60 protein-coding genes, 10 tRNA genes, 1 rRNA gene and 1 pseudogene (1 of these 72 running past the window's edge) are annotated in these 57,671 nt (G+C 37.3%); 9 read left to right on the top strand and 63 right to left on the bottom strand.

The genetic code is table 11. The features are described from left to right. The 14 genes from DS031_RS20100 to acpS form a co-directional block, all read right to left on the bottom strand. Positions 1-1,295, bottom strand: partial view of a Tex family protein gene (locus DS031_RS20100; RefSeq protein ID WP_113807996.1) — the 5' portion only. It extends 883 nt beyond the left edge of the window; 1,295 of the gene's 2,178 nt are visible here — the first part of the coding sequence; it begins with the start codon at positions 1,293-1,295; its stop codon lies off the left edge, out of view. Positions 1,296-1,474: 179 nt separating this feature from the next. Then, positions 1,475-2,077: a SpoIIE family protein phosphatase gene (locus DS031_RS20095; RefSeq protein WP_113807995.1), complete on the bottom strand. Its 603-nt coding sequence runs from the start codon at positions 2,075-2,077 to the stop codon at positions 1,475-1,477. Further along, positions 2,077-2,859 (bottom strand): RNA polymerase sigma factor SigB, encoded by a 783-nt coding sequence (sigB, locus tag DS031_RS20090; protein ID WP_113807994.1) that lies wholly within the window; start codon positions 2,857-2,859, stop codon positions 2,077-2,079. The genes DS031_RS20095 and sigB overlap by 1 nt, the downstream gene beginning before the upstream one ends. Next, positions 2,831-3,310, bottom strand: coding sequence for an anti-sigma B factor RsbW (gene rsbW, locus DS031_RS20085; RefSeq protein WP_113807993.1), 480 nt, complete (start codon positions 3,308-3,310; stop codon positions 2,831-2,833). Before rsbW ends, sigB begins: the two co-directional genes overlap by 29 nt. Beyond that, the gene (locus DS031_RS20080) at positions 3,307-3,633 is read right to left on the bottom strand and encodes an STAS domain-containing protein (RefSeq protein WP_113808003.1); all 327 of its coding nucleotides are present in this window, start codon (positions 3,631-3,633) and stop codon (positions 3,307-3,309) included. The genes rsbW and DS031_RS20080 overlap by 4 nt, the downstream gene beginning before the upstream one ends. Before the next feature lie 67 nt (positions 3,634-3,700). Further along, on the bottom strand, positions 3,701-4,711 hold the full coding sequence (locus tag DS031_RS20075) for a PP2C family protein-serine/threonine phosphatase (protein ID WP_113807992.1): 1,011 nt from the start codon (positions 4,709-4,711) through the stop codon (positions 3,701-3,703). 15 nt (positions 4,712-4,726) lie between these two features. After that, positions 4,727-5,128, bottom strand: a complete 402-nt coding sequence (locus DS031_RS20070; RefSeq protein WP_113807991.1) for an anti-sigma regulatory factor — start codon at positions 5,126-5,128, stop codon at positions 4,727-4,729. Between the two features lie 2 nt (positions 5,129-5,130). Continuing rightward, positions 5,131-5,487: an STAS domain-containing protein gene (locus DS031_RS20065; RefSeq protein WP_113807990.1), complete on the bottom strand. Its 357-nt coding sequence runs from the start codon at positions 5,485-5,487 to the stop codon at positions 5,131-5,133. A 14-nt stretch (positions 5,488-5,501) separates the two neighbouring features. Then, positions 5,502-6,323 (bottom strand): STAS domain-containing protein, encoded by an 822-nt coding sequence (locus tag DS031_RS20060; protein WP_113808002.1) that lies wholly within the window; start codon positions 6,321-6,323, stop codon positions 5,502-5,504. Positions 6,324-6,544: 221 nt separating this feature from the next. Next, entirely contained in the window at positions 6,545-6,895 is a 351-nt protein-coding gene (locus DS031_RS20055) for a type II toxin-antitoxin system PemK/MazF family toxin (RefSeq protein ID WP_113807989.1), read from the bottom strand. Positions 6,896-6,899: 4 nt separating this feature from the next. Next, entirely contained in the window at positions 6,900-7,184 is a 285-nt protein-coding gene (locus DS031_RS20050) for a CopG family ribbon-helix-helix protein (protein ID WP_113807988.1), read from the bottom strand. A 535-nt stretch (positions 7,185-7,719) separates the two neighbouring features. Then, on the bottom strand, positions 7,720-8,736 hold the full coding sequence (locus DS031_RS20045) for a LolA family protein (protein ID WP_113807987.1): 1,017 nt from the start codon (positions 8,734-8,736) through the stop codon (positions 7,720-7,722). Between the two features lie 62 nt (positions 8,737-8,798). Further along, complete coding sequence (locus tag DS031_RS20040) at positions 8,799-10,313, bottom strand: NAD(P)H-hydrate dehydratase (RefSeq protein WP_113807986.1); 1,515 nt, start codon at positions 10,311-10,313, stop codon at positions 8,799-8,801. A gap of 58 nt (positions 10,314-10,371) precedes the next feature. Beyond that, positions 10,372-10,725, bottom strand: coding sequence for a holo-ACP synthase (gene acpS, locus DS031_RS20035; protein ID WP_113807985.1), 354 nt, complete (start codon positions 10,723-10,725; stop codon positions 10,372-10,374). Positions 10,726-10,885: 160 nt separating this feature from the next. Between acpS and DS031_RS20030 the strand changes: the two genes are divergently transcribed. Then, positions 10,886-11,641: a rhomboid family intramembrane serine protease gene (locus tag DS031_RS20030; RefSeq protein WP_113807984.1), complete on the top strand. Its 756-nt coding sequence runs from the start codon at positions 10,886-10,888 to the stop codon at positions 11,639-11,641. A 124-nt stretch (positions 11,642-11,765) separates the two neighbouring features. Here the strand turns inward: DS031_RS20030 and DS031_RS20025 are convergent, their stop codons facing one another. The 7 genes from DS031_RS20025 to DS031_RS19995 all read right to left on the bottom strand — a co-directional run bounded on the left by DS031_RS20025 (position 11,766) and on the right by DS031_RS19995 (position 17,339). Further along, positions 11,766-12,305 (bottom strand): NADPH-dependent FMN reductase, encoded by a 540-nt coding sequence (locus DS031_RS20025; RefSeq protein ID WP_113807983.1) that lies wholly within the window; start codon positions 12,303-12,305, stop codon positions 11,766-11,768. 81 nt (positions 12,306-12,386) lie between these two features. Next, a complete protein-coding gene (locus tag DS031_RS20020) occupies positions 12,387-13,820 on the bottom strand; it encodes a PH domain-containing protein (RefSeq protein WP_181833268.1) in 1,434 nt (477 codons plus the stop codon). Then, the gene (locus DS031_RS20015; RefSeq protein WP_113807981.1) at positions 13,810-14,301 is read right to left on the bottom strand and encodes a PH domain-containing protein; all 492 of its coding nucleotides are present in this window, start codon (positions 14,299-14,301) and stop codon (positions 13,810-13,812) included. Before DS031_RS20015 ends, DS031_RS20020 begins: the two co-directional genes overlap by 11 nt. 168 nt (positions 14,302-14,469) lie before the next feature. Next, positions 14,470-15,726 (bottom strand): D-alanyl-D-alanine carboxypeptidase family protein, encoded by a 1,257-nt coding sequence (locus tag DS031_RS20010; protein ID WP_113807980.1) that lies wholly within the window; start codon positions 15,724-15,726, stop codon positions 14,470-14,472. A 286-nt stretch (positions 15,727-16,012) separates the two neighbouring features. Then, complete coding sequence (locus DS031_RS20005) at positions 16,013-16,366, bottom strand: PilZ domain-containing protein (protein WP_113807979.1); 354 nt, start codon at positions 16,364-16,366, stop codon at positions 16,013-16,015. 63 nt (positions 16,367-16,429) lie between these two features. Then, positions 16,430-16,864, bottom strand: a complete 435-nt coding sequence (locus tag DS031_RS20000) for a YaaR family protein (protein ID WP_245947577.1) — start codon at positions 16,862-16,864, stop codon at positions 16,430-16,432. Between the two features lie 10 nt (positions 16,865-16,874). Further along, the gene (locus tag DS031_RS19995; RefSeq protein ID WP_113807978.1) at positions 16,875-17,339 is read right to left on the bottom strand and encodes a DUF6115 domain-containing protein; all 465 of its coding nucleotides are present in this window, start codon (positions 17,337-17,339) and stop codon (positions 16,875-16,877) included. On the opposite strand from DS031_RS19995, the gene DS031_RS19990 reads away from it, so the two are divergent. Continuing rightward, complete coding sequence (locus DS031_RS19990; RefSeq protein ID WP_113807977.1) at positions 17,329-17,595, top strand: L,D-transpeptidase; 267 nt, start codon at positions 17,329-17,331, stop codon at positions 17,593-17,595. The two genes, DS031_RS19995 and DS031_RS19990, sit on opposite strands and share 11 nt — an antisense overlap. A gap of 102 nt (positions 17,596-17,697) precedes the next feature. Here the strand turns inward: DS031_RS19990 and DS031_RS19985 are convergent, their stop codons facing one another. From DS031_RS19985 to DS031_RS19935, 11 genes are all read right to left on the bottom strand, one after another. After that, the gene (locus tag DS031_RS19985; RefSeq protein WP_113807976.1) at positions 17,698-18,600 is read right to left on the bottom strand and encodes a DUF6612 family protein; all 903 of its coding nucleotides are present in this window, start codon (positions 18,598-18,600) and stop codon (positions 17,698-17,700) included. Positions 18,601-18,784: 184 nt separating this feature from the next. Next, the gene (locus tag DS031_RS19980) at positions 18,785-19,348 is read right to left on the bottom strand and encodes a CBO0543 family protein (RefSeq protein ID WP_113807975.1); all 564 of its coding nucleotides are present in this window, start codon (positions 19,346-19,348) and stop codon (positions 18,785-18,787) included. A 156-nt stretch (positions 19,349-19,504) separates the two neighbouring features. After that, positions 19,505-20,047: a GNAT family N-acetyltransferase gene (locus DS031_RS19975; RefSeq protein WP_113807974.1), complete on the bottom strand. Its 543-nt coding sequence runs from the start codon at positions 20,045-20,047 to the stop codon at positions 19,505-19,507. 62 nt (positions 20,048-20,109) lie between these two features. Further along, positions 20,110-21,075: a UV DNA damage repair endonuclease UvsE gene (gene uvsE / locus DS031_RS19970; RefSeq protein ID WP_113807972.1), complete on the bottom strand. Its 966-nt coding sequence runs from the start codon at positions 21,073-21,075 to the stop codon at positions 20,110-20,112. Positions 21,076-21,236: 161 nt separating this feature from the next. Continuing rightward, positions 21,237-22,526, bottom strand: a complete 1,290-nt coding sequence (aceA, locus tag DS031_RS19965) for an isocitrate lyase (RefSeq protein WP_113807970.1) — start codon at positions 22,524-22,526, stop codon at positions 21,237-21,239. 396 nt (positions 22,527-22,922) lie between these two features. Next, positions 22,923-23,177 (bottom strand): hypothetical protein, encoded by a 255-nt coding sequence (locus tag DS031_RS19960; protein WP_113807968.1) that lies wholly within the window; start codon positions 23,175-23,177, stop codon positions 22,923-22,925. 60 nt (positions 23,178-23,237) lie between these two features. Next, a complete protein-coding gene (locus DS031_RS19955) occupies positions 23,238-23,648 on the bottom strand; it encodes a hypothetical protein (RefSeq protein ID WP_113807966.1) in 411 nt (136 codons plus the stop codon). A gap of 394 nt (positions 23,649-24,042) precedes the next feature. After that, on the bottom strand, positions 24,043-25,236 hold the full coding sequence (tnpB, locus tag DS031_RS19950; RefSeq protein ID WP_181833267.1) for an IS200/IS605 family element RNA-guided endonuclease TnpB: 1,194 nt from the start codon (positions 25,234-25,236) through the stop codon (positions 24,043-24,045). Between the two features lie 216 nt (positions 25,237-25,452). Next, entirely contained in the window at positions 25,453-25,887 is a 435-nt protein-coding gene (locus DS031_RS19945) for a DUF350 domain-containing protein (RefSeq protein WP_113807964.1), read from the bottom strand. Between the two features lie 2 nt (positions 25,888-25,889). Further along, positions 25,890-27,161 (bottom strand): glutathionylspermidine synthase family protein, encoded by a 1,272-nt coding sequence (locus DS031_RS19940; RefSeq protein ID WP_113807962.1) that lies wholly within the window; start codon positions 27,159-27,161, stop codon positions 25,890-25,892. Continuing rightward, positions 27,161-27,478, bottom strand: coding sequence for a hypothetical protein (locus DS031_RS19935; protein ID WP_181833266.1), 318 nt, complete (start codon positions 27,476-27,478; stop codon positions 27,161-27,163). Before DS031_RS19935 ends, DS031_RS19940 begins: the two co-directional genes overlap by 1 nt. Before the next feature lie 106 nt (positions 27,479-27,584). Between DS031_RS19935 and DS031_RS19930 the strand changes: the two genes are divergently transcribed. After that, on the top strand, positions 27,585-28,046 hold the full coding sequence (locus DS031_RS19930) for a hypothetical protein (protein WP_113807958.1): 462 nt from the start codon (positions 27,585-27,587) through the stop codon (positions 28,044-28,046). Between the two features lie 334 nt (positions 28,047-28,380). Here the strand turns inward: DS031_RS19930 and DS031_RS19925 are convergent, their stop codons facing one another. From DS031_RS19925 to DS031_RS19885, 9 genes are all read right to left on the bottom strand, one after another. Continuing rightward, positions 28,381-28,890 (bottom strand): DMT family transporter, encoded by a 510-nt coding sequence (locus tag DS031_RS19925; protein WP_113807956.1) that lies wholly within the window; start codon positions 28,888-28,890, stop codon positions 28,381-28,383. Positions 28,891-28,979: 89 nt separating this feature from the next. Beyond that, positions 28,980-29,246 (bottom strand): phosphocarrier protein HPr, encoded by a 267-nt coding sequence (locus DS031_RS19920; RefSeq protein WP_113807954.1) that lies wholly within the window; start codon positions 29,244-29,246, stop codon positions 28,980-28,982. A 198-nt stretch (positions 29,247-29,444) separates the two neighbouring features. Then, positions 29,445-30,773, bottom strand: a complete 1,329-nt coding sequence (locus tag DS031_RS19915) for a 6-phospho-beta-glucosidase (protein WP_113807952.1) — start codon at positions 30,771-30,773, stop codon at positions 29,445-29,447. Then, positions 30,770-31,099, bottom strand: a complete 330-nt coding sequence (locus DS031_RS19910) for a PTS sugar transporter subunit IIA (protein ID WP_113807950.1) — start codon at positions 31,097-31,099, stop codon at positions 30,770-30,772. Before DS031_RS19910 ends, DS031_RS19915 begins: the two co-directional genes overlap by 4 nt. A 45-nt stretch (positions 31,100-31,144) precedes the next feature. Beyond that, positions 31,145-32,491, bottom strand: coding sequence for a PTS cellobiose transporter subunit IIC (celB, locus tag DS031_RS19905; protein WP_113807948.1), 1,347 nt, complete (start codon positions 32,489-32,491; stop codon positions 31,145-31,147). Positions 32,492-32,503: 12 nt separating this feature from the next. Beyond that, on the bottom strand, positions 32,504-32,815 hold the full coding sequence (locus tag DS031_RS19900; protein WP_113807946.1) for a PTS sugar transporter subunit IIB: 312 nt from the start codon (positions 32,813-32,815) through the stop codon (positions 32,504-32,506). A 158-nt stretch (positions 32,816-32,973) separates the two neighbouring features. Beyond that, the gene (locus DS031_RS19895) at positions 32,974-33,288 is read right to left on the bottom strand and encodes a PTS sugar transporter subunit IIB (RefSeq protein WP_113807945.1); all 315 of its coding nucleotides are present in this window, start codon (positions 33,286-33,288) and stop codon (positions 32,974-32,976) included. A gap of 218 nt (positions 33,289-33,506) precedes the next feature. Continuing rightward, the gene (locus tag DS031_RS19890) at positions 33,507-35,438 is read right to left on the bottom strand and encodes a BglG family transcription antiterminator (RefSeq protein WP_113807944.1); all 1,932 of its coding nucleotides are present in this window, start codon (positions 35,436-35,438) and stop codon (positions 33,507-33,509) included. A 68-nt stretch (positions 35,439-35,506) separates the two neighbouring features. Further along, entirely contained in the window at positions 35,507-36,148 is a 642-nt protein-coding gene (locus DS031_RS19885; protein ID WP_181833265.1) for a TetR/AcrR family transcriptional regulator, read from the bottom strand. Positions 36,149-36,453: 305 nt separating this feature from the next. Between DS031_RS19885 and DS031_RS19880 the strand changes: the two genes are divergently transcribed. Further along, complete coding sequence (locus DS031_RS19880; protein WP_113807940.1) at positions 36,454-37,515, top strand: lactonase family protein; 1,062 nt, start codon at positions 36,454-36,456, stop codon at positions 37,513-37,515. A 537-nt stretch (positions 37,516-38,052) separates the two neighbouring features. Next, entirely contained in the window at positions 38,053-39,525 is a 1,473-nt protein-coding gene (locus DS031_RS19875) for an alanine/glycine:cation symporter family protein (protein WP_113807938.1), read from the top strand. Positions 39,526-39,697: 172 nt separating this feature from the next. Here the strand turns inward: DS031_RS19875 and DS031_RS19870 are convergent, their stop codons facing one another. Continuing rightward, a complete protein-coding gene (locus DS031_RS19870; protein WP_245947575.1) occupies positions 39,698-40,249 on the bottom strand; it encodes a DNA-3-methyladenine glycosylase I in 552 nt (183 codons plus the stop codon). A 246-nt stretch (positions 40,250-40,495) separates the two neighbouring features. Here DS031_RS19870 and DS031_RS19865 point away from each other — a divergent pair, with 246 nt between their 5' ends. From DS031_RS19865 to DS031_RS19855, 3 genes are all read left to right on the top strand, one after another. Continuing rightward, positions 40,496-41,800 (top strand): esterase/lipase family protein, encoded by a 1,305-nt coding sequence (locus DS031_RS19865; RefSeq protein WP_113807934.1) that lies wholly within the window; start codon positions 40,496-40,498, stop codon positions 41,798-41,800. Between the two features lie 165 nt (positions 41,801-41,965). Then, positions 41,966-42,484, top strand: a complete 519-nt coding sequence (locus DS031_RS19860; RefSeq protein ID WP_113807932.1) for a DUF421 domain-containing protein — start codon at positions 41,966-41,968, stop codon at positions 42,482-42,484. 132 nt (positions 42,485-42,616) lie between these two features. Continuing rightward, entirely contained in the window at positions 42,617-43,297 is a 681-nt protein-coding gene (locus tag DS031_RS19855; protein ID WP_113807931.1) for a hypothetical protein, read from the top strand. A gap of 39 nt (positions 43,298-43,336) precedes the next feature. Here DS031_RS19855 and DS031_RS24315 read toward each other — a convergent pair whose 3' ends face one another. The 9 genes and pseudogenes from DS031_RS24315 to sigW form a co-directional block, all read right to left on the bottom strand. Continuing rightward, positions 43,337-43,669, bottom strand: a complete 333-nt coding sequence (locus DS031_RS24315; protein ID WP_425452000.1) for a copper amine oxidase N-terminal domain-containing protein — start codon at positions 43,667-43,669, stop codon at positions 43,337-43,339. A gap of 54 nt (positions 43,670-43,723) precedes the next feature. Continuing rightward, positions 43,724-45,100 (bottom strand): annotated as a pseudogene (locus DS031_RS19850) (alkaline phosphatase); the annotation flags it as partial. Between the two features lie 329 nt (positions 45,101-45,429). Continuing rightward, positions 45,430-47,205, bottom strand: a complete 1,776-nt coding sequence (locus DS031_RS19845) for an SLC13 family permease (RefSeq protein WP_113807927.1) — start codon at positions 47,203-47,205, stop codon at positions 45,430-45,432. Between the two features lie 302 nt (positions 47,206-47,507). Continuing rightward, positions 47,508-49,310, bottom strand: coding sequence for a glutamine--fructose-6-phosphate transaminase (isomerizing) (glmS, locus tag DS031_RS19840; protein ID WP_113807926.1), 1,803 nt, complete (start codon positions 49,308-49,310; stop codon positions 47,508-47,510). Positions 49,311-49,740: 430 nt separating this feature from the next. After that, a complete protein-coding gene (glmM, locus tag DS031_RS19835; RefSeq protein WP_113807924.1) occupies positions 49,741-51,093 on the bottom strand; it encodes a phosphoglucosamine mutase in 1,353 nt (450 codons plus the stop codon). A gap of 51 nt (positions 51,094-51,144) precedes the next feature. Next, positions 51,145-52,398 carry a CdaR family protein gene (locus DS031_RS19830; protein WP_113807923.1) on the bottom strand — a complete coding sequence of 418 codons (1,254 nt, stop codon included), beginning with the start codon at positions 52,396-52,398 and terminating at the stop codon, positions 51,145-51,147. Then, positions 52,391-53,209 carry a diadenylate cyclase CdaA gene (gene cdaA, locus DS031_RS19825; RefSeq protein ID WP_425451999.1) on the bottom strand — a complete coding sequence of 273 codons (819 nt, stop codon included), beginning with the start codon at positions 53,207-53,209 and terminating at the stop codon, positions 52,391-52,393. Before cdaA ends, DS031_RS19830 begins: the two co-directional genes overlap by 8 nt. Positions 53,210-53,371: 162 nt before the next feature. Further along, positions 53,372-54,007 (bottom strand): anti-sigma factor family protein, encoded by a 636-nt coding sequence (locus DS031_RS19820; RefSeq protein WP_113807921.1) that lies wholly within the window; start codon positions 54,005-54,007, stop codon positions 53,372-53,374. A gap of 16 nt (positions 54,008-54,023) precedes the next feature. Next, positions 54,024-54,587, bottom strand: a complete 564-nt coding sequence (gene sigW / locus DS031_RS19815; RefSeq protein ID WP_113807919.1) for an RNA polymerase sigma factor SigW — start codon at positions 54,585-54,587, stop codon at positions 54,024-54,026. A 244-nt stretch (positions 54,588-54,831) separates the two neighbouring features. Here sigW and DS031_RS19810 point away from each other — a divergent pair, with 244 nt between their 5' ends. After that, positions 54,832-55,008, top strand: a complete 177-nt coding sequence (locus DS031_RS19810; RefSeq protein WP_181833264.1) for an aspartyl-phosphate phosphatase Spo0E family protein — start codon at positions 54,832-54,834, stop codon at positions 55,006-55,008. 46 nt (positions 55,009-55,054) lie between these two features. On the opposite strand, the gene rocF is transcribed toward DS031_RS19810, so the two are convergent. The 12 genes from rocF to rrf all read right to left on the bottom strand — a co-directional run bounded on the left by rocF (position 55,055) and on the right by rrf (position 57,475). After that, on the bottom strand, positions 55,055-55,963 hold the full coding sequence (gene rocF, locus DS031_RS19805; RefSeq protein WP_113807914.1) for an arginase: 909 nt from the start codon (positions 55,961-55,963) through the stop codon (positions 55,055-55,057). 247 nt (positions 55,964-56,210) lie between these two features. Beyond that, positions 56,211-56,286 (bottom strand) — tRNA-Ala (locus DS031_RS19800). 130 nt (positions 56,287-56,416) lie between these two features. Further along, a tRNA-Gly gene (locus tag DS031_RS19795) sits at positions 56,417-56,490 on the bottom strand. A 9-nt stretch (positions 56,491-56,499) separates the two neighbouring features. Continuing rightward, positions 56,500-56,574 (bottom strand) — tRNA-Gly (locus DS031_RS19790). Between the two features lie 17 nt (positions 56,575-56,591). Next, positions 56,592-56,667 (bottom strand) — tRNA-Lys (locus DS031_RS19785). 14 nt (positions 56,668-56,681) lie between these two features. Continuing rightward, positions 56,682-56,766, bottom strand: a tRNA-Tyr gene (locus tag DS031_RS19780). A gap of 143 nt (positions 56,767-56,909) precedes the next feature. Further along, a tRNA-Thr gene (locus tag DS031_RS19775) sits at positions 56,910-56,985 on the bottom strand. Between the two features lie 36 nt (positions 56,986-57,021). Then, positions 57,022-57,097: transfer RNA gene (locus DS031_RS19770), tRNA-Val, on the bottom strand. Between the two features lie 4 nt (positions 57,098-57,101). Continuing rightward, positions 57,102-57,176 (bottom strand) — tRNA-Glu (locus DS031_RS19765). 15 nt (positions 57,177-57,191) lie between these two features. Then, positions 57,192-57,264, bottom strand: a tRNA-Thr gene (locus tag DS031_RS19760). A gap of 1 nt (position 57,265) precedes the next feature. Then, positions 57,266-57,340 (bottom strand) — tRNA-Asn (locus DS031_RS19755). An 18-nt stretch (positions 57,341-57,358) separates the two neighbouring features. Then, a 5S ribosomal RNA gene (gene rrf / locus DS031_RS19750) occupies positions 57,359-57,475 on the bottom strand. Positions 57,476-57,671 lie beyond the last annotated feature (196 nt).

Genomic DNA, 57,671 nt, shown 5'->3' with positions numbered 1-57,671 from the left:
AAGTCTGGAAATTCTTCACGCGCCAAGTCTGATGCTGAATAAACACTAGCTCCAGCTTCATTTACAATTAAATAGAAAACATCTTCGTTTACTTCTTTAATAGTATCTACAATAAACTGCTCTGTTTCCCTTGAAGCGGTTCCGTTTCCAATCGCAATCATTTCAATGCTGTATTCTTTTATAAGAGAAACAACCGTATCTTTCGCTTTTGCTACTTCAGATTTTGGCGGTGTTGGATAAATCACTGCAATATGAAGGACTTTTCCCGTTTGGTCGACAACCGCAAGCTTACACCCTGTACGATAAGCTGGATCTACACCAAGCACTACTTTCCCTTTTAACGGCGGCTGTAGAAGGAGATGCTTTAAGTTCTCAGAAAAAATATGAATGGCTTGATCTTCCGCTTTTTCTGTCAGCTCTTTTCGAATTTCACGTTCAATCGATGGCTCAATTAACCGTTTATACGCATCTTCTACAGCTGATTCAATATAAGAAGCTGTAGAGACATGCGGTTTTAAAATAAAGGTCTTTTTTAGTAATTGATCAAGCTTTTCAAGCGGTGCTTCTACCTTAACTTTTAAGATATCTTCTTTTTCGCCTCGATTCATTGCTAAAATACGATGGGGTACAACAGTTCGAAGCGGTTCTTCATACTCATAATACATTTGATAAATTTTCTTTTCATCTTCTGCTTTATCTTTTAATGAAGAAACTAATTTTCCATCTCGGAACGTGACATCTCGTACTTTTTTTCGCATATCCGCATTATCGGAAATCCATTCAGCAATAATATCTTGGGCACCTTCAATAGCAGCTTCTATTGTTTTTACTTCTTTTTCTGCAGACACAAATTCAGCTGCCTTCTGTTCTACATTTTCATTCGGAAGTTGAAACAGCCATTCCGCAAATGGTTCAAGCCCTTTTTCCTTTGCGACAGTCGCTTTTGTACGGCGTTTTTGTTTATAAGGACGATATAAGTCTTCCACTTCTTGAAGTTTTTTCGCCTGTTCAATTTTCTTTTGAAGGGGTTCTGTTAATTTATTCTGTTCTTGAATTAACCGAATAACCTCCTGCTTACGCGCTTCAAGGTTTTGCGCATATGTCCACCCTTCAGAAATATTCCGGATTGTTACTTCATCAAGTTCACCTGTCATCTCTTTTCGATAACGAGCAATAAAAGGAACAGTATTGCCTTCTTGAAGCAATGTAACAACATTATTAATTTGGGCAGGCTTTAATTGTAATTGTTGTGCAAGGTTTGATAGAATGATGCGTTTTTGTTCTTCAGTAAGCACTAATGCTTCCTCCTTCTTATAAAACCAAAGTTCTTATGTACCATTATGTATTCGAAAGCGAACATAACGTTTCCTTCAATGTGTATTTAGTTTACCAAATGCTGTCCGATAAAGAAAATGAAAAAAGAAGCTATTCTTCGGTGGAAAGAACGGCTTCCTTTTTCATCAATTGTTCCTATTTAATTGATTTTCCCAATTAAAAATGTCACATCATCGGTTGGTTTTTCAATAAGCCTTTGAATATGATAAGAAGCATCACGAGGGGAATGCATCATTTGCACAATTTCTTTACTTTTCGAACTCACTTTTAATCCATCAGAATAAATAATAAATGAACATGGTACAGGAAGCTCAAGGTGCTGCACATGATAATGCTGTCGCTGACCTGATAAGTATCCTGAATAGGAAAGCGGTCGAATGATTTTGCCCTCATGTGTATAAATAATTAGATGAACATTGCCTACACCGCAAAATGACAGTTCATTTGTTTGAAAGTTTATTTTAAAAACTGTTAGTACTGCCCCGCGCATGCCTTTTAAAGATTGATTGGCTTTTTCCATAATCGTTTCAATTGGTTCGTTATAGTTATCTTCTACGGCAGAAACAGCTGCCTCTGATGATTGTTTAGCTATATATCCACTGCCAAGTCCATCTGCAATCGCACATATAAACTCATCAGTTGTTTTTTTTACAAAGTAACTATCTCCGCACTGCGCATTCCCATTTTTAGCCTGTTGGTAAGACGATACTTGAACGGTTTGAAAATCATAATAATCAATCATTAAAAAGCCTCCGATGGTTCTACCTTAATTGCTTTACGGAGTTTCTCTAAGGCCCGTCTCTGCAAACGAGAAACATGCATTTGGGAAATGCCGAGTTTTTCGCCGGTTTCTTTTTGACTGCGGTTTTCATAATAGGTGTACTGAATAATAAGCTTCTCACGCTCGGTTAAAACGGCTAATGCTTTCTTTAAAAGCAGCTGCTGATCAATTTGCTCATAGCCATCTTCTTGATTACCAACTAAATCGAGCAGCGTTACTGTACTTCCTTCTTGATCGGCTTCAATGGAGCTGTCAACGGATAACGCTTGATAGCTTTTTCCCATCTCCATTGTTTCTAACACTTCTTCTTCTGTTACATCAAGAAAGGCTGCGATCTCTTCCACTTGAGGGGATCGCTGCAAATCATTTGTGAGCTGTTCAACAGCTTTTTTAATTTTTGGTCCAAGTTCCTTAATCCTTCTTGGCACATGCACACTCCATGTTTTATCACGGATAAATCGTTTAATTTCGCCAATAATGGTTGGGACAGCAAACGATTCAAACGTTCGTCCTACTTCTGGATCAAATCTTCTTAAGGCAGCTAAAAGACCAATCATTCCAACCTGTACAAGGTCATCATGCATGCTCTTTCCTTTTGAAAATTTTCTTGCTAAGGAATGGACAAGATCTTTGTACTCTTCTACAAGCTTTGTTTGTACTTCTTCGCTAGGGTTTTCTTGAAATTCTTTAATCCAATCATATACATATTCATTCTTACGTGGATGGCGAGACTCTGTCGACATTTTGTTCCACCTCATCTTTGTGAAGCAGCTTCGTCATGACTACTACAACACCGGCATCACTGCTTATTTTAACTTCATCCATTAACGATTCAATTAAGAATAACCCTAAGCCTCCTTCACTTAACTGTTCCACGGAAGTACTTTTATCTACAGGGCCCACCTGCTCACTTACCTGCTCTAAATTAAAGCTTTTCCCGTTATCAAGCACCATCACTTCTAAGCGATCTTCATATGCGCGGCAGCCGATCGTTATTTGTCCATTTTCTTTCCCTTTATAGGCATGTGTAACCGCATTTGTACATGCTTCTGATACCGCAATTTTAATATCTTCAATTTCATCATATGAATAGCCCATTCGGTTCGCAATCCCTGACACTGTTAAGCGAACAACGCCTACATATTCTGGTTGTGCAGGAATTTTCATTTCAATGTAGTCGCAGGCGTTATTCATTGTGTTTCCTCCTTCACATTGCTCTCGATGTCCAATACTTCAAGTAAACCTGTTATTTCAAATAAGCGTTCCACACGCTTTGTCATATTTCTTAGTTTTAATCCACTGTTATGTGTGCGAGCTGATTTTAAAGCTCCCACAAAGATCCCTAAGCCTGTACTGTCCATATAGTCCACATTCGCTAAATCAATAATAACCGTTTCTCCCTCTTTTTCAGTAAGTGGAATTAACTGTTTACGAAGCTGCGGCGCTGTATATGCATCAATCTCACCATTAAGAATAACATAGTGAGTATTTCCTTCTACTTGATGATCAATTTTCATATTCACCAACAATACCCCCTTTAAATCAACACGTTGTCTTTATGTGGTATTCCCGATCTTATAAAAGTTAAACTTCTCTTCGTAAAATGATTAAGGTAACATCATCTCGAAGTTCAAATTCTTGAAGTTTTTCCAGTTCAAGATAAACTTCATTCACTATTTGTTGTGCCGGTAAATGCTGATACTTTCGAATTAAATTAATAATTTCTTCGCGTTCAATAAAGCCATTTTCTGACCGGCATTCCGTTACACCATCTGAAAGTAAGATCATCATATCACCAGGAGCTACTTCTTGTTCGTATTCTTGATACTTCGTGTCAGGCGCAAGACCTAACACAAGTCCTTTCGTAAATAACTCTTCAAATTCGTCTGTTTCGGCGCGGTAAAAAAAGCCGGGCTCATGTCCAGCGCCAGCATAATAGAAACGATGAACACGCGGATCGTATAATCCATAGAACATCGTAACAAACATGCTGGGATCCACGTTTTGTTCCACAACGCGATTAATGCTTTCTAAAATCATACTCGGCTGCATGCGCTGTTCTGGCACACTGTCCATTGCATACTTAATCATAGACATACAAAGGGCCGCAGGAACTCCTTTACCAATAACATCTGCTACAGCAATACTAATGCATTGATTTGTATCTTGTACAAAGTGATAGTAGTCGCCGTTCATTTTTTTTGCAGGTTTACTAATTACGCCAATATCAATCGAATCAACAGAAGGAACATCACTTAAAAGCAATGTTTGCTGCATGCTGGCAGCAACTTCAATTTCTGATTCGAGCTGCTGCTGACGGCTTCTTAAGCTTTGATGTTCACGATACGCAAATCCATAGCCAATCATCACTTCCAGTAAAAAATCAAATGATGCTTTCATTTCATCATTTAATTCAGGATAAACTTTTAACAAGCTATTTACATGCATATTAACGACTTCTTCTGGAGATACGAGCTGCTCCAACATTTTTCGGCTAAATTGCTGCCCGCGATATAATGATTGTTCATTTTTTGTTTCTATATAATTTCTAAGCATTTCCTCATATCTGTTTTGCTGCATATCCCGATCTTCCACAGCAACCACCCTCCTTTAGCGGAGCCATTTTATTGCTGTAATTTCTGTCCCTTCTCCTACTTTTGTATCGATAGAAAAATCATCCATTAATCTCTTCACTCCGGGAAGTCCGGCCCCTAACCCTCCTGAAGTTGTATAACCATCCTGCATCGCTTTTCGAAGGTCTTTAATACCTGGTCCTGTATCTGACGCAATGATTTTTAGTCCTTGTTTGCCATAGTCTTCGTACGTTTCAATACATATTGTTCCGTAGTCTGCATATAAATAGATATTCCTTGCAAGTTCCGAAATTGCCGTTGTAATTCGAGCTTGATCAACACTGCCAAATCCTAAATCTTTTGCCATTTTTCTTCCTAGCTGTCTAGCGTTGACAATATCCCATTCATTCTTTACTGGTACACAGGATTGGGTTCCCATCTCTATTCCTCCAATTCCTGCTTCAGTTTCTCTAGCCCCTGTTCAAGATCTAATGCGGTTGGAACATTGTTCAAGTAGATACCAAGGTCAATTAACGTAACAGCTACCGCAGGCTGAATGCCGGTTAAAACAACTCTTGCGCCCATTAGGTTTGACATTTTCACAACTTCACCTAAAACTTTTGCAATAAAGGAATCAATAATATCAACTGATGTTAAATCAATCACAACGCCCTTTGCACCTGTTTCATGAATTTTTTCCAATAAATCTTCTTGAAACTGGAGCGCTGTTTGGTCATCTAAATCAATTTGAATGGTTATCAGCAAATAATCATAAAGTTTTAAAATTGGTATTCGCATACTGCCTTCCCCCCTTACGTTATATCAACAATATTGCGTTTTGTTAGTTCTAACGCCGTTTTCATCCCTTTAAATAATGTACTCTTTGTCGGGAATTGTCCTAAATCAATGCCTAAATTCACAATTGTTTGAGCGATTTCAGGACGAATTCCAACAAGGATACACTGTGCCCCTATTAGCCGCACCGCTTCTGCCGCCTGAATGATATGATGAGCAACCATTGTATCCACGACAGGAACACCCGTAATATCAATTAATACAACTTGTGAACGATGCTTGATTACTCCATTTAATAGATTCTCCATAATAAGTTTTGCTCGTTCTGTATCAATTGTGCCGACAAGGGGCATTACACTAATTTGTTCGAGTACTGGAATTAATGGTGCTGACAGCTCTTGTAAGGCTACTTTTTGAAGAGATACTGTATTCTCCCAATTCTTTGAACTGTGATCAATTAACTCATTTAAAATTGGATCAAACCAGCGATCAATTTCTTGGTAGATTTCAATCACTCTTCTATTTTCAATATCATTCTCAAACAATACATCCAATAGAATACGGCGAAATGTTTGCATACCTTGTGTTAAATAGCTTAAATTCCAGCCAATTTTCATTAAGTGTTCTGCAAAGGAAAGCAGCTGTTCTGCAGAGGGATTATTGTGGGTTTCGATATGTTGAAACATCATTTCCACAAATTCATCATTTGTATTTTCGTACATTACGCTTGAAATGTTTTGCAGACGGTGCTGCTCTTTGGCAAGATTTGTTTCCGATCGCCAACGCTCACAGATCTCTTGTTTATAGCTTTGTATCATTTCAACAATTAATCGATCCATCTCTGTTCCTCCCATAAATGCTTTTTTCTAACCCCTATTATTTCACCGTTCAAGCTTTCATGCAAAGGTTTTGATGCTCTGTATCCAGTTTCCAATTATAGTTAGGGCTATACATTCGACAAAAATCGTTTATTCCCTCTCTTTTTTGTCCGATTATGCACAAAAAGCACAAATAAAAAAAGCTGCTTTTAAAGCAGCTTTTTTTATTTGTACCATTTCAATTAAAAGTCAATTAAACCTAAACTTATTTGTAAAGCTTCATCTACACGACCCATCATATCATCATCCAAATGCGTAATCTTATCTGTTAATCGCTGTTTATCAATGGTACGCACCTGCTCTAATAAAATGACAGAGTCACGTTCAAACCCATATTTTTTCGCATTAATCTCAACATGAGTAGGCAGCTTCGCCTTTTGGATTTGAGCTGTAATAGCTGCGACGATTACAGTAGGACTAAATCGATTCCCGATATCATTTTGAATAATGAGAACAGGCCGAATGCCTCCTTGCTCTGATCCAACAACAGGCGAAAGGTCAGCAAAGTAAACGTCGCCACGTTTCACAATCAAATCATTACACCCCGCTTACTAAGCGGTCTAAAGTATGGTCTGCTTCCTCCTCAGCAAGAAATGCTTCTGAAGCAATGTTTAGATTGATTTTCGCCATTTCCATATAGCCTTGGCGCATCGTCTCACGGATATGACGCTTATTCCGTTCCCGCAGATACATTCGGGTCGCTTGAGAAATAAATTCATTTCGATCAAGATTTTCTTGTTGGATGGCCCCATCGACCTCTTTTAAAAGTTGTTCTGACAGTGTAATCTCAATTCTTTTTTCGTTTGTGCCGCTCACAAACATACACCTCCAGCACACAGCTACGATTCATATTTTATTTCTTCACAAAAAGATCATTCAAAAAGCTATTCATCAATTCTCACTCTTTGAATACGTACTTTCTATCCCAAATTTAATATTACCACTTGCCAATACGGTTTGCAAAGACCTTAACAGCATACAGTTTCGCCAAAAACCTACATTTTCCTTCCTAGATTTAATAAAAAGTTACGATAATGCTCTTTTTTCAAGGTAAAGGTGGCTCATTCGATTAAATCTTAAACAGGATTTGTCGAAATAATTTTAGGAAAAGCATAGATTTTCTAAAACTCTCCATCACAATCATCTACAAAAAATAAAAAATGCATAAAACCAGTTAACAAAGGGTGATAAACCATTCTAGAGGCCCCTCTCTAATCAATTCAACGATAGGTTTGGCTTATTGTTTTCTTTTTATTCCAATCTCTTGTATTTCTTTTTTTACTCTCAAAAACATTGTTTCTTTTATAAGAAAAAGACTCAGCATAAAATGGGTTACACTGAGTCTGTTAAATGAAGTCTATTTAACTGTCATGCCTTGGACAGATCTTGCCACTGCCGCTAGTTCGTCCTCATCCATATTATTAGATGTTAAATAAAACTCCATTCCTTTATGCATCCAAGAAATGGATTGATTATTCATTACTCCGATCGTAAATCCTAAATCAACAGGTTCGCCATACATCATTGAAACAGGAGTGCTTGTTTCAACTGCAGCACGGGCCTGCTGTTGAATTAACGTAAATGACTTGTCGCCTGTGTAAGATAAAATCACTTTTTCTTCTCCATCTACCGATAATTCTTTTTCTTCACTTAATACTAAACCATCTGGAACATACATTGGATACATGACTTCCATCTGTTGATCTGTTTCAGCCATTGTTGGAATTTCAAGTTTAGCACCCGTCATATTGCGCTGCATATCAAAATCTTCTTCTTTAAAAGGATGGTCAAATGTTACATTTTTAAATTCTACGGTTACAAGAACATTTAGATCCTTATCTTTAATGGCAACCTTTTCTGGTGCTAATGTTTTCCCTGACAATGTAATTTCTTGTTCATGAAGGTTTTTATTTTGATAATTTGTTTTTGTTGTAAAGGTATAATCTTTTTCTTTCTCTTTCACCTTAAATGTACGTTCTTTATCGTTTAAAATATCATTAATAAGCGATTCGTATAAATAAACTTGGCTTTGGTTATCAGGCCACTCACTTTGAAAACGGAAGCTTTTGTTAAGAGCAGGTGTTAATACAAACACCCCTTCATCATTGCGTAAAATAATTTGACTTTGCTCTTGATCAGCATTTTGCAATTTTACACGATAATAGCTTGGCTTTTTATGCCATACTTCTACTTGGTAAATACGAGGTTCATCACCAGTCTCAAGTGTCATTGTTGCTTCAGCTTTATAACTATCAAGCTTCTCCCACTTCTCTTCTAAACTTCCTAAAATGTCTTCTTGGCTTTTTTGACCGCACCCTGCTAGTGCAAGCAAAAAGACAACGAGTATTAAAATTACTGAGCGCATCTTTCTCATCAGGTTCACTCCTTTGTCTAAATTCCACGACAAAGAAGGGAGTTATTCACAAGTTTAACGAGCTAACGAGTATATTTTTTTAGTAAAATCGGCAGCACTTCAATAAGATCTGATGCCAGCACATCCAATTTAGAATGTGACGTTTTCACTAAATAATCCGCTGCTGCTCCGTGCAGATAGACAGCATTACTGAGGGCCTCTTGAATGACTTTATGCTGCATTAAAAAAGCTAAAATCATTCCAGTTAATACATCACCAGAGCCGCCTTTTGCTAGTGCGGCATTTCCAGTTGTATTAATAAATTGACTGCCTGTTGGTGTGGTTACAATGGTATATGGTCCTTTTAAGACAAGATAAAGACCGTATTCCTTTGCAAACTGTTTAGAAAGTTGAATGCGGTTATGTTCAACTTCTTCCACACTCCATTCTAAAAGCCGTGCCATTTCTCCTGAATGAGGTGTTAAAATCGTTGGAGCTTGACGCTTTTTTAAGAGAGGCAGCATCGTTTTTAAATGAAATAACCCATCAGCATCAATCACAAGTGGAACAGAAAGCGTAAGGGCTTCCCGTACCCTACCTTCAGCATAGCTGTCTCTTCCAAGACCTGGGCCGATTGCAATTGTATCATATGGAATTTGTTCATCAGGCTTTTGAAATAAAGACGTTTGATTAGAAAACGGTGTAAACATTGCTTCACTAATATGACTTGCTGCAATAGAGTGAATCTCTTCTGGTACAGCGACAGTTAACAAACCAGAGCCGGATCGAAGCGCAGCTTTTGCTGTCATAATCGGAGCGCCCGGCATTGACAGTGATCCGCCAACAACTAATCCTTTTCCATAGGTGCCTTTATGTGATGAAGGCTTTCGCACTGGGAGAGCGGTTTTCACATCCATTACCTGCCACACTTTTCTTACTGGCAGCTGTTGAAATGCTTTTGGCGGAATTCCAATATCTACTACTGTAAGTTTTCCATAGTAATCAGCACTTGGAAACGTATAGGCGCCGACTTTGGGACACTGCAAGGTTATCGTTTCATCAGCTTGGATGGCAAGTGAGACAGGACCTCCATCTGCAGGCACTCCACTCGGAAGATCAATGGAAAGAATGAATGCACTTTGGCTGTTTACAGCATCAATAATGTTAGCATAAGGAGAGCGTACAGATTCTTTCAACCCAATCCCTAAAAGCGCATCAACGATCACTTCCGTGTTTGCAAGCGAGGACAAGAAACATTCATGTCCTTCTTGGTGATACGAACGGTATGAAAACCCAGACCGCTCGTAAATAATCATTGCTTTTTTGGCGTCTTCTTTTATTTTATTTTTCTCTGGTATTAACCAAACATCAACACCATACCCCATACTTTTTAATACCCTTGCAAGGACAAAACCGTCTCCTCCGTTATTTCCGGTGCCAATTAATACAGCAAGTTGTTCACTGCCTGTCAGCCTTTCCATTATTTTTTTTGCAGCAGCCTGCCCTGCATTTTCCATTAACAATAAACCTGTCAGCCCAATTTCTTCTCCTGCATAGCGGTCAACAGCATACATCTCGTCTCTCGTTACAACCTGCACAATAGTTCCCTCCTAACCGCACTAAAAATATATGAACGAGCACCGCGCAATATGCAGACTAGCATGACAAGCTTTCAATAATAACTTGTGCAACAGCGTAATCTTTACTGTGGGAGATGGATACAAAAATTTTTTCCGGTGCTTCTGAACGAATCACAGGCTTTCCATTTTCAGAAGAAATTTCAATATCTTGAAAACTTAATTTTCCAATACCAGTCCCTCGTGCTTTTGCATATGCTTCCTTTACAGCAAATCTTCCTGCCAAAAATTCAATTTGACGGTTTGGCGGTAAGCTGTAGTAGCGATCCTGTTCCCTTGGCGTTAATATACGCGGTACAAATTTTTCATTTCGTTCGATTGTCCTTTTGATTCGATAAAGCTCTATAATATCAATGCCAATGCCAATAATCATCAACTAAATCCTTTCTTTTCCATAATACTTGATGATTTATTTTCTCATATCTTTATAATGAATTCATCTTTGCCACCGAATAAAAACTTTGCATTTTTAGCTTGTACACCGACTATGCTAAAATAAAGGCATCTCGCTTTTTATAAAGGTGGTTATGCTGATGTTTGTCAGACAAGAATCATTTCGGGCATTTATTCGACTATACCCGGTTGTTTCTGTATTAATTGCTCTTCACTTTTTACTTTTTGTCATTATAAATTACATTCCGACCGGCCAAACCGTCCTCTACTATGGGATTGGACAAAACGGTTTGATTGCCCAAGGGGAATATTGGCGCATCCTTACACCAATCTTTTTGCATCAAACGTTTCCTCATTTCTTATTTAACTCGTTTTCTCTTTATTTATTCGGACCTGCTTTAGAGCGCATGATTGGAAAACCATTGTTTTTATTTTCCTATGTAGGAGCAGGGGCAATCGCTAATATCGTTACTTATTTTTTAGAAAACTCTTATTACACCCACCTCGGTGCCTCTGGTGCTATTTATGGCTTGTTTGGGATTTACTTGTATATGTCGTTTTATCGAAAAGATTTAATTGACCGTGGAAACGCGCAGCTTGTGCTTACTATTTTAGCAATCGGCCTTGTGATGAGCTTTTTTACTTCAAACATTAATGTATTAGGTCATCTATTCGGCTTTTTAGGCGGTGCTGCCCTTGCACCACTTGTCTTAAGAAAAGCGCGACCTTTTTCAATTTATCGTGTGAATGTTGTGAAGGCTTCAGACGATGAAATTTCATTTAATCCAAACCGTTGGAAGAGAAGACGCCGTTTTAATAGTAATCTTACGTCAAAAATTATTTGGGGATTTTTTATTTTGCTTGTTGCCATCGGAGTGCTTGTTCGGATGATTTAATAGTGGAATTAAAAACAGAAACCGAATGATTAATCATTTAACCCCCTCTTATAGTAGATAAAAGCAAGTTTCCACCTATAATTTATTTACTGCCGGAGGGGGTCTATACCCTGGTGTTACAATGTTACGACACCTTTTGTTTTTCTAAAAGCTTTGCAAAACGCACGACTTCATCACTAAGCTGAAAAGCACGCTCACAAAGATCTTTATTTGTACAAATTGGTACGTCATTAAATTCTCCTGCATCAATGGCAACTTGCTGTGGAAGCACTAATGCGCCAATACCTCGTAAAAACGTACGCATGCCGTTTAAACAGTTTATTCCGCCTTTTCCTCCGCCTGCTGTTGCGATCATTCCTGTTGGTTTATCATGTGTTTGATCAAATGAAATAAAATCAAACGCATTTTTTAACACACCGCTAAATGAATTGTGATATTCAGGTGAAGCAACAATTAAACCATCCGCTTCATCAACTGCTTTAATCCACCAAGCTGCTTTTTCCTTCGTTTCTTTTGTTCCATCAAACATCGGAAGCGGACGGTTTTGAAAATCAATGAAATTCACTTCAATGTTCTGATTTTCTAAATAATCGTTCACTTGCGATAAAATTGCTTTTGTTGTTGATTTTTCTCTAATACTACCGCACACTAATGTAATTTTCATATTGAGCACCTCTTTTGCTTTTACTATTTATACTTATTATACATTTTTATTTAAAAAGTATCAAAGAAAAAGCTCTCTTTTTTATAGAGAGAGTTTTTTTGTTTGATAAGAAAACCAGTTTGCGAGATCATCTGCATTCTCTTCCCCTAAGTCAACAATATGAAAGGCACGTCCTGAAAAACTCGACATAATAAAAACAGAAACTGTAAGCAGCTTTTTTCGTTTTTGAAAATACGATTGCTTACTTTCCAACGCCTGAACCCGCTGTTTTTTAACAATAGCTGTCGTTTTGGCAAGTTTACGCGCTGAGACATAAAGATGAGAAGATACAAGTTGCCAGCCGGCGCTCTTATACTGAACATAGCCAAGCAGTGCTCCTCCTATAACAGGAAGCAGCGCTAACCATCGATAAGGGTGAGACACAAAAATAATAACCGGAACAGCAATAATGAACAGCGGCAAACTGAATCGAAGCATATAGCGAATCATAGCCCGCCTTGGAAGATTGTATAGGTTAGCCTCATGCGCATATTCGGGTAATACTTCCTGCAAAAAGGAATAAACATCTTTTTTACGAATAAGCGGATACAGCACGGTCGAATAATTTTCTTCTTTTCCTCCGCCCCCGGCACTTTCAACATAAAGGGCCGCAAATCCAAAAGGCTGCCGCAAAATCCCTTCAACAATTCGAACAGCTTGAATGCGGTGAAGTGGAATTGTAAGCTGTTTTTGCTCTAAAATACCGCTTTTTATTTGGAGTTCCTTTTCGTTTTTTGAAAGCGTAAAGCCACCAAATTTAAGAATTGTACCAGCAATCGAAAACAGCCATGTTAAAAGGGCAGCAATAAAAATGAAAAATGCAATAAAAGCAATGCTTGATGCAAGGGCCCTTTCAATAAAAAGCGAGACATATTTTGCCGGAATAAACTGATCAAATTGACTTAAAAAAGCGGCAATGAAAGAAAAAATCACACCTGCTCCTCCAGAAGTTGCTGATGCAAGGAAAAGTTCTTTTGTTGATAGTTTCCAGATCTTTTTCGGTTTTTCTGCTGTCAGTGCTTCTCCTTCATTGTTAGGAGTAACAAGAAGTAGTTCTTGTAAGACTGCGGCTTTTTCCTTTGTCACAGCTGCAAGCTCTGCTTCTGCTTTATCAAAACCGCCTGCTGTTTCAATCTGGACTCTCACAAGACCAAACATACGCTGAAGCAGTCCTGATGAGATGTTAATCGATTGAATGCGATCTTTCGGAATATAACGCCTTTTTTTCACAAACACGCCATATTCAATTCGAAGTTCCTCGTTTTCTATGTAATAATGAAACATCATCCACTGCACGATACCGCTAATGATAATGTATAAAAAAACACCTACAATTGCTAAACTGTTTAAAGAAAAAAAAGCACGCTCTCCCACATTAACAAATAGAAAGAATATTAATGGAATAAGCATCTCTTTTAATGATTTACCAAAGGACAAAACAACAGCGATTGGATGAAGACGTTCTTTATGAGACATCATCATCAGCCACCCTCGCTAATTCAGAAATACGATCTCTTAGTTCCTCTGCTGTGCTGTTTGATAACGCAGGGATTTCATGAACCGTTGCTGCGGTTGAAATCGTCACAGAGGCTAATTGATAACGGCGGTAAACCGGGCCCTGCTTTGTATCTACATGCTGAACGCGTACCATTGGGATTAGTGTTTTTTTTACAAACAAAACGCCCCGCTCAAGATCAATCTCATGCTCGGTTACTTCATACCGCCATCTCTTCATTTGTAATGATGGCATGATAACTACTGCAAAAAGCGTATAAACAAGTGGAATGATCATAAGTAGTACTGGAATCCAATTCGATAAATGTGGAATAAAATCAAACTTTCGTAAAATAAAATAAGCAAACGGCAGCACCCATACAACTATCGTATTGAGTATGCCATGAATTCGCCAAACCGTTAATGCCTTTGGATCAAGAGAGTGTTTTGGCCGATTACGCATTGTAAGCCCTACCTTCTATACTTTATCTAATGATTAATTTTACATGATTCATTAATAAAATAAAAAGAAGGTGTCTCAAAGCAGTACTTTGAGACACCTTCACCATTTTTTGTCCTTCCCATATGGACAGAATGGAGCTTTTGTCTTTTTGCGGGGTCAGACCCCTTTTCAAAGGTTTCTTTTGTTTATATAATTTCTTACTTCATTAAGGAGATTTTTTTGTTTTTTACGAAGAAGATGCTTACGATATACATATACAATACTTACAATAATTAAGATGAAACAAAAAATCCCAATACCAACAAAAAGTAGACCATTTGAAGAAGATGATGCTGTGGAAATAGACAACTCTTCTTCATTTTCTTCATAAAGAGAAGCTGCTGAAGCAATATTTCTCTTTTTCCCTCTTTTTTCGATAACCTTCAAAGGCTTACTTAATACAACCCGCCCATCTTCTCCTGTAATGACAAGCTCTCCAAATTCACTAACTGTGATCTTAAAGCGCTCGCCTTTTTTTATCATAAAAGCTGTTTCGCTCTCAAGACCGTAGTTTGTTCCATCCACACTTGTAAACTGTTTATCAACTGCAATAAAACGAGTTTCATAGTGTTTAAATGCATAATCAAACATCTTTTTCATATCACGGTAAGAAGCATTTTTTGTATTGGCTTTTAATGTGACCGCAATAAATTCAGAGCCTCCTCGTTTTACAGCTGTTACAAGTGTAAAACGAGATTGTGAGACAAACCCATTTTTTATACCTGTTGTTCCTTCATAATTCCAAAGCATACGGTTATGGTTATAAAGTGTTGTTTCCCACCCTTCTCCAATCCATTCAAGCTCTTTTGTTCCAACAATTTCACGGAAGGTTTCATTTTGCATCGCGTAGCGTGAAACCTTTGCCATATCAGCGGCTGTTGTATAATGGTTTTCATCAAAAAGGCCGTGTGGATTAGTAAAGTGTGAATTTTTTACGTCAATCTTATTTTCCATAAACGCATTCATCTCTTCAGCAAATTGTTCTACACTGCCGCCGAGATGCTCTGCAATCGCAATGGCCGCGTCATTTCCTGAATTAATAAGCATGCCTTGAAGAAGTTTTTTTAATGTTACTTCTTCCTCTTCTAAGAGATAAACCCGTGTCCCATCCGCTTCTCTTGCCCGCTTACTAACGTTCACCGTTTCTCCTAAGTTTCCCTGCTCAATCGCCATGATACCGGAAATAATTTTTGTAATACTCGCTGGATACATTTTTTTATGACTGTTTTTTTCATACAGTACATCACCGGTATCTGCATTAATTAATATCGCAGCCTCACTTTCAAGAGAAGAAATCTCTTCTTCTTCAGCCTGCACAGAAAGGATTGGATTTAAGAACACTCCAATTATACAAACAGCTATCACTTTTTTAAAAAACGTTTTCATCGCAAACTTCACTCCAAATGAAAGAATAGATTAGAAATAGTCGTACTTTGTATAATAGTGTCGTTTTTTGACGATTTAACGTTCTTATCTTATCATAAATGATTATTCTGTTTGACAAGTTACTCAAATTGAAAAGAAATTTTAACAATACGGAAAATATCTTATACTTATTTATACGATACCTCTATTTTTATATGTTCGTAAAAGTAAAAAGGATACATGACAGGGTTGACCCTGTCATGTATCCTTTTTACTAACCGAGATATTTTTTGAACATTATATTTTATTAATCTTCAAGGTGTCCGCGACGTTGACGAATTTGATAATAATTTAACTGCTTAAATAGCTCCGAGGATGTTTCTTGATCGATTTCAAACGCAACACCATATTCAACATAATTGGTTTGTGCATTCTTTCTAATAATAAAACCCTCTACAGTAAAAGAACTATCTAAAATATTAAAGCTGCATTCTACTTTTTGATGCATCGGAATATCAATATTTGAAATAAAGCCCATTCCACAAATACTAAGATTATCAATTTTGACAGAAATAAAACTTCCACCTTCTATTATGGAAACCTCTCCATTAATAAGTGGATTAAATAACACACGGAAAAATTCGCGACGATTTTCAGCCATTGATTCTCTCCCCTTGCTGCTGTACATTCTCTATTGAAAAAGAAGCTAAAAATTCTCTGTATTTTACATATACAAATTAATTAACAGCCCTTTTATTTCTCCAACTAAACGAAGAGCATCAATCCCCTGCCCTTCCTTATTTAAAACTTCTTCCTGAAGCTCAATTAATTTTTCATCAACAATTTCTACTAATTGATGAGTTTTCATCCCACTATGATAGTTATGACTTTGCTTTTCAGATAATTGCAAACCGTAACTTAACGCTTCTCCAATAAACTGCCTTACTAACTTCTTATAATCTCTTAGATTTTCAATTGTTTTATGTTTGGCAAGTCTCTGCCCTTGCTCTTCTAGACGGTTCATTAATTGATTTAAAGAATCGAGCTGTGATTTCCTCATCACATTAGAAAAGGAATCAGCCGCTTTACCTTCTCCAATCTCTTTTTTAAACATATCTAATGGAAAGTTAGTTTGCCTTTCAATTCGCAAATAAAGCACCTCATTTTACTTATAATAGCTGTTTTTTCCTCAACATATTGATAATGAGCTCTACTTCACCAATATCGCTCTGAATTAATTTAGCTATTTGTTTTGGTGAAAAACCTTGTTTATATAACTGTGAAATCTTTTCCTCTTTTGATTGTTTAACATTTAATTCATTGATAGCAGGTTGCCTTGAATCCTGCTGAAGGGCTGATGACTTCTCTCGAATAACTAAGTTGTCTTCAGTATCTTTAGTATCTAACTTTTCTTCTAACATTTGAACTATCTCATTGAACTTATTTTCTTTCGCTTTAATATAATCAACGAGTTTTTGATAAAGCACTTCATTTTCTCTTTCCATCCTCTTTACAAACGCTTCAATACTTTGATGAATGGTCTGTGCATCTTCTAACAGGTCTGTTTCATCCTTTTTTTCTAATGGCTTTCTCTGAAATAAAATTACAATCGCTAGAATACTAATGAGATGCAAAAATATTGCCCTTCATGGTACATATGATGTCGACTCAATTAAACAAAACAAGTCGCTTGGCTGTGTGCGGTTAAAAAATGAGGATATAATCGAATTGTTCCATTTCACGCCAAAAGGAGCGGTGGTTCACATTATCGATAACAAACAACTCTTAAGTAAACATGCTATTTCTAACAATATGTTAAAGCGCCTTACCCCAAATTCAATATCTAATATTAATCAAACATCAAAAGATACCTTTTATTGGCTTGGATAAAAGCTAGATAAGCATATAAAAAGGCGATTTACACAAAGAGAAGCCCCCTTTACACACGAGTGCCAGGCACTTCCAACGGAGTTACCTGGCATTTTACTAATACTACTGCTGCTCAAGCTCCATTTGCGGCATTTCAGCAGGCATCTCTTGTGCATTTTGTTTCACTTCATCTGGTACAACAATTTCGTCTACACCGTTAAAGTTTGAATATGTTCCGGATGCTTTCTGCGTCATATTTACTTTCTCACCTTCAGCATTTACTTCCATATCCATCGTCATGTTAAATTTCTCTGGATAAAATGTTTCTTTATTTACAACAAACGTATACTCTAAATTGTTAATTTTCATTTCTTCCATCATTTCTGGTGTCATTTCAAATTCAGGCATGATGTTCTTCATTTCTTCTTCCATAAATTTCTTCAGCTGTTCATCTTTCATTGAAATCGTTAATGTGTATGTTGTATTATCTGATTTCATTGAAAAGTGGTCGACATACTGCTGTAATTTTTTCAGCTGTTCACTTGGATCCTGCTGTGCAGTAGACATTGTCATCATCTCTTCATACATGTCACTCGGAAATTTCGTCCAGCCGCCCATCATTGGGTTGTTCATGTAAAAGCCGTCTTCAGTTAAATACATTTCCATTGTCATTTCCTGCGGCATTTCTCCGCTGTTTTCCATACCAGCCATTGCACTCATATCCATCGTCATCGTTTGGTGCATCGCCAGCGGCTCCATCACCATATCCGCTGTTATGCTCGAATCCATATTTACCGGTTCTGGCTGCTGATCCGATGTAATCGTTTGGTTCATGTCCATTTCCATTGAAAAGCTTTTTAAGTTTTGATTTGCTTCGATTGCCTTATCCATTACTTCTTGAAGCTCGAGTGCTTCACCGATGCTCGGACTTCCTTCCGTATCCGTACCTTCTTCGGTTGTTTCGCTGCTGCATGCGCCAAGAATAAGCGTAATGCTTAATACAGCAAACATCATTAATTTTTTCATTTTTTACCCTCCCAAATTATAACTTTCATATGTCTATACGATTATCATACACAACAGTTTCAAAAAACTTTTTTCTAAAACAACTTTTGGAAGATTACTTGTTTAACTAAGAAGCTTCTAAAAAAGAGAAAAGCCTCTTTATATCAGGACTTTAGCAGCAAATACCTCGTTAAAAGTAATTGAACTACTTGTTCACCAATTCTTGAAAATTTTTTCTTTTGCTTAGAAAATGTGCTATTAAATAGAGTGATGTAAATATCGGAAAAGAATAAATATGCTCCCATTTTAACGGCTTATAAAGCCCGACAAATTCAAATAAAGGTTCAGCAACAAATGCGGTTAAACTACCGAATAATAATGCTTTTAAGAGGGGATTTGTTTTAGGTTTCACTTCAATGAAAAACATAACTAAAACTGGAATAAGAGTACAATCCCAAGGGAAATACGCAGGTATAAAAGGGATGATATCATAATAATAAAGCCATAATCCTAATCTAACTCCTAAAAAGTCTAAAAATGATGAAATGAGCATGATGAAAAAGCCTACAAACAACATGCGGTTTGTACTTTCTTTTTTGTGAAAGAAAATCCATAATATCCAAGGAATAATAGTTAAAAAAATACCTGCCCACCAATGAGCAGTAAAAATAACATACTCCTGCCAAACCTCCCACTTTAAAGTTTGAGCTTTATTCATCAGTTCAAAAACTTTATTAAGCTCTTCTTTATATATTTTAGGGGGATTCATTTCATCACCTCACTTTGAAGAAAAATTTACAAGCTTACCTAACTCTATACTTTTTATTTTCTCTTTTTAAATGGTTCACTATACCTATATATCCAAAAGTGGGAAGCATTTGTTATAAAAATCCATGCTAAAAAGCCAACCAAATACTTGGTTAGCTTATTCCTGCCATTCTCTTTTTAACATGCCGTACACAACGTGATCTACAAAGCGGCCATCAATGCGTTCATTATCACGAATGACGCCTTCTTTTGTAAAGCCAAGGCGCTCTGGAATTGCGCAGCTTTTCGTATTGCGGGCGGCACAGCGAATTTCAACCCGGTTTAATTTATAATAAGTAAATGCATGATTCACAAGTGCCGCACATGCTTTTGTCATTAAGCCTTGACCCGTATAATGTTCACCAAGCCAATAGCCGATACTTGTTGAAGAATTGCTCCAATCAATCTGATGAAAACCAATCACACCGGCAAGGTTTTCTTTATAAAAGATGCCAGCTTGAAAGCCGTTTTGTTCAAAAAACTGTTTTTGCGTATGCTTAATAAATGTCCGCGAATCATCAGCAGTGCGGTTAAAATCAACCCACGGCAGCCACTGTCTAAGATGTGTGCGGCTTGAATTAATCACGTGAAAAAGCCCTTCTGCGTCTTGAGGCTCTAAAAGTTTTAAATAAGCATGTTCATCTAGCGGATACGTAAACATCTTTTCACCTTTTCTGCAGCTTTTCTACTTATCTTACCATAAGAAAGCAGCAGAAAAAGCGGCTACTTAATATGAAAACTTGATTCATCAATCCATTCGATATAGCTTACCTGCTTTAGCTCACGAACAAGCTGAAAAAGGGCACCATCTTTCTTTTTCGCTTCAATCATGCAGTCAATTCGATCAGTGCTTCCTTTGACTGTATCAAGAAATGAGAGAAACTGCATCACATCAATATATTCAGAATGATGGCGAAACTGTTTTTCATTTTTTGGACTTGAAATATGCATTTTAACCGGAAGCGGTGAATGTGACCACGTATCAAGCACACCGCTCCAGCATTCTTCCCATTCTTTTTCTTCATGATTGGCAAGATGATGATGATGATCAAATACAAGCGGAATCGCAAGCTTTTGACAAAGATATAACGTATCTTTTAACGTAAACGATGTATCATCATTTTCAAGCATAATCATTTCTTGGATGCCTTGAGGAACAAGCCCCCAGTTATGTATAAACCGCTCTAATGCGCTTTCTTTATTTTGATAGTTGCCGCCAACATGCATCACACAGCGGTGCTTTGGATCAATATTCATTCCTTTTAACAGAGCGCGGTGCATATTTAACGTGACGAGTGAATTTTTTAATACGTCTGTTTTTGGTGAATTCAAAAGAACAAAATGATCGGGATGAAAATCAACGCGCATGTTATGTTCGTCCACATATTCGCCAACTTCCTGCAAAATATCTTTTAACGGTCTCATATAGTTCCAATCAGAAAGTTCTTCATGATTAGCAAGCGGAATTAGCTTTGAACTAAATCGGAAAAAGTGAATATCATGGGCGGCATTATGTTTTAATAACCGCAAACAGTTTGTAAGGTTTGACTCCGCAATCCGTTCAAGCTTGCGAATCGCGGCTTCGCGGTTTTGCAGCTGTGAGAATTGTTTATATGTCATTGTTTGCGAGGGGGAGCTGTTTTTTAGCTGCACACTCATCGCAACATACCCTAAACGAACAATTGTCATCTAATCACATCCTTCATGTTGATGGAGTTACTTTTTAGTATACCCATTATATAAAGGAATAATTTCCAAATCAGACAGCTTCAAAAAGAGATTAACTCAAAAAAAAAATAGAGCCAGATCTTCATTCGAGAAGGACTGACCCTAATTCATTTCACCAATGATTATGATTTTGTTGAGAACTGTTCAGTTTCTGTGGAACCTTTCATCGCAGTTGTTGATGCCTTACCGCCCGTAATCGCCATTGCCACTTCATCAAAGTAACCTGTTCCAACTTCACGCTGGTGGCGTGTCGCGGTATAGCCAAGCGATTCATTATCAAATTCTCTTTGCTGAAGTTCAGAATAAGCGCCCATGCCGCGCTTGCTGTAACCTTTCGCAAGCTCAAACATGCTGTTGTTTAAGGAGTGGAAACCAGCAAGTGTAACGAATTGGAACTTGTAGCCCATTTCCCCGAGCTTTTCTTGGAATGTTTCAATTTGCGCATCACTAAGTTTCGCTTTCCAGTTAAATGAAGGCGAGCAGTTGTATGCAAGCATTTTACCTGGATATTTCTCATGAATGGCCTGCGCAAAACGCTGTGCTTCTTCAAGATTTGGTTCAGATGTTTCACACCAAATTAAATCAGCATGCGGCGCATATGCAAGACCACGGGCAATGGCTTGATCAAGTCCTGCCTTCATGCGGTAGAACCCTTCATCTGTCCGCTCTGTACTTGCAATAAAGTTATGATCATATGGATCAATATCACTTGTCATAAGATCGGCCGCATTTGCATCAGTCCGCGCGATAAGAAGTGTCGGTACGCCCATGACATCCGCCGCAAGACGGGCTGAAATTAAATTTTGGACCGCTGTTTTAGTCGGGATTAGTACTTTTCCGCCTAAGTGACCGCATTTCTTTTCCGATGCAAGCTGGTCTTCAAAGTGAACGCCTGCAGCACCTGCTTCAATCATGCCTTTCATTAATTCAAACACATTTAATTTCCCGCCAAAGCCTGCTTCGGCATCGGCAACGATCGGTGCAAACCAGTAGCGCTCACTTTTTCCTTCTGCATGCTCAATTTGATCAGCGCGCTGCAGTGCTTGATTAATCCGCTTTACAACGCTCGGCACACTGTTTGCCGGATATAAACTTTGGTCTGGATACATATGTCCTGAAAGGTTGGCATCTGCTGCAACCTGCCAGCCGCTCAAATAAATCGCTTTCAATCCTGCTTTTACTTGCTGTACCGCTTGATTTCCAGTTAACGCCCCAAGCGCCCGTACAAATGGATCAGTATGAAGCAAGTTCCATAGTCTTTCAGAGCCCATTTTTGCTAGTGTATATTCAATTTGAATTGAACCGCGAAGCTTTAATACATCTTCTGCTGAATAAGGACGTTCAATCCCTCTCCAGCGCGCCTCATTTTTCCATTGTTCCTCTAAACGTTTTGCCTCTTGTTTGTTTACCATTTCAAATCTCCCCTTTTCATTAGGAATCATTTTCACAGACTGGTAATAGAGCAAATCGACAAATAGATCCGAAACAACTGCTCACGCTTTCAATTCATCGTTGTTCACATAGGTTTGTTTCGGTAAAAATTTAACGTTTCCCTTTATACCTCCTTCAATAAAAATAAGCTTTCGTCTTAACTGTTATAATACAATATTTATTATACGTTTATTATATTATAACAGTACCATGTCCTCGTCAATGGTTTTTTTCTAATTTTTATAAATTTATGAAAATTTACTCATATATACTGTTTTACACCTTGTCTCTAGACCAAAAAAGGCAATCTCCTTACCTTTAAGATGATTGCCTAACATATATTATGTAAAAAGTTTTGTGGTAAACTGATCAAGATGTTAATAATACATAATCATCACAGCAGCCGCACTTACCAATAGGTTGAAAGTGCAGATCCAGCCCCAGAGGCTTTCACGAGCAATATAATGGTTATTTTTCTTTGTGCAAATTTGTCCCGATGTTGTTAACTCGTAAAGCACCTCGGCCGCTTTCTCTACACTAATTCCTATTCTTAATGCTAACTGTTCTGTTGTTAATGCTTGTCCACCTTCATTTTGAAGCATCTCGATTACTTTGTGCTGTAAATCTATCATCCGCTCTCCCCCATTTACTAGATTTATAACACGTATATGAGAGAGTTGAAGAAGATATGTCTACAGGCTCGAAGATTTTTTTACTTTTTCAATAAGCTTTTGGATTCCAAATAGAATTCCTTTTATTCCTAAATAAATCAAAAAGAAAACGAGAAAGCCCCACAGGCCAATGACCGCATCTTGAAACTCCATATTGCCCCTGTTTGTTATTTTTTGCTGAATTTCAATCGCAAACACGATAACAACGAGAACAGTAAACGTATAAACAAAAGAAAGCGAGAAAATATTCCACTTTGCAATCCACTTAAAAAGAGGATGAACAGCAAAAAGAATTCCCATTCCGAGAATGCCAATAATCCAAAAATGAAGCTGTTTATCTGTCAGCTCAAAACCAAGCCCCGCGAGGATAACGATTAATAGATCATGCATTGTATTGACAACTTCTGCAAGAAATTTAATAACTTCTCCCATATTATCACTTCCATTATGATAAACTTCCTCTTCATATTAGCATATTTTTACATCATTAATCTTTTAAAATTAAAATAACACTGGAAATGAAAATCACTATCATTTATAATGAGAAAGAGAATCATTTACATAGGACAAAGAAAAGAGGCCGATGGCGATGTTTGATTTAACACTTATGGAAAGCTTCATGTTTTTTGGTGTATTACTGTTACTTGCTATTGTTCTTTCAGTTGTTACAATAATGGAAAAACAACCAAATAAAATCGATATTTGACACTCCCACATGCGTTAAGTCCTCTTATCTCACGACAAGATTTCTTGAGCAATGAGTTTCCTATGTCGTTTGAACCTTCGGCTCAAAAAGGATGTACCTTAGAACGCTGTACAGTACCCATTAGGCTAACCCCGCGTGCCCCGCGGTTCGAAGTCTTATCCCTTCTTGAAGAATGTTTTTGGCGGCATTATGATCACGATCATGTTTAGCCCCACATTGACATTCCCACTCTCTTAACTGAAGGTTTTTCACTTCTTTATTTTTATATCCACAGCTCGAACAAAGCTGCGAACTCGCAAAGTTTGAGCCAACTACGATCAGCTCTTTTCCATACCATTTACATTTGTACGTTAACATGCGGCGAAATTCTGCCCATGACACTTCTGAAATCGCTTTAGCTAGTATTCCGTTTTTTACCATGTTTTTCACACGAAGATCTTCGATACAGATCACTTGGTTTTCATTGACCAGCGAAGAAGATACTTTATGCAAAAAATCATTTCGAACATTGACGATTTTTTCATGAATGCGGGCGACTTTGATACGCTGTTTATTCCAATTCGTGCTGCCAACTTGACGTCTTGACAAAATACGCTGCTTTTTGGCTAGCTTTTCTTCTAATTTACAAAACCATTTTGGATTCTTGAGCTTTGTTCCATCAGAAAAAATCGCAAGATCTTTGAGTCCAACATCGATTCCGACTTCGAATAGAGAGGATTGAGAAGAGTGAGCAGCTTGTTCGGTTAAAATGGAGATGAAGTATCTCCCTGACGGCGTTCTTCTTACAGTAGCTGAAGGAAGTTTGCCCTCGATTTCACGAGATTTCGCAAAACGAACGAGTTCTACTTTCGGAAGACGAACGAAACGATCGTTTTCAATTCGAATTGTTCCAACGCCTGTTTTCTTGTTGTAGTTACATTTTGTTGTATACGACTGTACGTCATTTTTCTTGCTTTTAAAATGAGGTTTTCCTTTTGCTTTTTTGTAGTAGTCCTGATAGGCTTTCCCTAAATCTTGAAGGGTACGCTGCAGAGCAGTTGCATCGACTTCTCTTAACCAATCAATCTGCTTTTTTATTTCTGTTAATTCTTTTTGGGCCCGACCGGCATGAAAGAAACCTGATTTCCATTCATTTTTTAGAAGCTGACCATTTTGAACCATTTCCTGTACGATGTACCAGTAGGCATCCTTTTTCTTTTGGTTCCCCAAAGCTTGGTTAAACACATACCGACAGCAGCCAATCGTTTTATTGATCATCGTCGCTTGTTGGGCTGTGGGATACAGTCTAAACTTATATGCTTTATGAATGTTCATTTTTTCCACCTCCTTTAACAGAATTTCACCATAACAGAACAAACGTTTCTAGTAGAGGAATTAAAAAAATCGAATAGTTAATGTATCAAAAAACAAGCCCTGTTCGACTCACTATCATCTCATACCTAAAGGCGATGGGCTTTCCCATTCGGAAAATCTGTAAAAAGACAGCCTCCCACATCAACGTTCGTAGGAGACTGTCTTTTTCTTTGAAAACTAGCTAATATACTCAAGAAGCGGGTTATAAGAAAGCGAGCCAGATACAACAAGGCCAACTGCAATCGATGCAATTAGAAGCATGAGGGCAACGGCGATATTTCCTTCTTCTACTTTCTTTTCTAACTTAACTTTTGGAAATAAAATATATTCAACAACTAAGAAAGCGATAATTTGAATGACAATCCCAAATGATCCCCAAATCACCATATCTGCTAAACTAATGCTGTTAACCGCTGCTGCATAAATGACAATCGCAAGCCCCAAAACTTTTCCACCAAGCTTTAACGCTTCCGCAACATTTCCTTCTTCAAGGATTAACTTTTTTTCACTAATTTTTGTTGTCACCGCAAATAAAATTGTTCCTACAATTAACAATACAATTCCGACACCAATATAACTTAATGTTTCAATAGCACTGTTTAAGTCGATCATCACTATCGCTCCCTTTCATAATCCTTTTTGAGTCCAATTGGCAAAAAACAGCTTTCATTTCCTGTAATTTTATTGCCGGCCCGCACACCAATCGCTCCAGGTTCGCCGTTAATTAAAAATGAACCAATTAATAAGTGCACTTCTTTTTCTCCTGTTGGCATGCTGACTATTTTTTTCGGAAGTTCTACACATTGCTGGTAAACCGCTAAAAACTCATCATAAAGCGTTGGCTGATTTTTTTCGAGAAATTTTCCTTCTTCATTATAAAGTGTAATCGAACCACCTTCACGTCCAAAACACGGCTTTTTTACATATGGCTGCTTGTTCTCTAGAAACACATCTTCCTCTAAATAAGTCGGCAGAAAATACGTTTCAATCCAATGATGTTCCTCTTCTGTAAAAAACGGATGCCGCTCTTCATACAAGCCCCAAATCACTGCCTGAACAGCTTTTGTTTGCAGTAAAAACGCAGAAGGCGGATTAACGATGCCAAGCTTACGTTCTGAAACGAGCTTCATAAGCTCTAAACCGACTTGTTCTCCTGTTGCTTCATCTCGATCATAAATTAAATATTCAATTGGATATGTTTGACGGTACAGTACATCAATTCGATTTCCTTCTTCATCATACAAACCATCTCCGCTAACAATGCGAAGCTGATCAAGACCTAAACATTTCGCAGGCAATCCACTAATCTCCTGTAAATAAGTGATTGTATGCCAATCTTCTGTATGAGTGCGGTGTGCTGTAAAAACAATCGATGGAAACTCCTTTTTTTCTAAACGATGGTACGCTTCAAACACAACATTTCGAACCGCTCTGCCAAGTCTCTCTTCCATTCCTTCATTAGGGTTGATAGCATGAAAATGAGCTGCAGCCGCACTGTTTACACGGTTACATTCCATAATAAATGTTGGTGTATCAGTGTTTGCTTCAAGCACCTTTAATCCATCCTCTGTTTTTACAAAATCAAGACGCGAAATTACACTTTCTATCCGCATCGTTTTTTCACGCACAAAGAAAAGCGCTTCTTTTGGAATGCCAAGCTGAAGGAGTGTTTCATCATCTACTTCCCGAAGAAGCTGAGCTGTTTTAAAATACACAGTCCCTGCTCTTTTTGTTGCAAGGTGAATGTCTTTCACTTCTTTTTCAGTAAAGTAATGAAGGTCATAAAGGGCATACGGTTCGCCGTCTAAATCAAACCAAAAATTAGCAATCTTTTCATAAAGCTTACGGCGCTTCTCATTATGTAAGCTGATCTCATTACCATCCATTAACCGCCAAAGCCCCCCTTTGAACCCGTACCAAAGCCGCTGCTTCCTTTAAAACTTGATGAGCTTGAATAAGATTTGTAACTGCTGCTGCTTTTAAGCGCATTTTTACTTTTGTAATACGTGCCCCCGTAATAATAGGAACCGCGATATCCTGAATCATCGTCATCGCATTCATAGACACCAAGATCACTGTTCCAATCCCAGTCTCGACACCTTGAATCATCCGGTTCACTAAGCCTCTCACTGCCGCATCCAGACAGCCCGACTGCAAGGGCCGTTGATAATACCCCTGTCATAAGCCGCTTCGTCTTCTTCAAGGTCATACCCCCTTGTTTGTATTTCTATTTCATTATATGATACTAGCCCATTATAAATCATATCCATTATAATAGATTTACCAAATTTTATAAAAGGAGCGATTACATGATCAGTAAAATAAATGTTTTGGAATACCGATTGAATGATGAATTTAATGATTTCCCAGCCCTTTATCATTATAAAAATCTTGAACGCGAACAAATTTATGTGCGCAGAGAATGCGAGCTTTTCGTAAAAGATGGCATTATTTATCAACAAACAAGCTCAGCCCTCGAAGATGACCGCTTTGTCATTTATGTAGAAGAAACAAAAAAAGAATCCCCAATCCGAAGCGGTCCTACTTACGACAACCTTGTTATTGAAGTAAGGGAATTTAAAAATATTGGCGAGCGCAAAATTCTTCATACTTATCACTGTTTTAATCATGATGAAGTACTAGGATACTTAGGCAATACATATATCACTTTATCTCAAAAAGAATACTGCCGCGTCTTAGCTGAAGTAGACGAAGATCGAAAAGCGTATATTTTATTTGTAGAAGACACAGGCCTTATTATAGAAGATTAATATCTGAACATTTGAAATTTGTTTGTCACAATTCCTCACGCGAAATGTAACAAAGTAAAAAGTCCATGCTATTCTTAATTTAAGAAATAAACAAGCAGGTTTTACTAACAAGGAGGAATTAATGATGAATAAGACAAAAAAAGCTGGTTTCTTTTCTTTTATGGTGATTGCGTTACAAGCCATTTTCTCAAAAAACTTTTATACGTCATGGTAATTCCTATCCCAATTTCTTATTTCTAACGACTAAATAATAATCGATCTCGTATTATATAAATAACAAGATTAATATAAAAAACTCTTGGATTTGTCACAAAATCCAAGAGTTTTTTATTCTTTAAGAAGAATGTTTTAGCCCATGAGAGGATGAAGAAGTATGGTCTATCTTTACTTCAGTTTTTGCAGGCTCTGATTTTAACAGCAGTCCAACACCTATCATAATGATAAAAATACTAACAATCCGCATCGTGTTAACCGGTTTTATCGGTGTACCAAACAATCCAAATTGATCTGCAAGGGCTGCTCCGATTACTTGCCCTAAAACTACAATTACAAAGGCGGAAAGAGCGCCAATTTTTGAAATAGAAAGCGTCAATACCGTTACGATTGTAATTCCAAGCACTCCAGAAATAACGTACCATTTAAATCCTTGAACAAGCGATTGTCCCAATCCAATTGCTGGTTGTCGAAACAATATGTAGAGGAGAGCAGGAACAGCCTGAATAATTGGAAACCAAGCAAGCATAGCCGGCAATCCAATGACTTTACTTCCCCCACTGTTGACAACACCATGCATACTAATTAATAAGCCTGCTAAAAGAGCAAAAATAATAGAAACAACATACATGTAAAAGCCTCTTTCCTTATGATTTCAACACTCCAGCTAATCCTGATCCATACAAATTTTTATCTTTATTCATCTTTGCTTACAATTAATTAGCTTACTAAATTTGCTCCTTTAAGAGCTGCTTCAAGCTCTTGAATGGCTTCTTCTGCGTCTGTCCCTTCTGCAACAATCCTCACATCGGCCCCAGTTGGAACGGCTAAAGCCATTACCCCCATAATCGATTTTAAGTTCACTTGTTTTTCATTGTATTCTAGTTTAATATCAGCCTTAAATTTACTTGCTGTATTGACTAACACTGTTGAGGGACGCGCATGAAGTCCTGCCTTATCAGCTACAATAAATGTTTTTTCTGCCATTTTCAATTCCTCCTATTTTACCATTCATCTCAAACTGTTATTTTCTTATCATAATTTCATTGTAGTTTAAAAAGCGCTTACACTAAACGTATCCTTTTTCCGTTATATAACGGAAAAGATTGAAAAAGGGCGGTAAATAAAAACCTCCATATCAACAGTGTTATGCTGAATATGGAGGATCATTAGTCAAATGTAAAATTATGCTTCTACCTTTTGAAAGAACTGTGGTAAATGTTCTTTATGCGCTTCTAACATTTCGTCTAAAATCTCTTTTCCAACACGATCACTTGGAACAAGCGGATTGATTGTCATCGCAAGCAATGCTGTATCATAATCACCAGTCACAGCCGCTTCCGCAGCGATCCGTTCAAATGATTTGATTTGCTGTACTAATCCGTTTGCAGCAACTGGAAGTTCCCCAACTGTAATCGGCTTAGGACCATCTTTTGTAATCATGCAGCTTACTTCTACTGCAGAATCCGCTGGAATACCCGCAATTGCACCATTATTAATTGTATTTACCGGCTGAATGTCACGTTTATCATTATAGATAGAAGAAATAAGTCTTACTGCAGCATCACTGTAATAAGCTCCGCCGCGTTTTTCTAGCTGCGGCGGCTTAATTGCTAGATTCGGATCTTTATAAAGTTCAAATAAATCATCTTCTAATTTTTTCACAACTTCTGCACGTGTTTCGCCTTTTTCATAGTTTTTCAAGTCTTTTTCCAGCATTTCATCTGTTTTGTAATAGTACATATGATATGGACAAGTTAAAACATTGAAAGCTTTCAAAAATCCTGGCTCCCACCCTAGTCCATCAATATTTTTTACAAAGCTGCTGTTATTAGGGTCTGTTAATAGATTAATAACTTTTTCCTTCACGCTTACACCATCAACATAAACATCTAAACCATAAACCATATGATTAAGACCTGCAAAATCGATACGAATGCGGGAGTGTTCGACATCTAATAGTTTTGCGATTCCCATTTCAATCCCAATTGGCACATTGCAAAGACCAACAATTTTTTTATGATTTGTATAGCGGAGAATCGCTTCTGTTACCATGCCAGCTGGATTTGTAAAGTTTACAAGCCACGCATTCGGACATAATTCTTGAATGTCTTTGACGATATCTAAAATAACTGGAATCGTACGAAGTCCTTTAAACAATCCGCCAGGGCCATTTGTTTCTTGTCCAATGACGCCGTATTTTAATGGAATTCTTTCATCTTTAGCACGCGCCTCAAGTAAGCCTACACGGAATTGTGTTGTAACAAAATCTGCATCTTTCAATGCTTCACGGCGATCAAGCGTTAAATGAATATCAATTGGAAGTCCTGCTTTTTTCACCATACGCTTCGCTAAATTTCCAACAATTTCTAACTTTTCTTTTCCCGCTTCAATATCAACAAGCCAAAGCTCACTTACAGGAAGCTCATCATAACGCTTAATAAATCCTTCCAACAGTTCAGGTGTATAACTAGATCCTCCGCCAATTGTTACGATTTTTAGTCCTTTACTCATAACTTAACACCTCCAGATAATTTAACAGCCTCATACAAATCAACAAACTCTCCAGCTAAATCTTTCATTGTCATTGCATTCATTAAGTGATCCTGTGCATGAACCATTAAAAGCGAGACTTCACTTTTTTCCCCCCTGATTTCACCTTGAATGAGCGATGTCTGAACATGATGCGCTTCATTCAGCTCCTTTCCGGCTTCTTGTAATTTTTCTTTTGCCAGTTCAAAATCCCCCTGCTTTGCGGCAGCAATTGCTTCCATCGCTGAACTTCTTCCATTACCCCCATGCAGGATAATTTTAAAAATCGTTTCTTCTAAATTGTTCATGGTTTCTTCCTCCTTTATCTATCTGAAACAAAATATGTGACTTCTTTAAATACTTGCTGCTTTCTTTTCTTCAGGCTGAACGGTTTCATTTCCGCCTTCCTCAATAAACTTTTGTTTATCCCACATTTTAAAGAATGGATAATACACTAAAAATGCTATTCCGATATTAACTAGCTGCATCACTGCACCGGAAATTTTTCCACCTGTCGTTAAATACCCGTGTAAAATCGGCGGCATTGTCCATGGAACAGCTAATCCTGCCGGCTTTGCAACTAATCCTGTTGTCATTCCGATATATGTTGCTGTTATTGTAAGCAGCGGTGTTAAAATAAATGGAATCATCATCATCGGATTCATAACAATTGGTAATCCAAAAATAATCGGTTCATTAATATTAAAAAGCGCAGGACCAAAGCCTAACTTTCCTAACTGATTTACCTGCTTACTTCGTGCTCGTAAAATCATACATAATACAAGTGCAAATGTTGCACCACTTCCACCAACATTCATCATTTCAAAAAATTGTGTTGTAAAAATATTCGGCAGCTCTTCACCATTTTGAAAAGCAATGCGGTTTTCATCCATTGCACCGTACCAAATCGGCGCCATTACACCCGATACAACGTTCATACCGTGTATTCCCGTTGTCCATAAAAACATTGCAACAAAGATAGCGACTAAACTTCCTCCAAGTGTCCCGCCTAACGCACTAAGCGGTGCACCAACTACTTGTGTAACAAGGTTATGAAGATCATTGAATGAAGTGGATTCAACAAGAATACGTGCTAACCAAATTAACGTAATAACCACAAAACCTGGAATAAGAGCAACAAATGATTTCGTTACAGCTGGCGGTACTCCGTCAGGCATTTTAATAACAATGTCTTTTTGAACGATAAAGCGATAAATTTCGGTTGAAAGCATGGAGATAATCATTGCAACGAATAATCCTTTACTTCCCATTAAAGCAACTGGGATGCCGCCGCCAACCATGATTGCTTCTGCAGCACCTTCTGGCGTAAATGACACTTGATATGGTGTTGCTAGTAAGAAAGCAGCAACAGAAATTGCTCCGGCTGTCAGTGGATCAACATCGTACTTTTCAGCTAAACGATAAGCAATACCAAATGCAGCGATAAGCGCCATAATATCAAAAGTAACACCTACAGGGTACATAAGCTTCGTCGCCCATTGATCCCCGAAAATTCCTGCCCAAAACTCAAACCAACCCGGAATCGGCAGGTTCGCTAAAATTAAGAACAGCGAACCGATAATAATAAGCGGCATCGTTAAAATGATTCCATCGCGTAATGCGTTTAAATGGCGCTGACCTGCAAGACGACCGGCAATTGGCATTACTTTATTTTCAATAACGCTCGTAAATTTATCCATCTCTAACCCTCCCTATTGAGAAACTGAAGCTAATTGTTCTGCTGTTTTTAACACTTCAGGGCCGTTGCATGTTCCGTAATGAACTGGATTAATGATATCAACAGGTACACCTTTTGATTCACCTAATTTTTTCATTTGCGGCAGTAAGTAGCGTACTTGCGGTCCTAACAGTAAGACATCTGCCTTATCAATATGATTTCCTACTGTATCTCCTGAAACTGCCCAAATTTTATATTCTTTCCCTTGTTCCGCTGCACTTTTTTCCATTTTAGTAACGAGTAAGCTTGTCGACATCCCTGCTGCACAACATAATAAAATATTCATGTATAAATCCCCCTTATGTTTCGTTATATGATTTTTTATTTTTACACTGTTTTCTTCTGATAACCTTATCTTGTTTGAAAAGCGCTTACATTTAAATCTACTCTTTTTTCACTTTATAACGGAAAAAACTTAATTAACTTTTTACTGTTTAAAACGAATTAGTTGTTTACTGCTGACGCCATCTGCTCTGCTGTTTTTACTACTTCTGCGCCATTACATGTTCCATAGTGTACCGGATTAATAACATCAACCGGTACGCCCTTTGAATCACCCAGCTTTTTCATCTGCGGCAGTAAATAACGTACTTGCGGACCTAACAGTAAGACATCTGCCTTATCAATATGATTTCCTACTGTGTCTCCTGAAACCGCCCAAATCTTATATTCTTTCCCTTGTTCCACCACGCTTTTCTCCATCTTTGTTACGAGTAGACTTGTTGACATTCCTGCTGCACAACATAATAAAATATTCATGTATAAATCCCCCTTGTATTAGTAAATGTTTTCGCTTTCTTTTGATAGTTTTATTGTATTTTAAAAGCGCTTACATTTAAACATAACCTTTTTCCGTTACACAACGGAAATAAAATAATGAAGTATTCATAAAACTCAGCATTCCTAAAATATAAATAAAAGGTTGCCTTCACGGGATAGACCCTATGAAAACAACCTCATATAAGGATAATAAGATTTTAATTTGAAAAGACTTCAATAAACTCTTGATAGCTTTTACATTTCAACAGCTGCTGAACCATGCTTCGATCATCTACTACTTTACCTAATAACTTATACATCTTTTGTAGGTCTTCAGTGCTATTTTTCTGTACACTTAATAAACAAACAAACTGAACATGCTTGTCTTCCCACATTATTGGTTTTTGCAATGTACAAATGGTCCAAAATGTTGTATCTGTTTGCGGAATCATTGGATGGGGAATTGCGACAAGGTTACCAAAACAAGTAGGTGACACAGCTTCTCTTTCAAAGACAGAGTCAATAAAGGTCTCATTCACAAAACCTAATGTGCGCAATTTATCGCCTAAAAAATGCAGTACTTGCTCTTTTGTTTCAAACTTCTCCTGCAAAAATACTAACTTCTCATTTGTATATTCAAAGGGTGGAGATGTTTGCTCAACAATTATTTTCTCAATCTTCTCAAGGTCATGGCCGCCTAGAATTGTATTTACCTCAATAACTGGAATAGAGAATGAATCGGCAATAGGGATGGTACTTATAAGAAAGTCCAGCGCATGTAAAGACGTTTGATGTAATTTATAATATTCAGTAGTTCCTAATATTTCAAGTTTTGACCCAAATTTTGATTTTAACTTGTAATATAATAATTTTGAACTACCAACTCCTGAAGCACATACGATCATGCATCGCTTTGGCTCATTCCCCATATTTTTCCGTTCAATCGCTGCTCCTATATGAAGGGCAAGATAACCGATTTCATTTTCATGAATCTCAATTCCCAGCTCACGCTTAATAACCATTCCTGCTACAACCCCTGCTTGAAAGGCGAGTGGATAATTTGATTTAATCGCATCAAGCATTGGATTTCTTAAATTCATTCCATAGCGGTAACGATTAATTGCGGGTTTTAAATGCAGACTAATACCAATAAGCAGCTCTTTATCATGCCGAATGCCTAAGTGAAGTTTTGTTTCAATTGTATCAAGCATACTTATTGTAAGTTGATAAACTTCTTGATTAATAACTGTTTTAATTTCTTTTTCGCTCATATCCGTATCGACGATCATCTTTGTGCCCAGTAAATGAATCGCAATATATGCTACTTCAGTTTGTGGAAATACTACATGTAAACCTCGTTCAATTTCTAAAACGATGTTTGCTGCAACCACATACTCTTTTTGATTAATAATATTTTTTAATTCCTGCGGATATAATGAAACATAGTTTTTGTTTCTTATTCGTTTACAAGCAATCGCAATATGAATAATTAAATTATTTAAGCCAATATCGGAAAGTGAAATGTCATTTTCCTTTATTTGCTCTAAAATAATCGCTCTAATTACTTTCATTTCTTCTTTTGGAAGAATAGAAAGATTAGCATTCATTAAGTCCAATTCAGTTTCTGTTCGATCAAATAAATATTCTGACATGCAGTACCGCAGTTTCGCTTCTTCTCCCTTTAAGCGAAAGCCATAGTTTGGACGAGTCTCTAACGTAATGCCGTAGTTTTGTAGTATCTTTTTTACATCTCGTAAATCATTTTGAATCGTTGATTTACTAATGTACAGCTCATCTGCTAACTCTTCAAGCTTCACAAACTGATCGGTAAGAAGAAGGCGGTTAATTAAGAATTGAACACGCTCTTCCGGTAAGGATGGAAGAATGCCCTGCACGGCAGAATCATTGTCAGAAAGTTTTTGTAATAATTGACGAAAAAGCTGCTCATTTTGGACGGTAAGCTCATATCCAGTTCCTCTGACAGATTTAATGGCTGCTCCGTGCTTAGAAAGGAGTGTGTCTAATTCTTTAATATCACTTCTAACTGTTCTTGATGTAACTTGATTAACTGATGCTAAATAGTCACTTGTTAAAGGAGATTTTGCTGCCATTAGCTCACGTAAAATACTTATAATACGCCCGTTCCCCATTCTTCCTTCTCCCTCCCATACACTTCTTTAAATCTCTCTATTCATGTTTTTATTTTCACAAAGTGTACTTACTCTGCCTTTAAAAACTCATAAAGAACATTAAATACTTGCTGGAGCACATCCTTAGGGTTAACATCCTGTTCCCTGCCGATTAAATGACCGCGCACAGCCATGCGTTGTCCCATTCCAACAAGCGTATTTCCAACCATAGAAATAACTAAATCCTCATCAATATCACTGCGCAGGGAACCATCCTTTACTCCTTCTCGTATGACATAAAAGCATGTTACTTCATCTTTTAAAAAGACTTTATATTTTTCTTCTAGCTCTGAGGTTGGATAGGTGTTTCGATAATAATGGTCAAACAGACTCATGAAGCGAAGATAATTAGGTTTTTTATCAAAAAACACCAGCATTGCCTCAAATAACAATTTTAACCTATAAATGCCATTTTCCCCTTTTGCCATACTTTGCAGCAAATATTGATTCATTTCACGAAACACTTTCATCTGAATTTCAAAGACAATTTCATGAACTGATTTAAAGTACTTATATAATGTCACGCGACTAATAGAGGCATTGGCAACGATATCTTTCATTGTTACGTTCGCTAAATCCTTTTCTAAAAACAGTTCTAATGCAGCTTCAACAATTTCTTCTCGTCTATCGTTTCGATATTCTTTTAATGACTTTTTCCACTTTTCATCCATCATGCGTTCTCCTATCAACATAAGACGACTTGTAAATAACTATTTACACTGTGTTAACTTTATCTAAAAATAGTAGCATGGAGACGTTTTACAATCAAGATCATTTAATTTAAAAGCATCCGCTCAACTCTCATCATTTATACTAAGAGTTAGGTTTTCTTTACTTTACTTTAAAAGCGCTTACATATAAAGATACTTTTTTTCCGCTTCCCAACGGAAAAAGTTTGTTTAGTATTATGAAAATTAATAAAATTAAATTATGATATAATAACAGCAGTAAATTTTTTTGGAAGGAGCAAATTATCATGGCAGATAACAGTAAGTTTATTGGCTATATCGGCACCTACACAAAAGGGGACAGCAAAGGAATTTATAAATTCACCTTGGATACGAAAGAGGGAAAATTAAGCGAAGTAACAGAGGCAGCTGTACTAGACAACCCTACATACGTAACAGTTAGTGAAGACAATCAGTCGCTTTATGCGGTTGTAAAAAAAGGGGAACTTGGCGGGGTTGCTGCATATGCAGTTAACAGTGAGACAGGTGATCTTACAACGTTAAATAACCAAGTAACGGAAGGCGCATCTCCTTGTCATGTTAGTGTGGATAGTAAAAACCGCACTGTTGTAACAGGAAACTATCATAAAGGAACTGTTGAATCCTACCTTATTAATAAAGAAAACGGTACAGTAAACCCTGCCGTATCGGTTATCCAGCATGAAGGTTCTGGTCCTAATCAAGAGCGCCAAGAAAAACCTCATGTGCACTATACAGGATTTACTCCTGATGAAAAATATGTCGCTGTTGTTGATTTAGGTATTGATAAACTCGTTACATATGAATTAAATAATAGCGAATTAACAGAAGTAAACAGCTTGTCTACTTCTCCTGGAAGCGGTCCTAGACATCTTGTATTCCACCCTAACGGAAAGTACGCATATATTATGACAGAGCTCAGCTCAGAAGTTCTCGTCCTAGCATATAATTCTGAAGACGGCAGCTTTAAAGAACTGCAGGCTGTTTCAACAATTCCAGAAGACTTCACAGAAAATAATCAAGGAAGTGCGATTCATATTTCTTCTGACGGCCGCTTTGTATATGCCGCAAACCGCGGACATGACAGCATTGCAGTTTTCAGTGTAAATGAAGCTTCAGGTGAACTTACATTTGTTGATCGTACCTCTACAGAAGGAAACTGGCCGCGTGACTTTGTACTTGATCCAACAGAAAAATTTGTTGTGGCGTCAAACCAAGATTCAAGCAGCCTTGTGCTCTTCTCAAGAGATGAAGCAACTGGAAAGCTGACACTTCTTGATTCAACTGTATCAGTTCCTGATCCAGTTTGCGTAAAGTTTTTAACCGTTTAGATGAAATAGAAGCAGGAATATGATTGGAATACAGCGAACCTTATTTTAGTTCGCTGTATTCTTTTTTCGTTTAAGGACGATGAGAATTCAACTTAACACTTCGAATCAACGTAATAGCCGCAAATTAAGTTAAAGCGATATATGTTTTTCTCTATCTTACTTCTGCAAACTCTCCGCTAATAGTAATACACATCATGAATAGATTAACTCTTTTATAATTTTTATATCTCTTATATAATTTGTTAAGGATATTTTCTTTCCTAATATAGATTTAGTACTTTAAGAAAATAATTGTATCAATAGACCTAGATTTTACCGCTTTTTTATTAGCTATTAAATCTCATTGGGATATTTCCTGACAAATACGATGCAACCTAAATTTACTTATGCAAAAATAAAAACGAAATAAGAATTTTCTTTTCAAGAGATTTCATAAACTTGGAAAAATATTTCTTTTAAAACTTTTATAAAATAGTTTATAAAATTTTTAGAATATTGTATATTTAGGAAGTATCCTAAAATCAAAGGGGGATTTTAATGGAAACTTTTGTTGATTGGTTAAATGGTATTATTTGGAGCCCTGCACTTATTTATCTTTGTTTAGGAGCTGGATTATTTTTTACTATTGCCACTCGTTTCCTACAGTTAAGATATTTTAAAGAAATGATTAAATTAATGTTTGAAGGCAAAAGCTCTGAAGCTGGAGTGTCCTCTTTCCAAGCATTAACACTTGCCCTCTCTGGAAGAGTTGGGACCGGAAACATTGCAGGCGTTGCGACCGCAATTGCCTTTGGCGGACCTGGTGCTGTTTTCTGGATGTGGTTAATCGCCTTTTTAGGTGCGGGTTCTGCATTTGTTGAATCTGCTCTTGGACAAGTATACAAAACAAAACAAGACGGCCAGTTCCGCGGGGGTCCAGCATACTACATAGAAAAAGGCCTAAACATGAAGTGGTATGCCGTATTATTTGCAGTTGCAACAGTCATTGCAACAGGGATGCTTTTACCAGGCGTACAAGCAAACAGTATTGCGTTAGGAATGGAAAATGCATTTGGAATTAGCCCAACTATTACCGGCATTGTATTAGTTGTTTTTCTTGCCGCAATTATCTTCGGTGGTGTAAAACGTATTGCAGGCGTTGCACAGGTTGTTGTGCCGTTTATGGCAGTTGGATACATTTTAATTGCTTTATTTATTGTTTTCACCAATGCTTCAGAAATTCCTGGTGTCATTTCACTTATCTTCTCAAGCGCATTTGGTGCAGATGCTGCCTTCGGTGGAATACTTGGTTCAGCTATTTCTTGGGGCGTAAAACGTGGTATTTATTCGAATGAAGCAGGACAAGGTACTGCTCCTCATGCCGCTGCCGCTGCAGAAGTATCACACCCGGCAAAACAAGGGTTAGTACAGGCATTTTCTGTTTATGTAGACACATTATTTATTTGTTCTGCAACAGCGTTTATGATTCTTATTACAGGGATGTACAATGTCCAACCAGAAGGTGCAGCCCCTATCGTAAATAACCTTGGAGACGTTGAACCAGGTCCTGTTTATACACAGCAGGCTATTGAATCAACGATCCCAGGTTTTGGTGCACCGTTTGTTGCCATCGCTTTACTTTTCTTCGCTTTTACAACGATTATGGCTTATTATTATATGGCAGAAACAAATCTTGCCTATATTAACGGTAAAGTAAGACGCGTTTGGACAGAGCATGTCTTAAAAATTGCTTTATTAGGAATTGTTTTCTACGGCAGTATTAAAACCGCGGGACTTGCTTGGGCACTAGGCGATGTTGGGGTAGGAAGTATGGCATGGTTAAATATTATTGCGATTTTACTTCTAACAAAGCCAGCATTAGCTGTATTAAAAGATTACGAAGCACAGCGAAAAGAAGGAAAAGACCCTGTATTTCAACCTAGCAAAATCGGTATTAAAAATGCTGACTTTTGGGAAGAAGAATACAACAATACAGACGCAGTAAACCAGCGGAAAAATATCTCTTCTTAAAAAGTTATAGATACAAATAAAAAAGATCCTTGACCACGGTTAAGGATTTTTTTTATTTACAATGACTAAGCTTTTTAGCGACAAATATCTTAATTATCTGACAAATTGTTGCACGTGAAACACCAAGAGAGGCTGGAAATGAAAAATTTCAGCCTCTTTCCTTTTCTTTAGCCTAATATAAAAAACATTCTTTCGTATGGTCATTTACCATTCCGACTGCCTGCATATAAGCATAACAAATCGTTGAACCAACAAATTTAAAGCCGCGCTTCTTTAAATCTTTGCTCATTGCGTCAGATTCTGGTGTTGTAACAGGAATTTCCCTAACATCATTCCAATCGTTTAAAATTGGGGTTCCATCAACAAAGCCCCATATATACTCACGAAAACTGCCAAACTCTTCTTTTACTTTTAAAAATGCTTGTGCATTCGTTACAGCTGCCCTAATCTTTAATTTATTGCGGATAATTCCTGAGTTAGATAACAGTTCATCTATTTTCGCTTCATCATAGTTTGCAATTTTTTCAGCATCAAATCCATCAAATGCTGCTCTGTAATTTTCACGCTTTTTTAAAACCGTAATCCAGCTAAGACCCGCTTGTGCTCCTTCAAGAATAAGCATCTCAAATAATTTCCGCTCCTCATAAACAGGCTTGCCCCATTCAATGTCATGATAGTTTATATACAGCTGGTCATCTGTCACCCATTCACACCGCTTTTTCACTTTATCACCCCTTTTACTAGCCCTTATAACATAACATTCCTCATCCAACATATTACTAACCCTATTAAAGGCAATGTTATCACCACAATTTCTAAAATAATAGAGTCTTTTTATTCTACAAGTTTTCTTTTTAAAAAAGCGGGAACTTTATAGTTTGTAACCATTTGTTTTAGAGCTTGTTCATCTTTGTTCAATGTTTCTGCTTCGCAAACAGGATTTTCAGCTCTTAAAGAAGGAGTGTGAGAAATGGCATTTTGGAAACGAATCAAAGCATCACTGGTTAAATGGCTGCCTCTAAAAAAGGACAAACACGAAAACCTTGAATTTGAACAAGAAGAAAGCGAAAAGAATTCTCCCGAGCATATATCTAAACAGGTAAAAGATCAAGCCAAAGATACCCCACTATCTAATCCTACACTTCTATTAACACAGGAAGATGAGCCTCTTCCATATAAAATAATTAGCAGATACGAAGATAGCAAATATTGGGGTTGGGTAGAGCGGATTCGCGGAAAACAAGAGCTGTTAAAACCGGAAAAATTCATTTTACAAGTTGAACAGAAAGATGAAGAGATTATCCGTTTTTTCGAGTCTGCACAGCCGCCTTCCTATGATGTGCTGCTTCACTGTCTCCCTGCATCAAAACCATCAAAAGAGAATCCAATTCTGCTCGTGCATGGGGCCGGTCATAATGCAAATCAAGCATGGTGTCAGTCCTTTAACGAAGAAGATGGCCTTCTTCAAACTCTATCATCGGCTGGAAAAGAGGTATATGCGGTAACATTCGCTCATCCTCACGGCGATAATTGGATGCAGGCTGTGCAGCTGTCTAATGTCATCAAACGAATAAAAGAACAAACAAATAAACAAAAAATAACTGTAATTGCCCATAGTAAAGGAGGCATTCCTGCTTGGATTTATTTATCTGACCTTACAAATTCTTTTGGCGCTCCTTATGAAGGTGAAGTGGAAACGTATATAATGCTTGGTACACCTAATAAAGGGCTTGATTTCCCATTTCGTCACGTCTCTCCGAATTGGTCTGTTCTTGAAATGGATATAAGTGCTCCAATTGCTTGTGATTCTCTTCTTCATTATGGCATTTATATAAATACAACAAATTACACGCTTTATAAAGACGGTGGGGCATTTCCAGGTTCTGCGCAGCTTCTTTACCGCTGGGATGACAAATATCCCGTGCAGCAGCAGGCAAAAACGATTTATGACGGCGGACAAAATATCATTCTTCACTCTCGAGGAATTGACGCAGCTATTCGAGAGGGAGGCTGTTTAATTGAGAAGCTGCTCTCTTCTCCTATTCATAAAACGATTTCTGTACACGTCCTAGCAGGAAATAACCCTTATATAAACGGCTTTGCGATTGAAAATGATGTGGAAAATGATGGACTGCTGTTTGTAGATAGTGTTCTCTATACAGAAGGAATTGCACCGTTTGCAAACCAAGTAAAACGAAAAGATGTGCTGCCGCTTAATCATTTAGAGCTTCTTTATGAAGATGATGCCCATCAATGGATATTGGACGGTTTATAAACCCTTAAAAAATGGCTGTATGATGTTCCAGCCAGCTTATGAAGATCTGATTTTCCCTTCCCCATTTAATGTTTAACTGCTTTTTCACAAGGGTAAATTTTAACAAAATCAAATCATTATCAATGAACGTTTCAGAGAATTTAAACAGTAAATGGAGGCGGAAATATGTTTTTTAATGGATGGTCCGGCATTGAACGAATTTTAATCCTTGGTTCGAGTTCTTATATTGCACTCATCGTTTTCTTAAGACTATTCGGAAAGCGCACCCTTTCTAAAATGAATGCTTTTGATTTAGTCGTGACGGTAGCCACAGGCTCAATTCTCTCAATTATATTATTAGATAAAAAAGTGCCATTAGCAGAAGGAATTACTGCCCTTCTTTTACTTATTATTCTTCAATATATCATTGCATGGCTCTCTTCTCGTTTTCAAAAAGTGGATACAATCGTGAAGTCAAATCCAAGACTTCTCTACTATAACTCTCGCTTTTTAAAAGATGCTATGAAAAAAGAAAGAATTACAGAAATGGATATACTGCAGGCTGTACGAAAATATGGTTATTCTTCTTTAGAGGAAGTAAAACTGATTGTTTTAGAAGCGGATGGCGCTATTTCCGTCCTTAACACGGTTCCCAAAAAGGAAGACAACGCGGTAAAAAATATAAAAGACTATCCAAAAAACTAACCAAAAAAATACTTTCTATTATTCTAAGTCGGTTCATTTAACCGGCTTTTTTACTTTACAAAATCTTTACATACTCTTAATATTCGTTTGCTATACTAATCCGTGTTGGAATTCAAATTAGGAGGAATTATAGTGAAAAATCTCTTTATCCCACTCAGTTTATCTTTCTTACTTATCAGCTGCTCACCAACTGATAACCCTGTTACAGAAGAAAATACAGCTCCACAAACTGAAGAGAATGTGGAGAAAAATAATACAAAGCAAACAACAAATGAAACAAGCAAGAAATACAGCAACAGCCCTCAAGCAGTCAATGATCAAACTGTTGTTGAAGTGGGTCAAACTTATGAAGATGCCAATGGTATTATTACATTAAAGGCAATCCATCATACTCCTGAAACTCATGAAGTTGGGCCAATTGAATTAACAATAAAAGATGTAAAAGTGTTTAACTATCTCCCATCAAACGATTTAATTGACTACTTTCATGGATTTACACATGACGAAGAAAACTTCAATTATGTAAAAGCAAGAGTGGAAGTAAAAAACACATCAGACCAACCAGTTAAGTTTTCTCCACTAGGCTTATTGGAAACAAACGAAGGAGAAAAGGTTAGCGGGGACCAAGATTTTTACCTAGAAAACCTAATTGGCGAATACGCTTCGGCTGAAGTAAGAGAAGGAAATTTAGGATTAGTTATTGAAGAGACAAGTGTAGAGAATATTGAATGGTTAAAAATAATTACAAGTGATGTTTTAAATACAGAAAACAATGCAATTCATAAAGCAAAAGAACTCAAAATAGAATTCTAAAAGGCTGCTAGGTTAACCCAGCAGCCTTTTTTACACCATTTATTTTGTTGTGATGTAAATATTATTTGTTTTAGAATCCCATTTAACCTCTGCTCCAAGTGCCTCAGCAATAAAGCGCAGTGGAATCATTGTTTTACCTTTTACTACTTCAGGATCTGCCTCTAACTCCATTTTAGCGTTGTTTTTCATTGCAACTTTTGAATTTACTTTAAGTGTAAGTGTTGTGTCACCATTTACAATTGTTACTGTTTGTGTTGATTGATCCCATTCTACAGTAGAACCTAATTCTTCAAAAATGCTTCGTACCGGAAGTAACGTTCTTCCGTGTTTAATCATTGGATGGTCATTCACAATTTTTAATTGACCATTAATAAAAATCCCAATTTTTTGCTCAGTTTCATTTCCATTGTTTTCTTCTTTTTTATCGTCGTTTGCTGTTTTATTTTCTTCTAAAATGTTAAACACATGCTTACCTACATCTGTGTTATCAATTTTGCCTGCAAAAAGTTGAGATTGTGGACCGTAAGCATATACGATTACATCTTCACCTGTGTGACCCCCTGTTGTCCAAGCTGTCCCAGAACGAAGGTCAAAGATTTTTTCAATTGCATCATCAATACTTACACTCGTTGCACCTTCTGCAGCTGCAGCATCTTTAACAGACTGAATTTCTTCTGCTGTTAATTTAAAACCAATATTTTCTGTTAATGTTGCTTCAACATCTGCCCCATTCACAATTTGTGCTGCCATATAATCTGGTGTACGCTTTGCTTGTTTAAGCGTCTCTGGCTCCCATTTATACACACCATCTCTACCCATTGCCATTCCACCTGTTGAGTGGTCAGCAGTTGTAATAACAAGTGTATGCTTGTCCTGTTTTGCAAATTCAATCGCCGCTTTAAATGCTTGTTCGAAATCTTCCATTTCACTCATTGCAGCAACAACATCGTTATCATGCCCAGCCCAGTCAATTTGACTTCCTTCAACCATTAAGAAGAAGCCGTCTTCGTCTTTGTTTAAGCGCTCAATTGCTGTTTCAGTCATTTCAACTAATGAAGGCATCGTGTCAGGACGATCAATCATTTTATCTAATCCTTTCGGCGCAAATAAACCTAGAATTTGTTCGTTCGTATCATTTAGAAGTTCGTCACGTGTTTTGACATAGCTGTAGCCGTCTTGCTTAAATTCATCTGCTAGATTACGATCTTCTCTTTCAAAATAAGAAGTTCCGCCCCCAAGAATAACGTCAATTTTATGTTCATCATTCACAAGTTCATCATAGTAATCATCAGCAATATCATTATAGTTATGACGTGACTCATCGTGAGCACCAAATGAAGCCGGTGTCGCATGATTAACTTGTGAAGTTGCCACAAGTCCTGTTGCTTTTCCATCTTCTTTTGCTTGCTCTAAAACTGTTTTTACTTCTTGTTTATTCATATCAACTGCGATTGCGTTGTTGTAAGTTTTAATCCCTGCAGCCATTGATGTAGCTGTTGCAGCTGAATCAGGAATACTTTCTTCTTTATCCCAAGAATAGACAGACTGCATGCCAACTAAGTAATCATCAAATGCCGTATTTTCCATCATTGGTGTTGATTTATCATCTTTTAAACTGCGGTATGCTGAATTATAAATAGGACCCATACCGTCACCAATTAAAAGAATAACATTTTTAATTTCTGGTGTTTTGTTAGCTTCCTTTGCATCTACACTTACTGGATTTCCTGTCAAACTAGTAAAAGCGACTGTTGACATCACAGCCAAAGGTAATAATTTTTTAGCCAAACGCTGTTTAAACAAAACATTTCTCCCCTTTAAAATGGATTATTATTTCCCTCTCACTTTTCAAAGTATAAAGCTAAACTATTAATGGAATATTAATCGAATGTTAAAGTTTTATTAATAAAATTTAAGGGGGTTTTAAGGATAATCTTTTAAAATAAAACTTTTATAAAGAACCCTAATAACAACGAATTTATAATCTATCTAATGAATTTTACACATCATTCCACCTAGTTATCACCTATATGATTATTATTCTTAAATAATTTAAAATAAAACAAAGAAATTCTAGCAAACAATGTTTGCTAGAATTTCATTAAGAACTTTCCTATTTCCAATTATTAATCCTAAACGACCCATACAAAGTAAACAATAACAACAGTTACAATTAAATATAAAATATTAAGAGGGATGCCAATTTTTAAATAATCTGAAAAGCGATACCCACCTGGTCCATATACAATTAAATTCGTTTGGTAGCCAATAGGTGTAGCAAAGCTAGCTGAAGCAGCGATCGCAATTGATACAAAGAATGCCATTGGATCGATGGATAGCTGATTCGCCATCGCAAGAGAAATCGGAAACATTAAGACAGCAGCGGCGTTATTTGTTATAACTTCAGTAAACAAGGTTGTAATGAAGTAAACAATAGTAATGGCCCCTATTGCTCCAAAACCTTTTGTCCATTGTATAAAATAATCAGCGATTAATGCTGCGGCTCCTGTCTGTTCCAACGCAATACCGATACCAATTGCACACGCGATTAAAAGCAGCACATCAAACTGAATATATTTTCTTGCCCCTTCAAACGTAATCGTTTTTGTTAAGAAAAGAGTGATCACAGCTAATAGAGATGCTTCAAACATTGTAAAAATATTGAAGGCTGCAAGCAAAATCATAATAACTAATGTCGCCCCGGTAATAATCGATTTTCTTGAATCAATAATTTCCGGATCTTTTATAGGCGAAATTAAGTAAAAATCTCTGGAATTGGACCATCTGTTCAGAAAATCTTTATTTCCTAAAAGAAGGAGTGTATCGCCAGGCTTTAATACGATATCTCCAACTTTATTATTAATTCGTTCATCATTTCTATGAACAGCAACGATTCCCGCACCATATTTGCTGCGAAATTTATTTTCTTTCACTGTTTTTTGAATTAATGATGATTGGTGTGAAACCACTGCTTCTACTAAAGAAGCACTACCATTTTGTAAATCTTCTAACTTCAAATTAATTCCTGTTTCTACTCGCAATCCTTTTATATTTTGCAACTCAACGATTGTAGATAAAACACCTGTAAAAATCAATTGATCATGTTCCCTAAGTTTTATATAAGAAGGAACCGCGGCTGTTCGTTCTCCATTTCTTATCATTTCAATTAAATAAAGACCTTGCAAATTCCTTAAGCCAGCTTCTTCAATCGTTTTTCCTATTAATGGTGAATGAGGCTCAATGAAAGCTTCAGAAAGATATTCTCTTGCCCCTTCATCAAAAGATTCCTCAGATGTTTTTCTTATAGGTAAAATCTTATAACCAATTGTAACCATATAGATGATTCCAATTAAAGAAGCCGGAAGACTTACAACAGCCAGTTGAAACATTGAAAAACCTTCCATGCCATGCTCACGCATAAATCCATGTATAACTAAATTAGTAGATGTACCAATTAAAGTTAATGTTCCGCCAAAAATAGTAGCATAAGACAATGGAATTAAAAATTTAGATGGCGCAATGTTTCTTTCCTTACACCATTTTCGGATAACAGGAGTAAACATGACAACAATTGGCGTATTGTTTAAAAAAGCAGATAAACTTGAGATAGGTATTACCATTTGCAGAAGAGACATTCTTTGATTTTGACCTGATCCTAAAGCCTTTGTAACGAGTTGATTTAACATTCCACTTTGCTTAACAGCACCCGCTACAATAAATAGAAGCGCCACCGTCAACATACCATCATTTGAAAAACCTTTTAATGCATCAACAGGAGAAACGATACCGCTTAACAACAAGACAGCTAATGTAAAAAAAACGATAAAGTCAGGTCTAGCAATCTCTTTTATAAGGCAAATAAGCATTGCTAGTATAACAATGAGGACAAAAGCAATTTCAAATGTCATTCTTCCCTCTTCCTATCCCGTTAGATTTTGTATTCTTTCATTTAACTTTTTAATCTAAATACTACATCCTCATAAAACCTATGCGTTTAGTTGGTATTAAAGATAAAAAAATATACACTTCAGCTGTTTGAAGTGTATGTCTTTGGTATTTCCAATCAGCATATGGATATAAAAATAAAATTGATATTTAATTTATATTAAACCAACAATTCCTACCTGTCAACAATGTTTTTTTATTTTTAAAAAACCTCAGCCCAATTAAATTAGTATTGGACTGAGGCTTTTATAACAAAACTTATTTCTTACTCAACCGTTACACTTTTCGCTAGGTTACGAGGCTTATCAACATCGCAGCCGCGGTGCAGGGCAGCATAATAAGCTAACAGCTGTGTCGGCACAACTGATACAAGTGGTGCTAAATATGGATGTACCGCTGGAATGACGATTTGGTCATTAGGGTTATTTAAACCTTCCATACTAATTACACATGTATTAGCACCGCGAGACGCCACTTCTTGTAAGTTGCTTCGGATACTGCCGTTTACATGCTCTTGTGTTGCAAGAGCAATCACTGGTGTTCCTTCTTCAATTAAAGCAATTGTTCCGTGCTTTAATTCACCGCCGGCAAAGCCTTCTGCTTGAATATAAGAAATTTCTTTTAGCTTTAATGCAGCTTCTAATCCGACATAATTGTCAACTGCACGGCCGATAAAGAAAGCATTGCGTGCAACAGATAAATAATCTCTTGCAATCGTTTCAATTTCGTCTTTCTCATCAATCATCACTTGAATTGCATTTGCAGCAATACTTAACTCTTGAATTGGATCAAAGTCTAATTCGATGCCTTTTGTGCGCGCTGTATCAACAGCAAGAATGGCAAGAACTGCAATTTGTGCCGTGTATGCTTTTGTTGATGCAACAGCAATTTCTGGTCCTGCGTGAAGAAGAAGTGTGTAATCCGCTTCACGAGAAAGTGTTGAACCTTTTACATTTGTAATCGTTAATGCTTTATAGCCAAGCTTTTTCACGTTTACAAGAACCCCACGGCTGTCAGCTGTTTCACCACTTTGTGAAATAAACACAAAGAGCGGATTTTCAGATAAAAGCGGCATGTTATATAAAAATTCACTTGCAACATGGACTTCAACTGGTATTTTTGCAATTGTTTCAATTAACTGTTTTCCAACTAAACCAGCATGATAGCTTGTGCCGGCAGCAATTACATAAATTCGGTCTGCTTCCTGCATCGCATTACGAATATCTTGGTCAAGTTTAAGTTTTCCATTTTCTTCTTGATATTCTGTAATAATATTACGCATAACAAGCGGCTGCTCATCGATTTCTTTTAACATATAGTGTGGATATGTGCCTTTTTCAATATCGCTTGCATCAATTTCTGCAGTATAAGGCTCACGCTCAACCTTTTCACCATCTAATGTTTTAATTGTAAGAGCATCCCTTGTTACAATTACCATTTCTTCATCCATCAGTTCAACGAAACGATCTGTTACTTGAAGCATTGCCATTGCATCACTTGCGACAACGTTAAAGCCATTTCCCATTCCAACGAGAAGCGGACTTTTGTTTTTCCCAACGTATACTGTTTCTTTGTTTTTCTTGTCAACTAATGCAATCGCATATGAACCTTTTAACACTTTTAATGTACTGCTGAATGCTGTTTCAACAGATTGCCCTTCATTAACAAATGTCTCAATAAGATGAACGATAATTTCCGTGTCTGTATCACTATTAAATGAAACATTTGCAAGATGTTCTTGTTTAAGTTCTTCATAATTTTCAATTACACCATTATGAACAAGTGTAAAACGGCCAGTTGTACTTTGATGAGGGTGTGCATTTGTACGACTTGGCGCACCATGTGTTGCCCATCTTGTATGGCCAATTCCCACTGTCGCTTCAACGTTTTCATCAACAATAGCACGCAATGCCTCGATGCGGCCTTTTTCTTTATAAACGTGAACACCGTTATCATTCAATACAGCAATACCTGCAGAATCATAACCGCGATATTCAAGCTTTTCTAAACCGCGAAGTAAAATTTCCTTTGTATCTTCATGTCCAATATATCCAACAATTCCACACATATTATCTAGTTCCTCCCGTAATTTCGGGACAAAGATGCGGGGCATCTTTGCCCCGAATTAGACTTTTTAATTGTTGTTATCATTCCAACTGCTTTTGTGCAAGAAGTCGCCTCCTTGTTTTAAGACAGCTGGTATTTCGATTGTGATAACAGGCAATCGAGAGGCATCCGCCGAAATTCGATAAACCTCTTCCTCGTCAACTACTCTTCATTTAACCGTTTCAGAATAGTCCAGGCGCTTTAAAAATAATTGTATTTACGGTGCTCCTTTCTCTTTTAAATGAACAATCTCAATCATACATGAGGAAAATAAAAACCGTCAATACTTTCCTTTTGGAATACATTACCCTTTATAGAAAAAACTATGCATCAACAGCTTGTCTCGTGCTGTCTTTGCATAGTTTTTCGTTAAAAGAAGTGAATTTGTGTCGTTATTCTGCTTTCATACCCATTTCTTCTTGAACAATATTTGCGATATTTTGGACATACTCGTTACAAAGCTCTTCTGTTGGTGCTTCTACCATTACGCGCACAAGCGGTTCTGTTCCTGAAGGACGAACGAGCACACGACCATTGCCAGACATTTTTTCTTCAACTTTTTGAATGGCTTCAGCCACCGTTGTATTATTAATTACATTATATTTATCAACAACGCGTACATTAACAAGGCTTTGCGGGAATTTTTCCATTTCCGCTGCAAGCTCTGAAAGCGGCTTTTGTGTCATCTTTAAAATATTAACAAGCTGCAGGGCTGCAAGCATGCCGTCCCCTGTTGTAATATAATCAAGGAAAATAATGTGACCAGACTGCTCACCGCCAAGGTTATAGCCGCCTTTTTTCATTTCTTCCATTACGTAACGGTCACCAACTGCTGTTTTGGTAGATTGAATGCCGTTTGCTTCTAATCCTTTATAAAAACCTAAGTTGCTCATCACCGTTGAGACGACTGTATCGTGCTTTAAGCGGCCTTGTTTTTGTAAAAACTTCGCACAAATAAACATAATTTGATCGCCGTCAACAATTTGCCCTTTTTCATCAACCGCAATTAACCGATCTCCATCTCCGTCAAATGCCAGACCGATATCTGCTCCTTTTTCTATTACAACTTTTGCTAACGTTTCTGGATGTGTTGAACCAACCCCATCATTAATGTTGATCCCATTTGGGGCTGCTCCAATTGTTGAGATATCTGCTTCTAAATCAGCAAATAAGTGAGAAGCAAGAGATGATGTTGCCCCGTGCGCACAGTCAAGCACAATATGAAGACCTGAAAAATCTTCATCAACAGTTTGCTTTAAGAACTGCAAATATTTTTGTCCGCCTTCAAAATAATCACTCACAATTCCTAAATTAGCTCCGATTGGACGAGGCAGCTGATCTTCTTTTACATCTAACAGCTTTTCAATTTCTTCTTCCTGCTCATCTAACAACTTAAAGCCATCTGGACCGAAAAATTTAATGCCATTATCTGCTACTGGATTATGAGAAGCAGAAATCATTACACCAGCCTGTGCAGCAACAGCTTTTGTTAAATATGCAACCCCTGGCGTTGAAATAACGCCAAGGCGCATCACTTCAGCGCCAATGGATAATAATCCTGCAACAAGCGCACCTTCAAGCATATGACCTGAAATACGCGTATCACGGCCAATTAGCACTTTAGGTTTTTCCATCTCTTTTGTTAACACATAACCGCCATATCGCCCTAGTTTAAAGGCTAATTCCGGTGTAAGTTCTGTATTGGCTACGCCTCGAACACCATCTGTTCCAAAATATTTACCCATCTCACTATCGCTCCTTCATAACAGTAAAAAGTCTCTAAGATTTATCTCTATTTAGCCTGCACGGCCGTTTGTTAAGACTAATTTCGCTTTAAAATTATTATCTGTCCATGTAATATATTGTGGACTGTTCAGCTCAACCGGTACATCATGTTCCCCTTCAGAAAGCTCGCTAACATCCACATAAGCTTCAAGCTCTGTTTGTTCAAGCTTTTCTAATATGGAGGCCGCACCCGTTAACTCAAGGTTAATGAAGCCACTTTCTGGTTCGGAAAATGAAAATTCAAATCCATCAGGAAGGCCCGTTACTTTAATAGGAATATTTTCAAAAGTTCTTGTTTCCTGCTTTCCAATTTGAATGGTTGCTTTTACTTTTTTTGGATCTACCGTTTTCACATCTTTTGGAAGCGGAATCTCTAATTCTAACGTTGTATCGCTTGTAATACTGCTTAAATCAATGGTAATTCCATCAATATATTCAATTTCTTCGAGTGTTTCTTTTGAACCGAACACTGTAACCTCTCTCGGTTCAATTTCTAAAGATTGAATACTAAATCCCTCTTTTAAACTGCCTTTTGTACTTACTTTTAATGGTACGGTTTTATTAGGTCCTTTAATTGGTACTTTTACATCAATGACAGAAGGATTGATTTGCAGACCTTGGATTTCATTCCCGTTTATATCAAATACGTTAATCGGCACAGTTTTTGTAATGGTCTCTTTTACACTTTTTACGTCAATAAACCCTTTAATAAATCCAATTTGATTTAACTGCTCATCTGTTCCTGTAACCGTTACAGTAGTTGGTGTCGCAATTGGCTCTTCCGCTGTATAACCTTCCGGAAGACTGGTTTCATTAATTAAATCAATATCAATTGGAAAATCCTTTGTTTTCTTTTCATCAATTGTTACATTTACAGAAGAAGGATCAATTCTTACTTCAAGTTCATCTGAAAAATCTTTATGCTTTAAGCGAACCGTATGCTTACCAGGTGTTAAATTTTGAAGGTCAACATAGACTTCAAAGTTTTTCTTCAATTTTTCCATAATAATTTGATTGTTAGAGCCCTCAAGCTCTACATCAACCGTCGCTGGAAGCCCTGAAATGATATACCGCTCTTGGTCGTAATACGGAACAAGCTCAACGTCTTTAATAATCTCAGTTCCTTCTGTTACTTTTGGCAACGGACTTGTTGGATTAGGAGCGGCACTCGGGTTCTCTGACATTCCAACAATTGTATAAAGCATAAGTGCAAGCAAAAATGAAATGATTTTTAGAAACCAGTTGCTTTTTAAAAATTTATCCATTTTTCTTTCCTCTCCAATTCCAACGTGTTGAGGAAGCTGGGGCACTTGTCTGCAGCTCTTTTGTTAACAATGCTTTAAGCGCTTCTTCATCCAAATTACGATGAAGTTCCCCATTTTTAGTAAGCGAAATACCCCCTGTTTCTTCAGAGACCACGACTGTTAAACTGTCTGTTACTTCACTTATCCCTAACGCAGCCCGGTGCCTTGTGCCTAGTTCCTTTGAAATAAAAGGACTTTCTGAAAGCGGCAAATAACATGCTGCCGCATATATTTGATTTTGACTTAAAATAACGGCTCCATCATGCAGGGGAGTGTTTGGAATAAATATATTAATTAACAGTTCAGATGTTAGATTTGAATGTAAAGGAATCCCTGTTTCTACATAGTCATTCAAACCTGTTTCACGTTCAATTGAAATCAATGCCCCAATTCGGCGTTTTCCCATATAGCTCGCCGCCTTCACAATTGCCTCAATGGACTGGGAAGCATCTTCTTCCTCAAAATTGCTTCTTGAAAAAAATCTTCCTCTTCCTAACTGCTCAAGGGCACGGCGAAGTTCTGGTTGAAAAATAATAATAATTGCGAGCAGTCCAAAATTAATCGCTTGGTTCATCATCCATTGCAATGTTTTTAATTGAAAGACAATACTTAAAAACCAAATCGCAATAATGACCGTAATTCCTTTTAACAACTGAATTGCTTTTGTGCCGCGAATCAGCATTGTTAATTTATAAATAACAAATGTTACTAATAAAATATCTACTATATCTCCAATGTATTGCAGCAGGTTCAGCTCTCCCACAGGCAACATCACACTTTCCTCAATGTAGTTCACGAATTTTAAACGCGTTTGTAATCAATACAACTGTTTTATTATACCATAATTTAAATATGAAACGAATCTTCACCGAATTGAATATTTTTCAAAAAATAAAGGTGAAAAGAAGCCTCTTAAATGAAAAAGAGACCTCTTTTATTCATCTTTACCTGCAAATAAATTTTTAATCTCCTTAGCCCCGGATTTAATATGATACCAAATCCATTCCATTACTTGATCAACTTCTTCTATTTCACCTGTTACTTGTCCTGCTGAGGCCATATATTTTTCCCCGTTAATGATAACCACATTTCCCTGTACTTCTCCTTCAATTTCAATGTTACCGTTTTTTACAATTAAATCACCTTTGACAACTTCCCCTTCTGGCACGATGACAACATTTCGTTCCTCATTAATTTGTAAATTTCCATTTCCAGAGACAATGGATAATCGTTCCCCATCCCCGTTCCATGAAGAATAAATCGAGCCCGCCATTAAGAAGAAAAATAATGCTGCGGCTGTGAGCATCGGATGTGTTCGAAACCAACGTTTTAAAGAGATCGTTTTCTTTTCTTTCGGTAAGTGATTCATTACTTTTGTAGTAAAACCTTCAGGGACCTCAATCTGTTCAGCACCCTTCAAAAAAATTTCTACTTCTTTTAGTTCTTGATAATAAAGCTGACATGCGCTGCAAGACTTTAGATGATCCTGCAGCATCGTACGTTCTTGTTCTGTTGCTTCATGATCAAGAACCTTATAAATTAATTCCATATATGTTTTTTCACATTTCATTTTGTTCACCCCTTGGTTACCCATTACGCAGTCTTTTACGCAGAGCTTCTCGACCACGATGTATTCTTGTTTTTACTGTTGCTACAGGCAAATCAAGAATCTCACTAATTTCTTTTAATGAAAGCTCTTGAATATATTTCAAAATAATAGCTGATCGATACTTAGCAGGTAAATTGTCAATTTCCTGCTGTAGTTCTTCTTTCAATTCAGATGCTGCAACCGTTTCATCCGGACCTTTTTCATCTGCCGCCGTTTGTGAATAAAGAGTTAGTCCTTCTGTTCCCCTAATTTCTGCATCTAAATAATAGTCGGGCTTTTTCTTTCTCATTCGATCAATTGCTAGATTTGTTGCAATTCGATACAGCCAGGTGGAAAACTTTTTGGTTGTATCAAATCGATCAATATTCATATAGGCACGTAAAAAAGCTTCCTGAGCAATGTCTTCAGCTTCATGAGTATTCCCAAGCATACGATAGGTTAACTGATAGACACGTCCTCCATACAGTTCCACAATCCCCTCAAACGCTTGTTGGTCGCCTTTTTTTACTTGTTGAATAATCCTGTTCACCATTTTATCCATTTTTCTACCTCCGCCTTACTGCGGCTAATTAATTTACGACTCAGAAATAAAAATGTTTCACTTTTTTAAAAAAATTCTTCTCTTATTCTAGCATGAGTTTTCCATCTATGAGGAATTAATTTTAGAAAAAATTGGTTTATCTCGTATGTCCTCTTCCTTCATACAAAGAAACCACTAAAAAAGGTTTAGATTTATCAAATTATGGAAAAATAAAAGTAAACCTTACATGAAAGTGGGAGACTTCGTGAGTAATCAAAAAGCTTGTTTACTAGAAAAAATTGAACGATCTAGAAAAAAAATGCATGATCTTGCCAAACAAAATAACTTCACATTTATTTCTCCAGAATTGATTGCCATTAGCACTTATATTGATAAATTAATAAATGAATATGAAGAAATAAAAAATAATAAAAAGCAGTAACTTAGAAAAAGTCGCTGCTTTTATATATAGCTTATTCATAGAAAGTTTATTTTAATTTTTCACCAAACAATGAACCCATTAAGGCAACGGCAACAGTCGCTGTTTTATTTTTTTCGTCCAGAATAGGATTCACTTCTACAAATTCAGCAGATGTTAAAATATCCGCCTCTGCAAGCATTTCCATCGCTAAGTGACTTTCACGATAACTAATTCCACCTAAAACAGGCGTCCCAACACCAGGAGCATCATGAGGATCTAGCCCATCTAAATCAAGACTTAAATGCACACCATCTGTATTTTTAGAAATATAGGCAATGGCTTCTTCCATTACTTTCGTCATTCCAAGACGATCGATTTCATGCATTGTATAAACTTTTATCCCTTTTTCACGAATAAGCTCTTTTTCCCCTTCATCAAGAGAACGAGCCCCAACAATTACAATATTTTCTGGTTTTACCTTTGGTGTATAGCCTTCAATTTCTGTTAGCCTTGAATGGCCAATTCCAAGACTTACAGCAAGAGGCATACCGTGAATATTACCTGATGGAGAAGTATTACTCGTATTTAAATCACCGTGCGCATCATACCAAATAACACCAAGATTGTTATAATGTTTCGAAAGCCCAGCAAGTGTTCCAATAGCAATGCTGTGATCGCCGCCAAAGACGAGCGGAAAGCTTCCTTCATCTACAACATTTGAAACAGCTGCCGAAAGCTTTTCACTCGCTTCAGCTACCTCTTTTAAGTTTTTTAAATTGTTGTCGCTTTTGCTTTCTATTTTTTCAAGTAAAGGGCGGCCAATTTCTATATCACCTAAATCTTGAATCTCATAATTTAACTTTTGTAAACGTTCTACAATTCCAGCATAGCGAATAGCGCTGGGACCCATATCAACACCGCGGCGGGTTTGTCCTAAATCCATTGGTACTCCAATAATTGAAATTTGCTTCTTCATTTCTCAGCACTTCCTCTCCAATATCTTTTCCTTACCATCTATCTCTATTGTATATGGTTTTATTTCAATGACTCAACTCGACAAAGTTGTGTATAGTTATGCGAATTTTCTCTATAATCTCGTTAAAAAATTGTATATATAATAAGGAAGCAATAAAGCTTTTGGAAGAGTAACTTTTGGCAATCCTTTTGTAAACACAAAAAAACCTTAAACCATTGTTTGATTTAAGGAAGTTATTTTTATATTATGGTGGAGCCTAGCGGGATCGAACCGCTGACCTCCTGCGTGCAAAGCAGGCGCTCTCCCAGCTGAGCTAAGGCCCCAATTTCATCTTGTCCGGCTGCATAAGCCAAATTCTAAAGCTGTTTCTTTCCCGCAAAGTCAAAAAGCGACTTCTCGTCAAGAATTGTAATATCCTAATAATTTAAGCAGGGTGATTCCGCATTTCTTATATGGAGCGGGTGATGGGAATCGAACCCACGACATCAGCTTGGAAGGCTGAGGTTTTACCATTAAACTACACCCGCGGCTGCTTCTGGAGCGGAAGACGGGATTCGAACCCGCGACCCCCACCTTGGCAAGGTGGTGTTCTACCACTGAACTACTTCCGCAAAAACATTATTTAAAATGGTGAGCCATGGAGGATTCGAACCTCCGACCCTCTGATTAAAAGTCAGATGCTCTACCGGCTGAGCTAATGGCTCACAAAAATATAAGATGGTGGAGGGGGACGGATTCGAACCGCCGAACCCGGAGGGAGCGGATTTACAGTCCGCCGCGTTTAGCCACTTCGCTACCCCTCCACATATTAGAATCAAAATAAAAATGCACTCTTTATTGAGTACAGTTATTTTAATTTTATTAGTAAATAGATGGTACACTTTTCAAGTACTACAGTTTTACACTAGCTAAGAAGTAAATTCAACGTTGTTAGTGTAAGGATAGATGGTGCCGGCCAGAGGACTTGAACCCCCAACCTACTGATTACAAGTCAGTTGCTCTACCAATTGAGCTAGGCCGGCGATACAATCGCTTTAAACTTAACTCTTAATTTAGAATGGTGGAGAATGACAGATTCGAACTGCCGACCCTCTGCTTGTAAGGCAGATGCTCTCCCAGCTGAGCTAATTCTCCAAAATGGTGACCCGTACGGGATTCGAACCCGTGTTACCGCCGTGAAAGGGCGGTGTCTTAACCGCTTGACCAACGGGCCATTCTAATATAGTGAAGCTCCCAACCGGGCTCGAACCGGTGACCTCTTCCTTACCATGGAAGTGCTCTACCTGCTGAGCTATGGAAGCATGGCTCCACAGGTAGGACTCGAACCTACGACCGATCGGTTAACAGCCGATTGCTCTACCACTGAGCTACTGTGGAATGCTAAAATAAAATAAAGCCTGGCAGCGTCCTACTCTCACAGGGGGAGAGCCCCCAACTACCATCGGCGCTGAAGAGCTTAACTTCCGTGTTCGGCATGGGAACGGGTGTGACCTCTTCGCTATCGCCACCAGACATTTTATTGCTTTGTTCTTTCGACAAGATATATAATATCATATCATTTAAGAACTTGCAAGAGATTTTTTTATTCTCTCAAAACTAGATAACAACGACTTTCCAATGACATCCAGCTTCATAAGCCAAACCGTACGGCTATTTTCTCTCTCCCTACGAAGTCAAAAAGCGACTTCTTGGTGAGCGATTAAATATC

It is taken from the genome of Bacillus taeanensis (assembly GCF_003318295.1).
Taxonomy (GTDB): Bacteria; Bacillota; Bacilli; order Bacillales; family UBA6769; genus Maribacillus; species Maribacillus taeanensis.
Note: the sequence above shows the minus strand (reverse complement) of the source record. Positions and strands in the feature narration are given on the sequence as shown.

Coding starts and splice junctions, on each gene's coding strand:
- DS031_RS20020 (WP_181833268.1), bottom strand. CDS start 13,820: ATGTCTCATAAAGAACGTCTTCATCCAATCGCTGTTGTTTTGTCCTTT.
- DS031_RS19895 (WP_113807945.1), bottom strand. CDS start 33,288: ATGAATATTTTATTATGTTGTGCAGCAGGAATGTCAACAAGTCTACTC.
- DS031_RS20025 (WP_113807983.1), bottom strand. CDS start 12,305: ATGAAAATTACATTAGTGTGCGGTAGTATTAGAGAAAAATCAACAACA.
- DS031_RS19985 (WP_113807976.1), bottom strand. CDS start 18,600: ATGAAAAAATTAATGATGTTTGCTGTATTAAGCATTACGCTTATTCTT.
- celB (WP_113807948.1), bottom strand. CDS start 32,491: ATGGATAAATTTACGAGCGTTATTGAAAATAAAGTAATGCCAATTGCC.
- DS031_RS19955 (WP_113807966.1), bottom strand. CDS start 23,648: ATGGGAGAAGTTATTAAATTTCTTGCAGAAGTTGTCAATACAATGCAT.
- sigW (WP_113807919.1), bottom strand. CDS start 54,587: ATGGATAAAATGGTGAACAGGATTATTCAACAAGTAAAAAAAGGCGAC.
- DS031_RS19860 (WP_113807932.1), top strand. CDS start 41,966: ATGTTTTTTAATGGATGGTCCGGCATTGAACGAATTTTAATCCTTGGT.
- DS031_RS19960 (WP_113807968.1), bottom strand. CDS start 23,177: ATGATAGATTTACAGCACAAAGTAATCGAGATGCTTCAAAATGAAGGT.
- aceA (WP_113807970.1), bottom strand. CDS start 22,526: ATGGTAAACAAACAAGAGGCAAAACGTTTAGAGGAACAATGGAAAAAT.
- rsbW (WP_113807993.1), bottom strand. CDS start 3,310: ATGAATAACGCCTGCGACTACATTGAAATGAAAATTCCTGCACAACCA.
- DS031_RS20050 (WP_113807988.1), bottom strand. CDS start 7,184: ATGTTTGTGAGCGGCACAAACGAAAAAAGAATTGAGATTACACTGTCA.
- DS031_RS20005 (WP_113807979.1), bottom strand. CDS start 16,366: ATGGCTGAAAATCGTCGCGAATTTTTCCGTGTGTTATTTAATCCACTT.
- DS031_RS19940 (WP_113807962.1), bottom strand. CDS start 27,161: ATGGATGGTAATGAGATCAGCTTACATAATGAGAAGCGCCGTAAGCTT.
- DS031_RS20070 (WP_113807991.1), bottom strand. CDS start 5,128: ATGGGAACCCAATCCTGTGTACCAGTAAAGAATGAATGGGATATTGTC.
- glmM (WP_113807924.1), bottom strand. CDS start 51,093: ATGGGTAAATATTTTGGAACAGATGGTGTTCGAGGCGTAGCCAATACA.
- DS031_RS19975 (WP_113807974.1), bottom strand. CDS start 20,047: ATGTTTACGTATCCGCTAGATGAACATGCTTATTTAAAACTTTTAGAG.
- uvsE (WP_113807972.1), bottom strand. CDS start 21,075: ATGACAATTGTTCGTTTAGGGTATGTTGCGATGAGTGTGCAGCTAAAA.
- DS031_RS19880 (WP_113807940.1), top strand. CDS start 36,454: ATGGCAGATAACAGTAAGTTTATTGGCTATATCGGCACCTACACAAAA.
- DS031_RS19920 (WP_113807954.1), bottom strand. CDS start 29,246: ATGGCAGAAAAAACATTTATTGTAGCTGATAAGGCAGGACTTCATGCG.
- DS031_RS19925 (WP_113807956.1), bottom strand. CDS start 28,890: ATGTATGTTGTTTCTATTATTTTTGCTCTTTTAGCAGGCTTATTAATT.
- DS031_RS19845 (WP_113807927.1), bottom strand. CDS start 47,205: ATGACATTTGAAATTGCTTTTGTCCTCATTGTTATACTAGCAATGCTT.
- DS031_RS19900 (WP_113807946.1), bottom strand. CDS start 32,815: ATGAATATTTTATTATGTTGTGCAGCAGGGATGTCGACAAGCTTACTC.
- DS031_RS19890 (WP_113807944.1), bottom strand. CDS start 35,438: ATGGGGAACGGGCGTATTATAAGTATTTTACGTGAGCTAATGGCAGCA.
- acpS (WP_113807985.1), bottom strand. CDS start 10,725: ATGATTATTGGCATTGGCATTGATATTATAGAGCTTTATCGAATCAAA.
- DS031_RS19980 (WP_113807975.1), bottom strand. CDS start 19,348: ATGAATCCCCCTAAAATATATAAAGAAGAGCTTAATAAAGTTTTTGAA.
- DS031_RS20095 (WP_113807995.1), bottom strand. CDS start 2,077: ATGATTGATTATTATGATTTTCAAACCGTTCAAGTATCGTCTTACCAA.
- DS031_RS19990 (WP_113807977.1), top strand. CDS start 17,329: ATGAGATGCAAAAATATTGCCCTTCATGGTACATATGATGTCGACTCA.
- DS031_RS19885 (WP_181833265.1), bottom strand. CDS start 36,148: ATGGATGAAAAGTGGAAAAAGTCATTAAAAGAATATCGAAACGATAGA.
- DS031_RS19930 (WP_113807958.1), top strand. CDS start 27,585: ATGATCAGTAAAATAAATGTTTTGGAATACCGATTGAATGATGAATTT.
- DS031_RS19865 (WP_113807934.1), top strand. CDS start 40,496: ATGGCATTTTGGAAACGAATCAAAGCATCACTGGTTAAATGGCTGCCT.
- DS031_RS20030 (WP_113807984.1), top strand. CDS start 10,886: ATGTTTGTCAGACAAGAATCATTTCGGGCATTTATTCGACTATACCCG.
- glmS (WP_113807926.1), bottom strand. CDS start 49,310: ATGTGTGGAATTGTTGGATATATTGGACATGAAGATACAAAGGAAATT.
- cdaA (WP_425451999.1), bottom strand. CDS start 53,209: ATGTTGCCTGTGGGAGAGCTGAACCTGCTGCAATACATTGGAGATATA.
- sigB (WP_113807994.1), bottom strand. CDS start 2,859: ATGTCGACAGAGTCTCGCCATCCACGTAAGAATGAATATGTATATGAT.
- DS031_RS19945 (WP_113807964.1), bottom strand. CDS start 25,887: ATGATCGACTTAAACAGTGCTATTGAAACATTAAGTTATATTGGTGTC.
- tnpB (WP_181833267.1), bottom strand. CDS start 25,236: ATGAACATTCATAAAGCATATAAGTTTAGACTGTATCCCACAGCCCAA.
- DS031_RS20015 (WP_113807981.1), bottom strand. CDS start 14,301: ATGCGTAATCGGCCAAAACACTCTCTTGATCCAAAGGCATTAACGGTT.
- DS031_RS20080 (WP_113808003.1), bottom strand. CDS start 3,633: ATGAAAATTGATCATCAAGTAGAAGGAAATACTCACTATGTTATTCTT.
- DS031_RS19875 (WP_113807938.1), top strand. CDS start 38,053: ATGGAAACTTTTGTTGATTGGTTAAATGGTATTATTTGGAGCCCTGCA.
- DS031_RS20045 (WP_113807987.1), bottom strand. CDS start 8,736: ATGAGAAAGATGCGCTCAGTAATTTTAATACTCGTTGTCTTTTTGCTT.
- DS031_RS20060 (WP_113808002.1), bottom strand. CDS start 6,323: ATGGATCGATTAATTGTTGAAATGATACAAAGCTATAAACAAGAGATC.
- DS031_RS19830 (WP_113807923.1), bottom strand. CDS start 52,398: ATGGATAAATTTTTAAAAAGCAACTGGTTTCTAAAAATCATTTCATTT.
- rocF (WP_113807914.1), bottom strand. CDS start 55,963: ATGAAGAAGCAAATTTCAATTATTGGAGTACCAATGGATTTAGGACAA.
- DS031_RS19820 (WP_113807921.1), bottom strand. CDS start 54,007: ATGAAATGTGAAAAAACATATATGGAATTAATTTATAAGGTTCTTGAT.
- DS031_RS19915 (WP_113807952.1), bottom strand. CDS start 30,773: ATGAGTAAAGGACTAAAAATCGTAACAATTGGCGGAGGATCTAGTTAT.
- DS031_RS20065 (WP_113807990.1), bottom strand. CDS start 5,487: ATGCGAATACCAATTTTAAAACTTTATGATTATTTGCTGATAACCATT.
- DS031_RS19910 (WP_113807950.1), bottom strand. CDS start 31,099: ATGAACAATTTAGAAGAAACGATTTTTAAAATTATCCTGCATGGGGGT.
- DS031_RS20010 (WP_113807980.1), bottom strand. CDS start 15,726: ATGAAAACGTTTTTTAAAAAAGTGATAGCTGTTTGTATAATTGGAGTG.